Origin of the sequence: Sphingomonas sp. SRS2, from assembly GCF_000971055.1 — a bacterium.
Taxonomy (GTDB): Bacteria; Pseudomonadota; Alphaproteobacteria; order Sphingomonadales; family Sphingomonadaceae; genus Rhizorhabdus.
The window spans coordinates 1-56,505 of the sequence record NZ_LARW01000086.1 but is presented as its reverse complement, the minus strand read 5'-3'; the positions used below and the strand labels follow the sequence as shown (position 1 = coordinate 56,505).

The following is a 56,505-nucleotide window of genomic DNA, read 5'->3' as shown; positions in this document are numbered from 1 at the left end:
GCTGGCGAAACACCGCGTGGCCAAGGCGCCACGAAAGCGGGCGGAAACAGGAGACGCCCTTCGACGTGCAGGCCATGATTTGTCCTTCGCCGTCGGGCCATGAAGCAACGGCTGGAAACCGAACGGAAGGAAGCGCAGCTCTTCATCGTCGATGACCAGATCATACCGCCTCATCGCTTCAGCAAGCATCTGAGTGTCAGGGTGAGCTATCGGTGGCGCCGAACTGTCGATGACGAGTGGACGTTTGGCAGCATAACGTTCGTCCACGACGTCGATCTTCGTCCGGACTATACGACACCGGCCCCCAAGCGAAAGCCGAGCGCCGCCAAGCAGGAGCAGGACCTACAAAACAGGCTATATCAAACCTGGGAGCACTTTATGAGAGGTGCGCTCTATTCGGTCAGGGACTATTTCAGGGAAGGCGGTGACGGAGACAAGATTCCGGACACCTTCCAGGCGACGGTCGATTCTCACTCCCGCGGGTTGAACAATTACAGCACGCAGTTCTGGCGCCAGCAGCCTTGAACTCTTTCGCCGATCAGGATGGCGGAAGGTGAAAGATGGCGGCGCTTACGCGCCGCCGAACTTCCAGACCGGGATGCCGAGCTTGCGGGCCTTGTCAGCGAGATTGTCCTGAATGCCCGTGCCCGGGAAGTGCATGACGCCAATCGGCAAGACGTCGAGCATCTGGTCGTTGCGCTTGAATGGCGCGGCCTTGGCGTGCTTCGTCCAGTCGGGCTTGAAGGCAATCTGCGGCACGTTGCGATGATCGGCCCAACGTGCGGCGATGCGTTCGGCGCCCTTTGGGCTGCCGCCGTGCAACAGCACCATGTCCGGGTGCTTGGCGTGAACCTGATCGAGCTTGGCCCAGATGAGCCGATGATCGTTGAAGTCGAGGCCGCCGGTGAGCGCGATCTTCGAGCCAGCCGGGAGAAGGACTTCGTTCTTGGCGCGCTTCCTGGCGGCGAGGAAGTCACGGCTGTCGATCATCGCCGAGGTCAGATTGCGATGGTTGACCATCGATCCGCTGCGTGGCCGCCACGATGAGTTGGTGTGGCGTTCGAAATGCTGGGCGGCCTGGTCGCGCATCAACTCGAAGGCGTCACGGCGTTCGATCAGCGTCTGGCCCTCGGCGGTAAGCCGCTCCAGCTCGACGGACTTCACCTCGGAGCCGTCCTGTTCCCGCTGGCTCCGCCGCTGAGCCTGCTCGTTGTCGTCGAGCTCGCGCTCGATCCGGCCGGTCGCGCGATGGAAGAGGTTGACGGTCGACCAGAGCAGATCGTCGAGATCGGGCTCGAGGCGGGTGTCCTGCAAGGTGACGATCAGCGCATCGAAGATGTCGGCGATGGCGCCGGCGACGGCGTTCCCCTCGGGCAGCGGCCTCGGGTCGAGTTCGTCCTGGAAGGGACGGAAGCCGTAAAGCTGAAGTTCGGTGAGAACGTGGTCGGTGGGAGATGAAGCGTGATGGGGCTCGAAGTCGTCGCGATCACTCGTCATGGGATGCTCCTTCGTCGGTCTGACCGCGACCCTCGCGGCCTTCTGGCGACGAAAGCCGTCGGGCGGGCCGGACCTGCACCCAGAGCGAAGCGCAGGGCCGAAGCGTCAGCGGAGGATGGCGAAGCCCGGTTGTTTTGCTTCGCGATGCAAAGGCCCGGAGGGCCGGCGGAAAAGAACCGGGCGCAGCCATTGCCGGGCCGGACCGTTTGACGGCCGATCGCCCTCTCGAAGGCCGGGTCGCGGTCTTTCCGGCGAGATGGGAAGCAGCCAGAGCGATAGCGCTGACGCTGCCGCCGCTCTGGTCTCATCCCTCCGGAACTACACCGCCTCTGTCGCGATGAAGCGTGCGACATCTTCCGGGGCGAGCTGGACGCGGACGTTGGCCCGAAGTGCAGAGATGCCGATCAGCCTGAGATCCTCATTGAGGTCGCCGAGCATTGGCGACAGTGCAATCGCCTCGATCCCGACAGCGTTTGCGCGTGCGACCAAGCTATCTCGCGCGATGTCGCCGGCCGTGTCGTCGTCACGCACGATGTAGAGTCGGCGGAGTGTTGCCGGGAACAGGACGGCTCCGAGGTGCGCGGCCGATAGAGCGGCGACCATCGGCATACGGGGCGCGACCATTCGCAGCGACAGAATGGTTTCGATGCCTTCGCCGGCCGCCATTACGTCATGCGCCACGCCGAACCGGACGGCGTGGCCGAGGAGGTCGCCCATAGCCCGCCTGGGCGTATCAACCGGCGCCTTGCCGCCGCCGTCGGGTGCAAGCCAGGTGCGGTGCGCTCCGGTGATCCGGCCGCCAAGGTCGGTGACGGATGCAATTATCGCCGGCCAGCTCTCGGTCGGACTGTGCTCGCCCGGCCTGTAATAGCATCGGGGATGGAAGCGCAGCGATCCGGTTCCGTGCAAAGCCGTGATGCCGCGTTGGCGCAAGTACGTTTCCACGACCGTGCCCGGTATCGGTTGCGACATGGCGAAGAGCCGGCGTGCCGCCTCCGGCGATCCGGTCGGCGCTGGCGCCTGTCGCGGACTTGATTGCCGCTCGGGATGCGGAAGGCTAAGGAAGGTTCGCGCCTCATCGGCGACATCGTTGAAGTCGACCAGACCGCGCGTCTCGCGGATGACATCGAGCAAATCGCCGTGTTCGCCAGTAGCGGCGTCGGTCCATTTGCCTGCGGCGCCCTTGCCGGACTCGGCGCCCTTTAGGCGGACGAACATGGACCGCCCCGGCGTGTTGCGAGCATCGCCTACCAGCCAGTAGTGTCCCTCGCGGCGGCCGTTGGAAAGATAATGACGGCAGACTGCCTCAGCCTGCATGGCCATACGGCGCGCCAGATCGGATGCGTTGTCCGACATCGTATCCTCCGAGACGAAAAGGGCCCGCCATCGCTGGCGGGCCCCTGGCAGTGCGGTTGGCTCCTTCGTTATTCGGCCGCGGTCGCGTGGGCTTCGAGCGCGACCGAGTCATCCTCGGCCACTTCCTCATCTTCCACCACGGCCGTTTCGCCGCCGTCCGCCGCCATTTCTACGCCCGCCGTATCGGCGTCTGCTTCCGCGGCGTCGATGGCGTCGGTCTCAACGGCGTTCGGCACGTCGCGACCGGGCGTGCGCAACGGTTCCGGAAGCCATCCGGACTCCGCCAACAGCGTCTGGGCCTGCTCGGCCATCTCGGCCTTCTTCAGGTGCTCGATGCGGTCGCCCGCGCGCGCACCTTTCGCCTCCCGCACGGCCGCCAGGATGCGGGCCTTGGTCACCCGGCCGAAATAGGTGCCGATCGTCGGCGTCCAGCCGGCTACGACCATGTCGAGATCGACGGCCTGGGCGATCCGGTCGGCGTGGGCCAGCGCGCGAGGCTTGCGATTGTACGCCTCATAGATCGCGTTGACCGACAGCGAGACGCAATGCGCGAAGAGCGCCTGACGGCTGTCACCGTCGAACGCCATAAGCCCGTCCCAGAGGTCAGCGGGTTCCTTGGGCAGAGCAGAAAGCCAAGCCTGATGCCGCGCGTCGAAAGCGACAGCGAGCGTGCTGTCCGCGAGGCCCGGCGCCTGAGCGCTGAAACCGGTGCTCTTCAGATCGAGCTCAAGACAGGTGTCCTGCGCATAGCGGTAGAACACCTTGAGGCACAGGGCGTGAAGCGCGGCGACGAAGGCGATGTCAGGATTCTCGCCCAGCGCGTGGCGAAGCGCGAGGGTCCGATGGGACGTCAGCTCGGTCATCAGCCTATCGGGGATCGGCTTGATACCACCGTCTTCCTCGGGCTCATCCGCCGGAGGCTCCGTGCCTGCGACGACGCTCGCACCGTCATGCCCGGTTCGCACCGCGATCGTCGGCTCGTTGGCCGGATCGGTCTCGGCGTCGTTCTCCGGTGCGATCGGACGTTCGTCCTCGGGGCGGACATAGCCGCGCTCGATGCGCAGGACGCCCGAACCGTCGATGCTGACGAAGGCGCCAGCTCGCGCGACCTCCTCGGGATCGAAGGCCTGGGGGCGATCATCGAAGGCGGCAAGCGCCGTCTCGATCTCGCCGAGCCGGCGATCGACCTCGTCGGGCAGCTCCTCGGCTTCGGCGTAGGTCTCCTCCAGGCCGTCCATCTCGGCCTGCAGCGCATCGCGCGTCGCCTGCTCATCGTCGGTGAGCGGAATCTGCTCGCCGCGCAATTGCCGCAGCCCATAGGTGTGGCCGTAGGCAAAGTCGGGCGCGACATCGATCCACTTCCAGCCCTCGGCGCGGATCGCCTCGGACTGCTCGCGCAGTTTCTCCGCCACCAGCATGTCGAGGAGACCGACATCCTGCAGCCAGCCACCATCGTCGCCCTGGAACAGATCGCGCAGAATCACGCCGCCCGCCTCGGTGTAGGTGTCGAGGCCGATGAACTGCGCGCGCTTGTCCGACGCCCGCACGGCGCCCTCGGTGAGCATTCGGCGGATGATATGCGGCTCCTTGGAGTAGGACTGGCTCAGCCGCTGGAACACTTGCTCCTGGCGCTCATGATCGCCGTTGACGGCGAACGCCATAAGCTGGTCCAGCGTCATGCCGTCGTCGGCATAGATGTCGAGCAGCTTGGGCGAGACGGATGCGAGGCGGAGGCGCTGCTTGACGACCGACACGGCGACGAAGAAGGCCGCGGCGATGTCCTCCTCGGATTGACCCTTCTCACGCAGCGCCAGAAAGGCCCGGAACTGATCGAGCGGATGTAGCGGCGCGCGCTGGACGTTCTCGGCGAGACTGTCTTCCTCGGGAATGCCGTCCTCGCGCACGACGCAGGGCACGGGCGCGGTCTTGGCCAAGCGCTTCTGCTTGACCAGAAGTTCAAGCGCGCGGAAGCGCCGGCCGCCAGCCGGAACCTCGAACATGCCGGTCTCGGCGCCTTCGGTATCGCGAACCGGCCGCACGGTGATGCTCTGCAGGAGCGTGCGCCGGGCGATGTCCTCGGCCAGCTCGTCGATCGAGACGCCGGCTTTGATCCGGCGGACATTGGACTGGCTCAGCACCAGCTTGTTGAACGGGATGTCCCGCGATGAGGACAGTATGATCTTCTGAACTCGGGTCATGGTCATTCTCCATGACGGGCGGCCGTGAGACTCTCTCTCGACCTCAACCCGTCACGAAGCGAGCGCAGCCCTCTTCCTCTAGGAGGCTGGGGCTGCGCGGAAGCGCAAAGGCGTGGAGCCGTGGATCCGGCTCCACGCCTCCCGGTATTACCGGACGCTGGAAAGGAGTTTCGCGGCTTTGCCCTCCAGCTCCAGCCGCGCATCCTGATGTGGCTTGGCACGGGCGAGCGCCGTGATCCCCTGCACGAAATCGAAGATCGATTCCGGCGGCCGCCCTTCCTCCTCCAGCACCGTGGCGATGATCTTCTCGGTCTCGGGACGCGAGAAGCCGCGCCTGCGCAAGAAGCTCTCGCGATCGTCATCCTTGCGGGCGACGATCTGCTCGCGAGCCGCTCTGATCCCCGCCAGAAACGGCGCGGGCGACGACGTGGCGAAACGTTCCAGCGCCGGCGCCGCCTGATGCGCGAAGCGGTGGCTGGCGAATTTGCTGTGCCTGATCGAGATCTCCTCGAAGCCCTCGGCGCCCCAGATGTTGCGATTCATGCAGACGGCGCGAAGATAGAAGGACGCCATGCCGAGCGTCTTGGAGCCCACTTCGCTGTTCCAGCAATAGAAGCCTCGGAAGTAGAGATCGGGATCGCCGTTCGGGAGGCGGCCGGCTTCGATCGGATGGGCGTCATCGACAAGGAAGAGGAAGACATCGCGATCGGACGCATAGAGGGTGGTCGTATCCTTGGTCACCTCGACGAACGGGTTGTGCGTCATGGTCGACCAATCGAGCAGTCCCGGCACCTTCCAGCGCGTATCGCCTGTTCCCTCGCCGGCGATCTTCATGACCGCGGCGACCAGCTCATGGTCCCAGATACGGCCATAGTCCGGACCGGTGACGGCGCGCAGTTCGATCCGCCCGTCGTCCGCTTCCAGTGTCTTCACCAGCTCGGCCCGGTGCGCGAGCAGCCCGTGCTGCATGTTGATGCCGGCAAGCAGCGCAGGGAGTTGCCGCATATAGCCGGCGGGCGCGCCGACCAGGCTGCACATCTGACCGAATGACCAGTGTGTCGGAGCGATGGGTTCTTCGCGACCGGGCACGATCAGGGCCAGGCGTTCGGCGTTATCACGACTCGCCTCGACACGAAGGCTCCGGGTCTCGATGGTGCGGGCGGTGGCGCGGTCGGCGCGCGCGCGAACGGCGGCATAGAGGGCGCTGAGCGACAGATAGCGCTCGTCGTCGGGCCGCGAAAACCATTCGGACGACACGCGCCCGATCCGTTCGCCTCGTGAGATGTCGACTTTATAGCCGGCTGAAACCGGCGGCGCGCCGAAGGCGTCGTCATCGGCGATGGTGCTTATCTGGGTCATGGCGGAATCTCCAAGACGGGCCGGCCGGGAGCCTCTCTCTCGACCCTCAACCCGTCACGGCGACAGCCGCAGTCCTCTCCCTCTATTGGCCGCGCAGTCGACGCGCTCGGGCGCGAAGGGCTCGATGAGCGGGGCCAGCCGTTCGCGCAAAGTTTCCCTACTCCAGAACATCGCGTTCGTCTTGGTCATGGCGTATCCTCATCCCCCGGGATGTTCAGCGCGGAGTCGTGAGTCTCTACCCGCTTGGACACCTTGTTGTTGCTCTTCTAAGCGCATGGCCGATCGCTGCGATTAGCGCGCGACCCGGCGGAGATCGGCGGTAGGTGTGAACATTGTCGGGCACGGGATCGATCTGGTGGACATCGTCGAGATTCGGCGTTGGATCGACGATCCGCGCGATCCGTTGATTCCGCGCTGCTTCACGGAGGAGGAGATCGATGAAATCGGCGACGGCCCCGACAGGGTCGAGCGCCTGGCCGGCCGGTTCGCTGCGAAGGAGGCTGTTCTGAAAGCGCTGGGTACAGGGTTCGGAGCGGGCGTCGCTTTCTCCGACGTGATCATCCATCGCGTGGCGGGTGCGCCGCCGCAGGTCCGGCTCACGGGTGGTGCCGCAAAGGTCGCCATTGCACTTGGCATCGTCGAATGGCGGCTGAGCATCAGCCATGCTGGCGCAATGGCCATGGCGAGCGCCATCGCGATCGGCGGCGCGCCTCACGGCGACGGATCCGATCGCGCCTGATCAGCTTCAGCCGGGCCGGTATAATCGATGCGGCGCTGGTCGAGATCGACCGCGATCCGGCCGCCGCGCGCGGCGAGAACCGCGCGCCATACCTTGAAGCCCTGCAAGATCGCCTGCTCCCACTCGCCCGTCGTGCACTGCTTGACCTCCAGATGCGAGGTCATGTCCTTGATCGTGCGCAAGAGCTGGAAGTCGAGCACGCTAACGCCCTCGAGCATATGATGGCGCCGGGCATAATCGAAGGCGAGCGCGGCCACACCCTCTTCGATCACTGCGGCGCGCCCGCCATCCTCGACCTCGTCGAGCAGCGGGCGGCTCTTGCGCTTGCGGCGGAGCAGCGCGCGCGTGATCGGCGACCAGCCCAGCACGGCGGCATATGCGAAATGGAAGACGTCGTGGAAGCGGTAGCCATCCGGATCATAGGCGTTATCAGTCAGCTCCCCGCCGAACGGCTTGCCGTTGATCGACACGCGAACCCGCTGGCGATCTTCGCCTTCGACATCAACCAGTTCGACCTCGAACCGGCGCGGAAGGCGCTCGCCTTCGGGCAGGGTCGCATCGAAGCACAGCGGCTCGGTGCGCTCCGTCGCCCAGCGCGCCTTCACCTTCGCAAGGTTCGAAACCGCTATCTCGTCGAGAGTCAGGTCGAACTTGCTGGCGACGTTCGCGATGTACCAGAGCAGATCGCCCAGCTCTTCGGACACGCGCTCCTTGAAGAGCCGGTGCGCTTCGCCGTCGCGCAGATGTTTCTTGTATTCGCTCAGGAGCTGGCCGGTTTCGCCGGCGAGACCTAGCATGGGAACGATGAGGGAAAGGACATCATCCGAGCCCTGGCGCGCCGGGACGCGATCAGTGCGCAGAGCCTCCTTCTGATAGCGGTCGAAATCCATCATCGTCTCCTTCGGCGCTTCATCCAGCGGCGGCCCTGGCCGCGTCGACTGCGCCAAGCGGCGTGTCGGCGCCGGCGCGTATCTTCTCGTTCAACTTCCATTTGGGAGGATAGAAGAGCTCGATCGGAGTCAGAGTTGGCTCGAACTTCTGCTTGATCCGCGTGCGGCCGGTTCGCCCCGCGACCTGCGGGTGCGCGACGCGCGCATATTTGTCGACTTCGCAGAACAAATTCTGGCAGTCGATCAATTGGAGCCGCCGCCCCCAAAGCGATTGAAAATCTAGCCCAAGTCGCTCGAACTCCTGCTCCTGGAGATCTGCCATGAGCCGGATCAGTTCGGGCTCGTTGAGTCCTCCGGGATCGGCGAAGCATTTGCGCAGCCCGTCTCGCGCGCCGGGACCTGGCACGACGAAGTCCATCTCGCTGAAATCGGTGATTTCGCTGTAGTTGATGTCGGTGATGAACTGATAGGCGAGGAAATCGCCGATGGTCGGATAAGCGCGAAGCTTCTCGAAGCCCTCCTGCATGGTGCGAGTTTGCGCCAACCGTTCTGGAAGCCGATCCTCCATCATGCGTTCAAGCAACAACAGATGGTTCTGATGCTTGGCGGGCCTGCCGAACGCGCTGCTTCCCGGCGGCATGATGTAGGCGGCCGAATAGATGCGGCGACCGTCACGCATCGCCCGTGCGAGCACCTCATCGTAGCGCGAGAAGTGGTAATCCTCGAACGTGATCGGTCCGAACGATCGTTCCAGCAGATCCCAGGTCTCGATCTTGTTGAACAGCTTGAACAGCAGAATGCGAAAGAAGACTTCTCGGGGCGAATTCGGTAAATCGGCGCGATAGATGACGCGCCGAATCATATACTGGCTCGCCCGATCCGAAGCCCGATAGGCGTTGGTGAACTTGTAAGTCGTGAGCACCGCGTTGCCGGTCCAAGGACGCTCCTCGCCGCGTGCTCGTCGGAAGAAGACGTCCTGTCGTTCGGCGGCGAAGCGCCAATAGCTCTCATAGACCTCCGAGACCTTGGCGGGCGCGAGATGGCGCAGAATGATCGGCGCCGGCGCGGCTGTGGCAGATGCCTCGTTCGCCCTCGGCACGACGGGTAGGTCGAGCGGTAGCGTGGCGGCTGTGGGATCGATGCGCTGTTTTGGCGGGCGGCCGCGCGGGCGTTTGGCGGCAGGCTTTGGGAGCTTCTTCCTCAAGACTCTGCCCCGATGGCCATGACCGGAACTGCGGGCCGTGCCGGCGCCGCGACAGAGCCAGACACCAGTGCTTCGGCGGCGACGACGAGCGGCGCGAAATCGGGATCGCTCTTAGTAATGCGCTCCAGCTTGGCGACACCTACCATGACATTCAGCCGCGCCAGCGGTATATCCATTTCATGGGCCATGAAGGCGCCAAGCTGGGCGAGGCCGAGATAGTTGCCATAGGCTTTGTCGAAAACTTGCTGGGTCGCATAGAAGGCGTTCACGACCAAGCCGGCGGTGGTCGGCTCGAAGCTGACCTGTTGCAGGCAAGGAAAGCCGAGCTGCGCGCTCGCGACATGATCGCGGCCCGGGTCGAACGTCGTCGCCTGCAACATCGAGCGGCGCACGCCCGCTCGCGAACCATACTGTGACAATATCCACTCCAACTGATTTCCGTCGCACGGCCCGCGGCCGTACATAACCATGCGTTCGAAATATAGGCCGCGGCCATTGGCTTTCTTATTCATCGCCTGCCAGCGCGGGAATGTCGCACGATAGAGTGTAAAAAGGCGGGTGCGGTCGCCACGCGACATCTCCCAAAGGCGCTGAGGAAAGATGGTGAAGGCGACATCCTCGACCTTGAGACGTCCCTTGCGTTTGAGGAGCTGATCGACGGCTTGGCGCACGGCCGGATCTTCAGGCACTACACCATTGCCGTCGAATCCGGTCACGCTCAACACCAGCGGCGAGACCTCGGTGCCGGCGCCGTCGAGAACCCTGAGCAGGAGGCGCGACCAAGCACGCGACAGGTTGTCGTCGTTGATCATGACGGGCTCCGGCGCGGCCGATGTTTTCGACTTACTCATCCGGGTCGTCCTCCAGATGGCGGTATTGGGCGAGCCCGACATAGGCCTCGGGTGCGATACGAACGAACACCGCCCAAGCGCCGCTGTTGGCGCTTGCCTGAACGATTCCAGGCCGCACCGCGCGGAACAGACGACCGCTCGCTAGCTCGCACTCGTAGGCGAGGCTAGCGCCGGTCGTCTCCGTTCCCGGCGGAAGCAGCAACAGCATCTTCACCTCAGCGTCGAGGGTCGATCCCGCTCGATGGCGGTCGGCGATGATCAGGGGTTCGGGTGTCAGGGCACCGAGGATGTCGGCGCGTAGGGCCTTTGGCGTCACGCGCTGCAGGGCGGCGGCGCGCGCCCGCGATATCATGTTCACACCGGCCGAGAGGTGGGTGAGGAGCGTGCGGTAGCCGACGCCGAAGTCGCAGGCGATCATGAACATTTGCGCCGCCGTCGCGGTCTCAGGTTTCCAGCCGCGTGTGGCGAATGCGCGGCGCAGACCCATGGTCGGCATCAGGGTGAAGCCCGCAAACGTATCTGCGAGGAATTCCTTGGGATCTTCCCAGGGGTTCTCCTTAGCACCTTCGCGCAACTCATCGATCGACGAGCCGTGGCCGAAGACGTGATGGCCAAGCTCGTGCGCGCAATTATAGGCGCGCCGAGGCAGCGGGCGGCGAGCCGAGAGGTGGATGCGCGGCGGCGCGGCGCGTTGGTACATCCCCTCCATGTTGATGTTATTGAAACGCACCGTGACGCCGAGCGTCTCGGAAAGCCCATAGATGCAGATCGGGCCATGCTGATCGAGCTTGGCTTTCGCTCGGGTGGCAATGGCCGTGTGCATAGCTTGGGTCGCAAGCGCGCGACGATTGAAGCTGGGCTTGTTGGTGCGCATCAGGTCCATCACCGATCGCCTCCCTCGGCGTTCGGGGTGGAATCGCTGCGCATGGCTGCGAGGAGCTTCAGCAGGCGGTCGAGGTCGTCCGGCTTGAGCTTGGTGAGTTCACGGGCGGCGAGTTCGAGTCGGGGATCCTGAGCATCGAGGGTATCCGGTGCCTCGCCGAGCAGCCAGGCGACGCCCACATCATAGATTTCGGCAAGGCGCGCGAGTTCGTCGGCCGAGACCCGGCGGTTGCCGGCCTCTATCTCCGAGACCGACGGCCGGTGTAAGCCGAGTATCTTGGCCACCTGGCCCTGCGAGAGCCCCGCGAGTTTGCGCGCCTCCTTAAGGCGTTCGGCGATCAGGGCGCGCTTGGCGGCTTCGGCGTCATTCATGCGGCGGCCGCTTCTTTCTCGGTCTGCCTCTTCAGCAGTTCGCACACGAAGGCGGCTGTTTCGTCGATAGAGCGCGGCAACTTGGTCGTCTCGTCGACGAAGATGTTCACGTCGTTCGGGATCGACGCGCCGATCTCGGTCGACAGGATAGTCGTGGCGACAGGCCAGACTTTGCTGTCGAACCTCGGGATATTTTCGACCGGCTTGGTCGCGCCCGTCAGCGGCGGGCATTCGAGGCCGCTATCAGCCTGAATCTGGCCGAGGACGGCGATCAATTTCTCTTTGAGCTTGGCGGCATCCATGCGGGTTGCTCCTTCATCCGACATATGGTAAGATAATCTTACATGGCCTTCTCGTCAAGGCCTCTTTCGTCAAGGGGGCGGGTATGCCGCTGACTTCATGTTCATCGAACGCTTGATCCTGACCAATTTCCGCTGCTTCGGTCCCGAACCCGGATCGATCGACCTGGCGTCCGGCTTGACCGCGTTTGTGGGGGTAAATGGTGCCGGCAAGACAGCGGTCATGCAGGCACTGCAACGCCTGTTCGGGGTGACCGGCGACCAACGCCGCCTGCGGCGTCAGGACTTCCATGTGCCGGTCGCCGAAGCCGCACCGGCGCGACAGCGGGCCTTCGTGATCGAAGCGATCCTCGCCTTCCCCGAGCTCGATGCGGAAGGCGGCGACAACGCCGCCGTGCCAGAGTTCTTCCACCAGATGGCCGCGGACGACGCTGGCAGGCTGAAATGTCGCCTACGCCTACAGGCGACTTGGACTGAAGACGGCTCCCTTGACGGCGCCATCGAACAGAAATTCTGGGCGATCCGAACATTCGGCGATTTCACCGAGACCGACTGCATCGAGTTGAAAGCGATCGACCGCGCCCGCGTTCAGATGATCTACGTTCCTGCGGCGCGCGACGGCGCTTCGCAGGTGACGGCGTTCCTGCGCGGGCGGCTTTGGCGCGCCATCGACTGGTCGCAGGAAGTGAGGGACGTTTTCGCCGAAGCCGGCGCCACCTTGAACGGGGCGTTCGGCGGAGAGGCAGCCGTCGATCTGGTGGCCGCGGCGGTCAAGCGGCGCTGGCAGGAAGTGCATAGCGCGGGCACCGATACGACTCCTGTCTTTCGACCGCTCGATCTGCGGTTTCAGGAATTCATCCGCAAGGTTGAGGTCGTCTTTCACCCCGACGAAGCTGGTCGCGAGCGCAGTCTCGACGATCTCAGCGATGGGCAGCGTTCGCTTTTCCATCTCGCCATGACCGCCGCCATTCTTGATGTCGAAGCGCGAATCGCTGCGGACCCGGCTGGAATCGGCTTCCAGGCGGACGGTGTCTCGCTGCCTGCCCTGACTCTGATCGCAGTCGAGGAGCCAGAGAACAATCTCGCGCCGTTTTATCTGTCGCGGATCATCCGGCAGATCGAAGACCTGACACGCGGGAGGCGCGCACAAGCGGTGGTCTCCAGCCACTCGCCAAGCATTCTCGCGCGCATCGACCCGACACAAGTCCGGCATTTTCGCCTCGATCCGGCCGACCGCACGGCGAAGGTTCGTCCGATCCGGCTGCCCGAAGGTCAGGAAGCGGCATCGAAATTTGTGCGCGAGGCAGTGCGAACCTATCCAGAACTATATTTCGCGCGCTTCGCGGTTTTGGGAGAAGGCGCTTCGGAGGAAGTCGTGTTGCCGCGGTTGGCAGACGCGCTCGGCTTCGCGATCGATCGCTCGTTCGTGGCCGTCGTTCCGCTCGGCGGCCGGCATGTGAACCATCTCTGGCGCCTCCTAACGGACCTCGACATTCCCTACGCGACGCTGCTGGACCTCGACTGGGGTCGGGCCGGGGGCGGCTGGGGTCGCGTCAAGACGGCGTGCACGCAATTGCTAGAAAATGGCGTCACGCCGCGTGCGTTGTTCGGTGAACACCTTCAAGCTGATGGCCCGGCCGCGAACCTCGCCGCGTTCGATCGCCTCGCTGCCGATGACTCCAACAATCTTGATGCTTGGGCAAAGTGGCTGCGCCAGTTTGGCGTGTTCTTCTGCGCGCCGCTCGATCTGGACTATTCGATGCTGCGCGCCTTCCCCGCCGCGTATCAGGTGGCGGAGCCCAATCGGCAGGGACCCTCGAACCGCGGCGATCCACGGACGGCGGTACTCGGCGACGACGGATTACCAGCGCTATATCCAGCTGATCAGGATGGGCTGCTACGTTGGTATCGCTACCTCTTCCTCGGCCGCGGCAAGCCGAGCACGCACGTCCGGGTGTTGAGTGGCATGGCGGCCGCGGATCTCGCGGCCGGCGCGCCGGAGGAGCTGCGCGCGCTGCTCACCGCGATCGTCGCACGGCTTGAGCCGCCGGCGCCGGTGGAAGCCTGACCATGCCGCGCGTTCGGCCGGACGACTGGCGACCGCGAGGGATAGAGGACCTCGAACCCCAGGCTTGGCGAGCGCTCCGTCAGGCCGGCTGCACCTGTGTCGTCGCCGGGCCTGGCGCCGGCAAGACGGAGTTCTTGGCGCAGCGTGCGGTTTATCTGCTCGAGACAGGCGCTTGTCCGCCGCCCTATCGGGTACTCGCCATTTCGTTCAAGACCGATGCGGCCGACAATCTCGCAGCGCGCGTGCGGCAACGGTGTCCGCCCGAGTTGGCGGGCCGCTTCGTCTCGCTCACCTTTGACGCCTTCACCAAGGGCTTGGTCGACCGCTTCACCACCGCCATCCCGCCCGATTGGCGCCCAGGTCGGCCCTACGATATCGCGTTCCCGACACGGCGACAGGTTGAAGGATTCCTCGACCAGACGCGCCTCGGCGCCCCGCCGCAATGGCAGTCCGCGATTGCGGGCTTCGGGGTCGGAGATTTCGAGTCGCGACATGTGGGTGGTCACCGCCTGCCGGTAATTCGCGCCGAGCCGGCGTCTGGCGAGGAATATGCTGTCGATCGTTGGTGGCACGGCCAAATTCGAGGGCGGGCGCGGGCGTCACTTACCTTCGTCAGCCTCAATCGCCTCGCCGAACTGTTGTTGAGGGCGAACCCGCAGATTCGCCACGCGTTGCGGGCGACGTATCCCTTCGTCTTCGTCGACGAATTCCAGGACACGACTTACGCGCAGTACGATTTCCTCCTCTCTGCTTTCGCCGACGGCCGGACGACCGTAACCGCAGTGGGAGACGATAAGCAGCGGATTATGGCGTGGGCTGGTGCGCGGCTGGACGCGTTTCAGCGGTTTGAGGCGGATTTTGGTGCCGTCCGGATTCCCTTGGCCTTCAACTTTCGGTCGTCGCCGGGCCTCGTGCGGATTCAGCATGTGGTCGCCCGCGCATTGGACGCGAACGCGATCGCAGGCGTGGCGCAGGCTGCTCAGCTCGTGGATGGCGATGTCGCTCAGGTCTGGAACAGTCAAACGCGAGATGGCGAAGCTGAATATCTCACCCGATGGCTCGCCGAGGACATGGCGCGTCGCGGTCGGTCGCCGCGCGACTACGCCTTACTTGTTCGACAGAAGTCGGACGACTACGAAGCGGAGCTCTCTGCGCCACTTGCCCAGGCGGGCTTGCGGCTACGAAATGAGAGTCATGCGCTCGGCCGCACCACGCTGCAGGATTTGTTGGCTGACGAGCTCGCTCGCATCGCGATCGCGCTACTGCGCCTAGGAGCGCTCCGGCGCGCGCCCGACGCGTGGCGGCTGGCGTCGAACGCGCTCCAAAGCCTGCGTGCGGTCGATCCCGACGATGAGCTGGCTTGCCATAGGGTCGAAGCGGAACTCACCGTGTTTCTGGGGGATCTTCGAGCAGAAATGGCGCGCGCCGCGCCAACAGTGGAGAACAGCCAGACCATTACTGGTCGTCTCTTTGGATTTCTCGATCTGGGTGCGGTCGCTCGAACCTTTCTTGAGTATGGAACGGGTGAGTTGCTGGCCATCATGGTCGAAGCGTTTGGGCTGCACCTGGCGGCGTCCGTTGCTGGAGCTGCGAGCTGGTCAGCATGCCTCGACTCATTCGAAGGCGTCGCACAGATTCCGTTGATGACGGTACACAAGAGCAAGGGCCTGGAGTACGACACGGTCATCTTCGTCGGCTTGGACGATCAAGCTTGGTGGAGCCACACGCCCGGGAATCCCGAGGGTCTAGCGACGTTCTTTGTGGCGTTGTCCCGAGCTAAGCAGAGGGCGATCTTCGCGTTCTGCCAGGGACGGGGCCAGCGCAGGCGGGTAGCGGACCTCTTTCAACTGCTGACCGACGCCGGCGTCCCGGAGATCGCCATATGAGCGTCGCAAGCAATCTTGCGCTTCGGATCGCCGGGGCGCTCAAGGACCGCTGCACCCACCAGGTCATGCCGAGCGTCGCGCTTGAAGCCGGCCTGATCATGGCGGCGGAGGCAGAGGGCATGAGCAAGCGTGATAGGGCGCTTGCTGCCCTCGACGGTAAGTCCCCTCGTGAGCTGGGTGAAGTCGCTCGCCGGCTGGGCGCGCACTGGGGTGACTATGCGCTCGAAGAGGCCGGCTCCGCGGTCCTTGAAGAGGGAGAGCCCCCGATCAGCGAGATCACCCGAAGGGACGCGGCCAAGTGCTTTGGCGACGATCTCTCTGGCGAGCAGAATGTCCTTGAACTCGTGCGCAGGTTCTTTCCCATCGACACCTTGAGCGCAGACTTCTTCGCCGGGCGGTCGTTGGCGAGCGATATCGAGCGACACATGATTTCGAACTTCGGCGATTGGACCGTCGAATACCTCTTCGAGAGGATTGGCGCGTTCTCGTGCTCGCGCGATCGGTTCTCACGCGTGATAGAAGCGGCACTGCACCCTCTCGGCCGCCGCGGTCCAGCTCAAGCGACCTTGGCCGAGCACCTGAACGAGGTTTTTCGGCGCGATGGCTACATCCTCACCGTCGCGGGCGAGGAGTCCGGTTATCCGGTCTATTGGTTGAGATCAGCGACACGGGGTGTCACCGGCGCCCCGAAAAATCTCATCTTCGCGTCCAATGGGCCTAAGCCGGAGATCGGCTTCAGCGACGCCATCAACAACGACATAGTCATTCTCTCGAATGAGGAGAGTTGTCTGATCTTTGACCGTCCGATCCGGCGGGACGGCCTCCTGTGGTCCGAGTTGGTCGATTGGTGGGGCGCACAGGAGGGCGGGGTCTCGGGGGACTCTGCACGCGCGCTCGGCCTGCGCCTCCACGTCTCGCTTGCCTCGGACGCGGAGCGCAATCTGTTCGAAGCGTACTTCCGCGTCTACAAGCCGCGCCTTGGGTCAGCGCTGCCAGCGCTCATCCCGCAGGTCTACCTGCACTATGATCCAGCCGTCGTGAAGAACCTACGTCACCGCGCCGCGCTGCCGCGGCAGCGAATGGATTTCTTGATGCTCTTGCCGAACTATCAACGGGTCGTCATCGAGGTCGATGGCGCACACCATTTCAGTCGTGACGGGAAGCCCTCGCTGGCCGTCTATGCTGACATGGTTTCCGCTGACCGGGATCTGCGCTTGAACGGCTACGAGATTTACCGCTTCGGCGCGAACGAACTGGTTGGTGATGGCGCGCCAGATGTCATCGCGCGGTTTTTTGAACGACTCCTCAAGTTCCACAAAGTGCTCAGTTGACGCGAAGGTGAATCGGCGACCGGTCGGCGCCCTGCTCTTGTAGACTGGGGAGCACAGGCGCGGGTTGGCCCGCCGTTCCCCTGTCGTTGTACGCCACAGCACGATGCCTCGTCGTTGCACTTGCAGCGGGTGCAGCACATCGTTCCATGATGACGCATGGCCGAGAAGCGACGTATGCGCCGGGTCCTGCCTGAATGGTCCGGCGATCCTGAAGACCTGTATGACTATGCGTATCCGCCGGCGCCGCGCGCGGGGCGGTCGCCCCTGCATTTGGAGGGGGCGATCACGGTGACGGACGACTGGCCCGAGATCGTGCCGATCACGGACGCCGAGTTGAGGGTCATGGAAGGCCATTTCGGCGAAGAGCTGGACGAGCTTTTCGGGCCGCGAGCCTGATGGGCGGCAGAAATAGGAACTTGATTTGTTCGTCCATATGACGTACATTGTTGGGGAAACGTAGACCATGTCGGGAGTGACCCCAATGCCGCGCAAGCAGCCCAAGATCGAACGGGAAACGCCTAACCGCGTCGAGCGCCTCGGATTCCGGCTGGATGAAGAGACGAAGGACCTTATCGAGCGGGCCGCGCATCTGTCACGGCGCAAGGTCAGCGACTTTTGCGTGACCGCGCTCACTGACACCGCGCGCCGGACGATCGCCGAGCATGAAACGCTAGTGCTGTCCGATCGCGACCGCGCGGCATTCTTCGACGCGCTGGTCAATCCGCGTGAGCCGAGCGAGCGGCTGGTCCGCGCCCTGGCAGAGCATAAGCGCCGGGTCGCTTCCTAAGCATGACGGCGTCTCGGCCAGATTTGAAGATCGAGGCGCTCGCGTCGCATCACGATCGGGACAGCTTTACCTGCGGCGTCGACAGCCTCGACAGGTATCTCCGGACGCAGGCGAGCCAGGATGTGCGGCGCAAGGCAAACGGGGTCTTCATTCTGGTCGAGCCGGACAGGCCGGAGGTTGTGCTGGGCTACTATACGCTATGCGCGACGGGCGTGGCGCAGGGCAACGTGCCCGCCGCTGCCCGCAAGCACATCCCGCGCTATCCGCTGGTCAGCGCCACGCTGGTCGGACGGCTGGCGGTCTCGGAAGCGCGGCAGGGCGAGCGCCTTGGCGCGATGCTTCTCGCCGACGCGGTGCAGCGCGCGTATGCGAGCGCCGCCACGGTCGGTTCCTCGATGCTGGTGGTGGACGCCATCAGCGAGCGCGCCGCCGCCTTCTATGAGGGAAATGGTTTCGTGCGCCTCCCGGATTCGCTTCGGTTGGTGCTGTCGATGCACGCGATCCAGCGACTGGTGGAACCATGACCGACGCAGCACCTGCATCGCCTGACGCCACGCCTGGGACTGCGCTTGCCAAGGCGGCCCTCTACTTGCGCGTCTCGACCGGAAGGCAGGCGGAGAGCGATCTGTCGATTCCCGATCAGCGGCGGCAGATCACCGCCTATTGCGTAGCCAAAGGCTGGGACGTCGCGGCCGAGTTCGTTGAGCCGGGCAACACCGCCACCGACGATCGCCGGCCAGCGTTCCAGGCGATGATTGACGCCGCGTTGGTGAAGCCGCCGACCTTCACCGTCATCATCGTCCACTCCTTCTCGCGCTTCTTCCGCGATCAGTTCCAGTTTGAGTTCTACGTTCGCAAACTGGCCAAGAACGGCGTGCGGTTGATCTCGATCACGCAGGACCTCGGCGACGATCCGATGAGCGTGATGATGCGTCAGATCATGACGCTGTTCGACGAATACCAGTCGAAGGAGAACGCCAAGCACACGTTGCGCGCCATGAAGGAGAATGCACGTCAGGGCTATTGGAACGGCGCTTTGCCGCCGATCGGCTACCGCATCGTCGCCGCCGAGCAACGCGGTGCGAAGATCAAAAAGAAGCTGGAGGTCGATCCGATCCACGCCGACACAGTGCGCTTGATCTACAGGCTGGCGCTCAATGGTGACGGCGACAGAGGCCCGATGGGGATCAAGTCGATCACCACCTATCTCAACGAGCGTAACATCCGTACCCGCGACGGCGGGCGGTGGGGCATCGCCTCGGTGCATCAGATACTCACGCGGACCACCTATATCGGCGAACATCGGTTCAACACGCGCGACCACAAGACGCGCACGGCAAAACCCGAGGCCGAGCATGCGGTCATGGACGTTCCGCCGATCGTCACCGAAGTGGAATTCGAGGCAGTCCAGGCGGCGCTGAAGGCGCGCAGTCCGAAATGGATGCCGCCACGCGCGGTGAGTGGTCCGACTTTGCTGACCGGGATTTGCTTCTGCGCATCCTGTGGCGGTGCGATGACGCTACGGACTGGCAAGGGCAGCGCCGGCGGCATGTATCGCTACTACACCTGCTCGACGAAGGCGCGGCAGGGCGAGCGTGGCTGTCGCGGTCTGACAGTGCCTATGGACAAACTCGATCGTGCTGTCGTCGATCACCTGGAGTGGCGCCTGCTCGATCCGGTGCGTTTGGAGACGATGATGGATCAGTTACTTGAGCGACGAGAGGAATGGAATGAACGGCGTCGCGGGCACATCGCGGAGCTACGCAAGCGCGCCGCGGAAGCGGAAGCGAAGTTGAAGCGCCTTTACGAAGCGATCGAGAACGGCGTGGTCGATGTAGCCGACCCATCGCTGAAGGATCGCATCGCAGAACTAACCGCCGTGCGCGACCAGGCGCAGGCCGACGCGGAGCGCGCAACTTCCGCTGTGGAGCGGCTCGGGCCTGCTATCACGTCGGACAGTTTGCGCCGGTTTGCGCTCGCTGCCCGACGCAAGCTGCGGAACGAAGATGGAACCTATCGGCGGGACCATTTGCGGGCGCTCGCGCAACGCGTCGAGGTCGTCGATCCGAGCGAAATCCGTATCCTCGGCACGAAAACCGAACTGCTACGGACACTTGTCGCCGCCGCCGGCGTAGAATCGGCGGCTGGTGGCGTTCGCAGTTTTATACCGAAGTGGCGCGCCCGACAGGATTCGAACCTGTGGCCCCAAGCTTAGAAGGCTCGTGCTCTATCCAACTGAGCTACGGGCGCGCACGGTGCTCCGATAGCGCGGATTGCGCTGCGATGGAACGCGGTTAGTCTGTCGCGATGAGCGATTTGACCCGAGTTCCGCAGGCGCTGGACGCCGAAGCCCTCAAAGGGCGGCCGTTGCGCTATTTCGATTTCGTGATGGCGGCCTTCGTCACGATCCTGCTGCTGTCCAATGTGCTAGGCGCTGGGAAGGTCGCGGTGGTCGATCTTCCGGGTATCGGCGACTGGCCGTTCGGAGCGGGCATCCTCTTTTTCCCTATCGGCTATGTGATCGGCGATATCCTGACCGAGGTCTATGGCTATGCCCGCGCCCGCCGCTGCATCTGGGCGGGGACCGCCGCGCTGCTGTTCATGGCGTTCATGAGCTGGGTGGTGGTGGCCTTGCCGCCAGCCGCCGACTGGGGCGGGCAGGGCGCCTATGAGCAGGTCTTCGGTCAGGTGCCGAGGATCGTCCTCGCATCGATCGCAGCCTTCTGGGCTGGCGAATTCGTCAATAGCTATGTCATGGCCCGGATGAAGCTGCTGACCAAAGGCAAGCATCTATGGAGCCGCACGATCGGATCGACCATCGCGGGGCAGGGAATCGACAGCCTGATCTTTTACCCGCTCGCCTTTTGGGGCGCGCAAGGCTGGACCGGCGGGCTGGTGCTCAAGGTCCTCGTCACCCAATGGGTCCTGAAGGTGAGCTGGGAGGTGATCCTGACGCCGCTGACCTATGCGGTGGTCAATGGGCTGAAGCGACGCGAAGGCGTCGACATCTTTGACGAAAAGACGAACTTCACGCCCTTCAGAACGGGTGTCTAGGCGGATCGGACTTCCGATGCGGCCTGGTGCCGCTCCTCCTCCTGCAGAAGCCGCTTCACGACGCGGCGCACTCGAAGCGCCCCCGTGTCGCCCGGCAGGACCACCGGACGGAGTTCCATCAGATCGGCCCCGTTCATGCGCCGGTCGATGGCTTCCAGCATCGGCCCGTCCTCGGTCGCGATAACCTTTTTCTGGGTTGCGGAGATGATGGCGTCGAGGTCGCGATCTTCCACGGCATGCTCGCGCGTGAAGGACATGAAATAATTGGTGTTTTTGGCGTCGGCGGGTGTGGCGATATGCGTGAACACCGTCTTGCGGCCTTGGTCCAGCGACCCGCCGGGGAGGACCATGCGGCCTTCGAAGGCTGTCACCTGACTCGGAAACCAGCGGATATGGAAGCGACGATCTACCAGCGGGCCCATATCCGCATCACGCGGCGGCGGCGCACCGCGATATTGGGTCCGGGTGACGATCACCTGATTGTCCCGCTCTTCAACCACGGTCTCCCCGCTTTCCGGCGGACCACCGGAAAAGCTGCCGACATGCAGGAAATCGATATGGGTCAGATCCATCAGATTATCGATCAGGATATCGTGGCGATACGGCGCTTCGATGAAACTATGCACCGTCCGGCGTGTGGGAGAATTCTCGATGTGCGACAGATCGGGTATCTTCGCCGGATCGGCCAGTCGCTCGTCGCCCGGCCATAGCCAAACGAGGCCGTGGCGTTCGACCACTGGATAGCGGCCGATATGCATGTTCGGCGATATGAGATCGGCCTGGGGATTGCGGACGCAGCGCCCGGCCGGCGAGAATTGGAGGCCGTGATAAAGGCACTCGACATTGTCCCCGATCAGGCTGCCCTTGTTCAGGGGCGCGAAGCGGTGCGGACAGGTGTCTGCGATCGCAACCGCTTCGCCGGCTTGTGTCCGATAGAGCAGCACATGCACCCCAGCTATCTTGCGGCCCAGCAGTTCCCGACCAACCTGATCGGGAAGCGCTGCGACATACCAGACATTTTTGAGGAACTTCATGTCCGTCCCTTCGGTCAGAAGCGCATGCCCACCGAAGCGCCATAGGTCCGCGGCGGATCGAACGCGCCCATGATCGGCGATCCGATGAAGCCGGCGCTGACCTGTGAGGTCGATACGGTCCGTTTGTTGGCGATGTTGAGGATGAACAGCGAGGCGTTGAAACCGCCCGGCCGCTCGAAGTTCAGATAGGCGTTATATTTCTCATGCGCGGCCTGTGACGTCACGATGCGGTTGAAGGGCGAGAAATAGACGCGGCCTACCCATTTGCCTTCACCGCGCAGGCTGAAATCGCCGATGTCGGTCGGCACGGTATATTGGGCCGAGAAGTTGACCGTATATCTGGGCGCCTGCGACAGGCGGTTGCCCGAAAGATCGAGCACGCCCAGCGCGGGCCGCGCCGCATCCACCGTGGCAAATCCCTTATATTCGCTGTCGAGCCAGGCGGCGTTGCCGCTCACCTCGAAATTGGCGAACGGCTTGGCGGCTAGCTCGAATTCGACGCCCTGGACCTTCGCCGACGCTGCGTTGAGCGGAATCGCCGACGCGCCCTGGATGATCTGCACCTGCAAATTAGTATAGTCATAATAAAATGCGGCCAGGTTGGTGCGGACCTTGCGGTCCAGAAATTCGGCCTTGAGGCCGACTTCATAGTCGGTCAGGTTCTCGGGTTCGACCGGCGCGACGAAGGCGGTGAGGCTGTAGCCGCCGCTCTTGAAGCCTTTCGAATAGGTCGCATAGACCATCAGGTCCGAGGTCGGCTCGTACTGCACCGTGATCTTGGGCGTGAACTTCTTGTAGGTCTTCGACGCGTCCTGAAACAGGTTGTACGCGGACGGCACGGCGGGATTGTAGGGCGTCGCGAAATCGGCGACGCCGCGCTGGTCGATCGACTTCTTTTCATAGCTGTAGCGTGCGCCGGCGGACAGCGTCAGCCCATCGACGATTTCATAATCGAGCTGTCCGAAGGCGGCATAGGCCGTGGTGCCCTGATCGCCGATATAGTCGAGGCCCTGAACCTGGCGGTTTGGCGGAACCGGCGAACGCAACGGCGTGAAGCGCGTGCGCCCGGCCACCTTCTCATCGAAATAATAGAGGCCGAACAGGTAGTTCAGGTTGCCGGTCTTGCCGGCAAGCCGCAGCTCCTCGCTGAACTGGCTCGCCCGCTCGAGGATATGGAAGGCCGAAACCGCAAGTTGCGTCCCGTCGCCTTCGGTCAGATAGCGCGAGTTCGAATGCCGATACCCGGTCACCGAGGTCAGCGTGGCGGCGCCCAGATCGATGTCGACCGTGCCGAGGAAGCCGTAGAAGCGGCGCTTGTTGATCTGATCGACATTGCCGAAGGTGTCGCGCGGATTGGCGGGCACCAGTCCGCCGCCGGCCTGCGCGAACGGCACGACATTGGGATTGCCCGCGCCGAGATAATGATAGACGAAATTATTGTCGTCCTGCCGGCTATAGTCGGCCGACAACATGATATCGATGGTATCGCTCGGGCGGATCAGCAGCTTGGCGCGACCGGCATAATTATGCTCGTTGTCGATCTGCTCGCCGCTGCTGAGATTGCGTCCATAGCCCTTGCGATCGGTGGTGCTGATAGCGATGCGGGCGGCGATCTTGTCGTTCACCGCGCCGGTTATGGCGCCCTGCGTGCTGAACAGGCCATAATTGCCGATCGTCAGCTTGGCATAGCCCCCGGTCTCGAACTCCGGTGAACTGGAGATGACATTGACTGCGCCTGCGGTCGCGTTGCGGCCATAGAGCGTGCCTTGGGGCCCGCGGACGACCTCGACCCGCTCGACATCGAAGAAGGTGGCCAGCGCTGCGGTCGGCCGGCTTATATAGACACCGTCGAGGTGATAGGCGACGCGCCCTTCCTGGCCAGCCACCGTGGTGTCGAGGCCCAGGCCGCGGATCGCAATCCGGGCGAAGCCGACATTCTTGCCGAAATTGACGTTCGGGAGGGAGGGGGCGAGCGTTTCGATATCGACCACGCGGCGTGCGGCAAGCTCCGCGCCGCTGACCGCGGTCAGCGCTAGCGGCGTGTCCTGCACGTTGGTCGCCCGCTTCTGCGCCGTAACCACGATATCCTGCAGCACCGCGTCAGATTCGCCCGGCTGGGCAACCTGCGCCAAGGCCGGCGTCAAGGGCGTCAGTGCGGCCGAACACAGCAAAAGCACGGTCGTCTTCAACGGATACCCCATGATCATCTCCCAGATTCCGGCCGCCTGTGTTGGCGGTTCCGTCGTTTCTCCACGCGGACTCTTTCCGCGCGATTCGCATGAGCCTACATCAAAAGTCAATTTGGAGAAAATATTTCACTCGAATTCGAGGCGCTGTGAATTCGTCTTGCTCCCGTCGGCCTTTTTGAGCATCTGGATGGGGCTTTCGGCATCAACAACGACGCGAATTAGGAGCGGGTGACGGCAAAGGAGCGAGCAACGACAGAAACGGCGGTTTCCCGAGCCGGGCCGAAGCGCGCCGGCCGCCCGTCGCGCTCCGAAGAGGCGCGGGTGGGGATTCGCGCCGCGGAAATAGGGTTGGATGTCCTCAACGCGATCATATCCAGCCGCACGCCGATGAGTCTGATCGAATTGTCCGACAGGACGCAACTCGCTCCCAGCAAGCTGCATCGCTATCTGGTCAGTCTGTCGCGGTACAATATGGTCCGCCAGCATCAGACGACCGGCCTATATGACGTAGGATCGGCGGCCATTTCGATGGGGCTTACCGCGCTGTCGCGCTTTGACGGGTTCGATCTGATCCATGAGCGGGTGACGTCATTGTCGAAGCAGACGGGCTTCAACACCTTCGTCTGTGTGTGGACCGAGTCGGGCCCGGTTCTGGTTCAAAGCCACAATGTCCAGCATGCCGTCGCCTGGATACGGATTGGCTCGACGATCTCGACCATATCCTCGGCAGCAGGCCCGATCTTCGTCGCCTATCTTGACCGTTCGACTACCGAGCGGGTCATCGCGCGTGATACCGCCAGCGAAGACAGGGATCTAACGGAGGTCATCCGGTGGTTCGATGACGAGGTCTGCCCAGGCATTCTGGAGCAGGAGGTCTACTGGACCGATGGAAGCGTGCTGCCCCATTTTGCCGCCTGCGCCGCCCCCGTCTTCGATATGCAGGGGCAGCTTTACTGCGCGATGGGGGTGAGCGTACCCCTTCGTCAGAGCACTTCTCAGCCGGATCGTGGAATGATGGATATGATCAGGGAGACCGGTCGGTCGATCTCGCGGGAACTGGGATATGCGGGACGCAGATCCTAGGCCGTTCTGGGCCCGAGCAGTATGACGGCGCCACCCAGGATACAGAGCGCGGCCCCGGCATAGTCCCAGCGATCGGGCCGTGTTCCCTCTATCGCCCACATCCAGCCCAGCGACATGACGATGTAGATGCCGCCATAGGCCGCAAACGTGCGCCCTGCGGCGGCGCTGTCGGTGCGGGTGAGCAGCCAGGCGAACAGAACCAGCAGCGCGCCGCCGCCGACAGCCCAAAATGGGGACTTCCCGAGCCGCAGCCAGAGCCAGAAGGCATAGCAGCCGCCGATCTCGGCCAGTGCCGCGAGAAGGAAGATGTTCAGGCCGCCCGCGCCAGCCATCATGCGACCGGTGGCGGTTGCGCTTCGACGCTCGGTATCTCCGCCGAGACACTGGCCCAATCGGGGGCCTGTGCGGTCCAGATCGTCATCTGCGGGCCCATCAGGTTCGGGTCGTCGAGCGTGCCAATGCGCAGGAAGATGAGATGCGGGCGGTTCAGCGCCTCGCTGGTCAGCGGCGTGCCGCAGGTCGGGCAGAAGCCACGCCGCAGCGAATTGCCGCTGTCGGCGACGCTGTCATGATAGCGGATCTCACCGGTCCAGCTGACCTTGTCGGACGGGAAGCAGATGTTCGCCATCGCGGTGCCGCCGCCGAGATATTGGCACAGCCGGCACCAGCAGGTGCGCGCCGCCATCGGCTCGGCATCAATGGAGAAACGAACCGCGCCGCAGAGGCAGCCGGCTCCGTGTGTCACGCCGCCGTTTCCAGCAGGCCCTCGAACAGGCGCCGCCCGTCGCTATTGCCATGCGCTGCTTCGATCACCCGCTCTGGATGGGGCATCATGCCCAGCACATTGCCCGCATCGTTGAGGATTCCGGCGATGCCCTTGGCGGAACCGTTGACGGCTTCGGCATAGCGAAAGGCGATGCGGCCTTCGCCTTCGATCCGGTTCAGCGTCTCGGCGTCGGCGGTATAGTTGCCGTCATGATGCGCGACCGGGAAATAGACGGTCTCACCCTTGTCGTAGTGCGCGGTGAAGGTCGACTGGCTGTTCTCGACGGTCAGCGCGACTTCGCGGCAGACGAAGTTCAGCCCTTCGTTGCGCATCAGCGCTCCGGGCAGCAGGCCCGCCTCGGTCAGGATCTGGAAGCCATTGCAGATGCCAAGCACCGGCACGCCGCGCCCTGCCGCATCGACGATCGCGCGCATGATCGGCGACCGCGCCGCCATCGCGCCGGAACGCAGATAGTCGCCATAGGAGAAGCCGCCCGGGACGGCGATCAGGCCGATGCCGGCGGGAAGCTCGGTCTCGCCATGCCACAGCATGTCGGGCGCATGGCCCGTGACATCGCGGATCGCGACGGCAAGGTCGCGATCGCAATTGGAACCGGGGAAGACAATGACCGCGCTCTTCATGGCCTGGGCTCCTCAGCTCGCGCGTTCGATCCGGAAATTCTCGATGACGGTGTTGGCAAGCAGCTTCTTGCACATCGCCTCGATGTCGGCGTCGCTGACGCCGTCGTCATGGTCGAGCTCGATCAACTTGCCCGCGCGAACGTCGTTGACGCCCGAAAAGCCGAGCGAGCCCAGCGCATGATGGATAGCCTTGCCTTGCGGATCGAGAACGCCACCCTTCAGGGTGACATAGACGCGGGTTTTCATCGCGGCCTCATATTTGGAAATGTGCCGCCCCTATGAAGCCGAAGGCCCGGCGGGGCAAGGGGGCGCGGCCCTATTATTCGAGCATTTCGGCTAGCGCGGGGCTGAGATGCTCGCGCTGGTCCACGAAGCGGGCGGCAAGCCCCTCGCGGGTGGCTATTTCCAGCCCTTCCTCGGTGCCCAGAACGGTGAGCGCGGTGGCCCATGCGTCGGCGAGCATGGCGCTTCGATGGATGACGCTGACCGAACGCAGCCCATTGGCGGCCGAGCGTCCGCTGCGCGGATCGATCGTGTGCGCGCCGCGCCGGTAGTCGCCCGATGTCGCGACGGCGAGGCCGTGCAGCGCGATGCGCAACGGGGGCAGGGTGATGCCCGGCGGGTTCTCCAGATCCACCCACCAAGGTTCGCCATCGGGCCGCACGCCCCTGCCAGCGAGTTCGCCGCCGATTTCGACCAGCGCATGCGCGATACCCTGACCGGCGAGGCAGTCTGCGACCGCATCGACCGCATGACCCTTGGCGATGCCCGAAAGATCGAGCGCGAGGCCGCCGGGTTGAACCAATCGGCCGTCCTCATGCCGCAGGCGATGCCAGCCGGCATGTTCGTGTAGCGAAGCGATATGGGCCTCGTCATCGCTGTAGTGCGTCGGATAGGGACCAAAGCCTCGCAGATCGACGATCCGCCCGATCGTCGGATCGAAGGCGCCGCCGCTGCGCCGCGCGACATCGATCGCCGCCGCGACCACCGTCTCGAAATCCGGGGGTAGTCGCACCGAACTGCCGGCGTCCGACCGGTTATATTCGGATATCAGCGAATCCGGCCGCCAATGGCTCATCTCGTCAATGATGATATCGAGGCGGATCTGGATCGCCGCCTTGACCGCTTCGATATCGGCAGCCCGTGGCACGGCGAAACGCACCGACCAGCTGGTCCCCATCGTTTCCCCGCCGAGCGCCGCGACCGGCCGTGCGGGATCGCGGCCGGCGAAGGCCGAGATCGCGATCTCGCGCGGCAGGGCGATGCGCATCGTCGTCAGGGGAGCAACACTTCGACGGTGGTGGTGTAGCTCATCCGGCGCTGGGTGGCTTTCGGTTCGGATGGCTTGTCGTCGGTCAGGCCGGTATTGATCCAGTACATGCCTGGCGTCGGCCAGTCGATGCCGACCACGCCGTCTGCGCCGGTCGTGAAGTCGCGCGCACCGTCATCGTTGCGATAGCGCTTGCCGCCGGGAACGACCGTGACCTTGAGGCCGGCGGCAGGCTTGCCGTCGACGAGGAAGCGGAAGCTCGCCTTCTCGCCCACAACCAGCTCGTCGGGACGGGTTACCGGCTCGAACTCGATGCCCTTGCCGGTCGGCTTGAAGACGGTCGCGCTCGATTCGTTGGCGGTGATGTAGATCTCGTTGCGCCCGATCATCTGGGTGAGCTTCACGTCGGTCGCTTCGGCCGGAATGTCCGCGACCGATACGGCCGGTGCGCGTTGCGGAGCCCCCGCGCCGGGCTGGCCGCCCGGCCCACCCATGCCGGGTCCTCCGCCGCCAGGACGTCCACCGACACGGCGTTCCTCGCCATTGAGCTTGAACGTGCCCGAAACGCTCTGGTTCAGCGTACCGATCTTCCAGGTGCCGGGCTTGTCGAGCTTGACGTCGAAGGTCGAACGGTAGCGCCCGGTCGAAGCATTCTCGATCTTGCCCTCCGTACCATCGGGTGCCCAGACCTTCACACCGTCGAGCCGCATCGCATTATGGTCGGCGAAGAACAGGTCGTTCGAGCTTGCGGCATCGACGGTCACCCAGGAATTCTGACCCGAAAAGACGGTCGCATTCGGCACCATCCATTGGCGGTGCGCCGAAGCGGCGACGGGCAGCGCCAGCAGGGCTGCGGCAGTGAGCAGGCGGGTCTGGAAACGCGTCATGGGCGATCCTTTCAACGGGCGGAGATGGAGATGGCGCCGAGTTCGGTCTTGCCCGAAGCCTTGGCGCTGACGGTGAGGGGCAGCGATACGAGTTCACGGCCACCGGTTTCGCGGGCCGCCTCGACATGGAGGACATAGGCGCCGGGCTTCACGTCGGCGGGCAGCGGGATGACATGGGTGCCGGGCGCGCGGGTCGCGCCGCTGACGCCGTCGGCGGGCATTTTCACGCTCTTGCCGCCCTTGCGCCACCAGGCGCGCAGGTCCGACAGCCATTTCGTGCCGGGCTCGCCGGCTTCGCCCTTCTTCTGCTGATACCAGACCGATACCGAACGGGGCGCGCCGCCAGCCGTGGGCTCAAGCCACACCGCAAGATAGGGCTTGTGATATTCGGCGACCTTCAGGGTCGGGATGGTGATGCTGACGCTGGCCGCGGAGGCCGGAACCGCGGCGATGCCGCCGAGAAGCACGAAGGGGGAATAGCGCATCGACATACTCTCAGTGGATGAGGAACAGGATGATCATCAGCGGGGCGAGCAGGCCCAGGCCGACCAGCGGCCACGTCAGTGGTCTCGGTTTGCTGTGCATGTAGAGAAGGAACAGGCCGGTGAGCGTGAACAGGATGCACGCGCCGGCAAAGATATCGATGAACCAGCTCCACGCGCCGCCGGTGTTGCGGCCTTTGTGCAGATCGTTGACGTAGGAGATCCAGCCCCGGCGGGTAAGTTCCGCGCTCACCGCGCCGCTCTGCCGGTCAATACTGACCCAGGCGTCGCCGCCCGGTCGCGGCATGGCGACATACACCTCGTCATCGGACCATTCACCGGGCTTGCCCGTGGGGTCGAGCCCGGTGCTCTGCCGGATGTCGGTGGCGACGGCCGCGGGAAGGGGGGCGGCCTCAGACGCGGAAGCCGATAGCTGGCGCAGCAATTGCGCGGGCAACTGCGCCTTATACTCCTGGACCGCGGGAGTAGCGCCGATCGTCGCGGCGTGATTGAGGGTAATACCCGTCGCGGCGAAGAGCATCATACCGACCAGTGAGATCGCCGCGCTCATCCAGTGCCAGCTATGGAGTTGCTTGAGCCACCAGCCACGCGATCGATACCATGGTTTTGGTGTCGGCTTGCGCTTGGCGGCAAAGCTGGAGGGGGTGGGCGTCTGGTTCACATTCGCCGCCTAACTCGAACGATTCATCCTAGCAATAGCTAATGCGAATTGTTTGCAATAATTTCAGCGTTGAAATGTAGATGGGAGCGGCCCGGCGCGTAAAGGCCCGGGCCGCTCCCGCCGATCAGAAGCTAGCCTTCAACTCGACCCCGAGGATGCGAGGTTCGTTGATCATGCCGGTCAGATTGTTGAAGTCGATCGCGCTGACGCTACGGATCTGATTGGTGATGTTGCGTGCGAACACCGCAGCCTCCCAACCGCCATCGGCCTTGTAGCCGAGCTTCGCGCCGCCCTCGAGCAGCGACCGGCCCCGGAATTCCCGGGCAGTGTAGAGGAAGTAGTTGATCGCGCTGCGATACGCCCAGTCGGTATAGGCGAAGACTTCGCCGCTGCCGACCGGCACCGCATAGCGCGCGGTGGCGTTCGCGACATAGCGCGGAGCCTGAGGCAGATCGTTGCCGTCGATGATCGCTCGGCCGGCGGCGTTCAGCGGATCGGTGACGGTGCAGAGCGAACCGCAGGGCGCGATCGAGACCATGTTGTCGCGGATTTCCGTGAAATTATAGCTTCCGCCTGCGGTCAGCGTGAGTTCGGGAACCGGCTTGAACTCTACCGTTGCTTCCAGGCCATAGCCGACCGCCTTGTCAGCGTTGATCAGGCTCGCCGAATTGGCGGCCCCGCCGACAGCGGTGAGCTGAAGGTTCTTGGTGCGGTACCAGTAGCCGGCGAGATCGAATTGCAGGGTGCGGTCGGCGGTCGCGCCCTTGATGCCGGCCTCACCAGAGATGGTGGTCTGCTTCTTCGCGACCGAAGGCACCGAGAAGAAGGTGACGCGATCCTGGATCGCCGGGCCGAGATAGCCGGTCGCGGCGCGCGCATAGAGGCTGACCTGATCGGACACCGCATAGGTCGCGCTCGCATCCCACGAGACGTTGCTTGCCGTGGCGCGGTTGGTCAGCGGCAAAGGCACGGCGATCAGTTGGGTCGCGATGCTCGATGCCGCGAGCGCGGGATCGAGCGAGATCGTGTCGCGCTTCTTGTCATGCGAGTAGCGCAGGCCGGCGCGTAAGGTGAGCGCTTCGGTCGCCTTATATTCCGCCGATGCGAACAGGCCGTAATTCTCGTTCTTGTTGTCGTGCAGGATCGCGCTCACCCGCGCGCCGGTGCCGTCATAGGCGAACTCGGCATAGTCGAGCGTCTGGTGGAAATAATAGGCGCCCGCCTGGAAACGGAGCCCGTTCATATCGTCGCTGGCGAAGCGCAGCTCCTGGCTGAACTCCTTGGGTTTGGTGCGGCCGCCGGTGTTCACCGGGAACAGCGCGATGCCATAGCCTAGCGCGGGAAAGGCATAGGTGGCGCCACCGTCGATATCGCCGGTGCTCTCCACATTGGCCTTTTCATAGGCGGTAGTCGAATAGAAGGTGCCAAGGCCCTCAGCGGCATATTCGAGCCGTAAATTGCTACCGAACTGGGTCATGCTCTGGCTGGTGATGCCGTCGAGCGTGACATGGTCCTTGTCGAAGCCCCCGGTGAAGCGGTTGCTGCCCTGCTGGAATGTGCCGGCGCGAAAGACACGGGGCGATGTCTTGAGGTCACGCGCATGAACGTTGACCAAGGCGCTGAAGTCATCCGCATCATAGGCGAGCTGGAAGCGTCCCGCGAGATCGCGATAGCCTTCGAGCTTGCGGTCGGCGAGGGTGACGAGCGTGTCGTTCTTCACCCAGTCATCGCGGCGCTGAAGCATGCCCGAGGCGCGGAAGCTCAGTCCTTCGCCCAGCGGACCGGTCAGCGCGGCTTCAGCATTGACGCTGTTATAGGTGCCCCAGCTGACGCTGCCATGACCGCCGAACGTATCGTTGGGCCGCGCGGAGTTGATCTTGACGACGCCGGCCGGGGTGTTGCGGCCGAACAGCGTGCCCTGCGGCCCGCGCAGCACCTCGACACTTGCCACGTCGAATATCGGAAACGCCTTGAGCATCGCATTTTCGAGCGCGACATCGTCGAGCACGACCGAGACGGGCTGGGCGGCGTTCGGATCGAAATCGGTGTTGCCGAGACCGCGAATGTAAAAGCGCGGGAAAGTCCGGCCGAACGAGCTTTCGATCTGAAGGCTTGGCGTGCGCGAGGACAGAAATCGGATGTCGAGGCCGCTCGAGTTGAGCACCGACAGCTTTTCGCCACCGATCACTGTGACGGCCACGGGAACGTCCTTGATATTCTCTGCCCGGCGGGTCGCGGTAACGACGATGTCTGCGCCGTCGCCCGCCTCACTCGGCGAGGTCTGCGCGAAAAGCGGTGTGGCGAGGCACAGGGCGACAAGGCTAACGCCGGTTGCGCGCAGGCTGCTGGAAAGTCCGGATGTGAAAGTCGATCGCATGCAAGGTCCCCTTTGGCCCGACGCACCCATCTCCCATGACTCTTTTTGTTGCAACGACGTTACCAGCGTGCGCCCTGCTGTCAAAGCTGAAGATAGCCCGCATTGCCGCCTGCGGAGCATCCCGCTAGACCTTTTGGGTGGACGAGACCCCCTTCAGGCGGCGTGGCAATGGCGTGATGGCTGCGGCGACGCTTTCGGCCTGTCTGGTCTGCATCCTGATCCTGCAGCAGGGGCGTGGTATATGGCTCGACGAAGCTACGAGCTTTTGGTTTACGCGCCACGACATCGGCCTCGGCGAGATCATCCGCGAACGGTGGATAGCCGACGTCCATCCGCCGCTGTTCAGTGCCTATGCCTGGGTGCTCGAACCGTTGCTGGGCGGTTCAGTGCGCTCGATGCGGCTCGTCAATCTGGGCGGCCTGCTGCTCGCAGCGCTGACCGGGGTACAGGCATGGCGGCGCGGCATCGATCGCGATTTCCTGGCGCTGTTCGCGGTCATGGTCGCCGGATCGCCTTTCTTCATCCTCTATGCGGCCGAGTTCCGGTCCTATTTCCTGCAACTGCTGTTCGGCGCCTGTCTGATTATCCAACTCCGGATGCTGCATGCGGGCAGGGCGTCCTGGCCTATGCTGGCGCTCACCGGGCTGCTGCTGGTCAATCTTCATTATATGGGCAGCCTGATCGGGCTGACCCTGATCGGCGCCGAGGCGATATACCTGGCCTTTTCGGGGCGGCGACGGGCGGCGACGGGGTCGATCTCTATCCTGCTTCTCGCGCTGCTGCCGCTGGCCGGGGCGTTGGGGGCTATGCTGTCGGTGATCAGCCCGGTTGCGGTCAATGACATCTCGGCGCTGCGCGGACTGGTGGCGATCGGGGCGGTGCTGGGCTCAGCGACAGTGCCCTATGTCGCGGCGCTGGCGCTATTGCCGCGCGCGACGCCGCCACGCGGCGAGGATCACAGCTTCATGCTGGTGATGGGTGGGTCCCTTGCCGCAATCGCGGCCAGCTATGCGCTGCTGAACCTCGCCACACATAATCTGCTGTCTCGCCACATGATCGCCGCTGCACCGATCGGCGCCGCGATCGTCGCGCTTCTGTTGAAGGCTCATGCGAAGGACAACCGGATCGGCTTCGGGCTGATCTGCGCGAACGCCCTGCTGCTCGCCGGAGCGGCGACAACCTATGGCCTGACTCACCAGCGCTGGGAGACCAACCTTGCGCGGATAGAATCCGCTCGCGCGACCTGTCCTCAGGGCCGGCTATATGCGCTCAACCCGCTGAGCCTGCTGGCGCCCGGTGACAAGCTTCACAGCGTCCCTGCGATCGACGAATTTTTCGGGCTGACCTACCGCCTGATCGTTCCCGATGTCGAGTTGCTGCCGCAGGGCCATGCGATCACGTCGCCGGGGCCTTGCCCCGCGCTGCTCTGGGTCGAGCATCATTATGCCCGCCCCGATGCCAGCGACATGGAGCTGGCGCGGATCCCCGGATTTGCGGGGCCGATCCGGATACGCCGCCTGCAACGCGGCGATGCGCGTGCGTTGCTGGCGGTATATCCGGGCCGTTAGAACTTACTGGTCGAGGAAGCTGCGCATCTTGCGGCTGCGGCTCGGATGCTTGAGCTTGCGCAGCGCCTTGGCCTCGATCTGGCGAATACGCTCGCGCGTCACGGAGAATTGCTGGCCGACCTCTTCCAGCGTGTGATCGGTGTTCATGCCGATGCCGAAGCGCATGCGCAGCACGCGCTCTTCGCGCGGGGTGAGGCTCGCCAGGACCCGCGTGACCGTTTCCTTGAGGTTCGCCTGGATCGCCGCATCGACCGGGATCACCGCGTTCTTGTCCTCGATGAAGTCGCCGAGATGCGAATCCTCCTCGTCGCCGATCGGCGTTTCGAGGGAGATAGGCTCCTTGGCGATCTTCATCACCTTGCGAACCTTCTCGAGCGGCATCGACAGGCGCTCGGCCAGTTCTTCCGGGGTCGGCTCGCGGCCGATCTCGTGGAGGATCTGGCGACTCGTACGGACCAGCTTGTTGATCGTCTCGATCATGTGGACCGGGATACGGATCGTCCGCGCCTGATCGGCGATCGAGCGGGTGATCGCCTGACGGATCCACCAGGTGGCATAGGTGCTGAACTTGTAGCCGCGGCGATATTCGAACTTATCGACGGCCTTCATCAGGCCGATATTGCCTTCCTGGATGAGATCCAGAAATTGCAGACCGCGATTGGTGTATTTCTTGGCGATCGAAATCACGAGGCGCAGATTGGCCTCGACCATTTCCTTCTTGGCGATGCGCGCCTCGCGCTCGCCCTTCTGGACCATGTTGACGATGCGGCGGAACTCGCTGAGCGCCATGCCGGTCGCCTGGGCGATCTCGCCGATCTCGTTCCGGATGCGGTCGACCGCTTCGGCTTCGGTGGTGGCGAAGGCCGTCCACTTCTTGTCGATCTTGCCAACCCGCTCGATCCAGCCGTCTTCCATTTCATGGTTGATATAGGCGTCGAGGAAGTCCTTGCGCGGCACCTTATGGCGCTCTGCCAGGCGCAACATCTGGCCGCCCAGCGTGGTGAGGCGGCGGTTGAACGAATAGAGCTGGTCGACCAGATATTCGATCTTCTGGCCGTGGAACTGGACGCTCTCGACCTCGGCGGTCAGGCGCTCGCGCAGTTCCTGGTAACGATCCTCCTCGCGGGCGGGGAAATCATTGCCGACGCTGAGCGCCTGGACACGGGCGGCCTGAACCGCGGAGAAGCTCCGGTAGAGATCGGTGATCGTTGCGAACCGCTCGAGCGCCAGCGGCTTGAGCTGCTCTTCCATCTGGGCGAGGCTGAGGGTGTTGTCTTCGTCGTCGTCCTCGGTCGGACGCGGAGCACGACGCTCGGTCATGTTCTCCTCGTCTTCGTCGGCGGGCGCTTCCTCCTCGGGCTCTTCCTCTTCCTTGAAGGTCGGGCCAGCGGTCTCGGCGGAGATTTCCCCGCCTTCGTCCTCATTCTCGACCTGCTCGGCGGTGGGGCCCTTCGACAGCATCGCATCGAGATCGAGGATCTCGCGCAGCTGCATGGTGCCTTCGTTGAGCGCGTCGGACCAGTCGATGATCGCGTTGAAGGTGATCGGGCTTTCGCACAGCCCCAGGATCATCGTGTCGCGACCCGCTTCGATCCGCTTGGCGATGGCGATTTCGCCCTCGCGGCTGAGCAACTCGACCGCGCCCATCTCGCGCAGGTACATGCGCACCGGATCATCGGTACGATCGACAGTTTCCTTCTTGACCGTGGTGGTCAGGGCAGGGCCGGTATCGCCCTCGTCGGAGGCGGCGGCGGCATCCTCGGCATCGTCGTCGGGCTGCTCGTCTTCGCCGGCATCCTCATTCTCGACAATGTTGACGCCCATCTCGTTGAGCGCCGACATGACGTCCTCGAGCTGGTCGGAGGTCATCTGGTCCTGCGGCAGCGCCTCGTTGAGCTGCTCATAGGTGATGTAGCCCTTGCGCTTCGCGCGGGCGATCAGCTTCTTGAGCGATCCCTCGTTGAGATCGATGAGCGGAGCGTCGCCTTCGGCCCGATCGCCAGCTTCGCTACCATTGGTCTTCGCCATTAAGACAACCCTCAATCAAACGGACCGGATTACTCCGGTGGAATAGTTAAAGGCTCTCGCCGTTCTCGCCATGAGCAAGATCGGAAAGAGCGCTCTTCGCCTGCGCCAATGCTACAGACAACCGCTGCTGCTCTGACAAATTAGCGTCAGTCGTTTCGATGCCGAGTCTCTCGGTAGCTTCGCGGACGGCCAGTTCCAGAACGGGAATGGCCGCCAAAGCTTCGATCGTCGCCGAAAGATCCTGCACAGCGCGATTATACTCGGCATTGCCACGTAAAAACGAAAAAGCAAGAGTGTTCGTGGTCTTAAGCTCCTCGATCACCGCCCCAAGACCCGCATCACGCAATATGGTTTCGAGACCGTCCTTTTCAAGCGCAGGGCCGGAAAAGCTTGCGTCGAAGGCTACCGCACGCAGTCGTTCAAGCCGTTCGTCGTCGATCCGGATCGATCCGATCGTCTCGATCTTTTCGGCCAATACGCCAGGATAATGCAATATCCCGGCCATCACGGCTCGCGTCATGCGGGGATCGATGCCCGATTGGTTCACGGCATGGGCCGAACGCGACGGCGGCAGGATGTCGGGTTTCCACGGTTGCCCGAAGCGACGCTGGCCGCGTTGCGAAGGAGGACGGTCGAAGTTACGGCGAGGTTGCGCGCCAAATGCTTCGTCGAAGCGGCGGCGGAATTCGCCCTGATATTGCTCGCGTACGTCGCGATCCTGGATCGCCCCGGCCAACTCGCCAAGCCGCTTGCGCAGGCCCGCCCGCGCCTCGGGCGTGCCCAGCGGCTGCGCCTCATATTCCGTGCGCCACAGCAGTTCGTCGAGGCTGATAGCCTGGCTGAACACCGTTTCGACCGCCGATGCGCCGCCACTCTTGACGAGATCGTCGGGATCCTGACCACTCGGCAGCAGCGCGAAGCGCAGTGTGCGGCCCGGCGCGATCATCGGCAGCGCGCGGTGCGCCGCGCGGACGGCGGCCTTCTGCCCCGCCTTGTCGCCGTCGAAGCAGAGAATGGGTATTTCGGCCAGCCGCCACATCCGTTCGAGCTGGATCTCGGTCAGCGCGGTGCCGTTCGCCGCGACGGCCTCGTCGATCCCCGCCTTGGCCAGCGCGATCACATCCATATAGCCTTCGACCGCGATTACCCGGTTCGCCTTGCGGGATGCGGCGCTGGCGCGTTCGATGTTGAAAAGAGTCCGGCCCTTGTCGAACAATGGCGTGTCGGGCGAGTTCAGATATTTGGGCTCGCCCTTGTCGAGGATGCGGCCGCCAAAGGCGATGACGCGACCGCGCTGGTCCTGGATCGGGATCATCACCCGCCCGCGGAACCGGTCATAGGGCTCCTTATCCTCGACCAAGATGAGCATGCCGGTCTCGATCAGCTTGCCGTCGCCGAAGTTCTTGAGCGCCGCCTTCAGCTTGCCCCGCGAATCAGGCGCGAAGCCGATGCCGAACTTCTTTATCAGCCGCTCGTCGATCCCTCGCCGCTGGAGGTAGGCGCGCGCCTCGGCTCCCTCGATCCCGGCCAGTTGCTCCTGAAACCAGCTCGCCGCCGCCGCCATCACGTCATGGAGTCCGGCCTGCATCTCGTTGCGCTGCGCCGCGCGGGGATCGGGGGCAGGGACGTCCATTCCCGCGGCCGCCGCCAACTCCTTCACCGCATCCATGAAGGGCAACCCCTTCGCCTCGGTCAGGAAGCGAATCGCGTCGCCATGCGCCGAGCAGCCGAAGCAGTGGTAGAAGCCCTTGTCGTCGTTGACATAGAAGCTCGGCGACTTCTCGTCATGGAAAGGGCAGCAGGCCTTATACTCGCGGCCTGCCTTCACGAGCTTCACCGATTTGCCGATCAGCGTCGACAACGTCGTCCGCGCGCGCAGTTCGTCGAGGAATTGCGGGGAGAGGGACATCCTCTTACTCCCCTCCCGCATGCGGGAGGGGTTGGGGGTGGGCCTCCGAACTCTCCGCAAGCGCTTCGGCAATCCGGGCGAGCACAGCGTCCAGCGAGTCGTTCACGTCATTGTTCCAGAAGCGGATCACCCGATAGCCTTCCGCTTCGATCCGGCGCGTGCGCACCTCATCCTCGCCGGCCTGGAGATCATGCTGGCCTCCATCCAGTTCGATAACAAGACGGACTGAGCTGCAAAGGAAATCGGCGACATAACCGGCGATCGGTATCTGCCGCCTGAACTTAAAGCCGTTCAATTGACTCGCACGAAGATGATACCAGAGCTTGCGTTCGACGTCGGTCGCATGGTTGCGAAGTTGCCGTGCAAGCTTCGTAGGACGCGAGCGGAAGACCGGGCGTCCCACCCCTCGATCCCCTCCCGCAAGCGGGAGGGGAAGGTCAGCGGCAACGCCCCCGTCGCCCACTTATCCCAACCGCGCCTTCACCAGCCCGCTGGCCTTCGCCATGTCCATCTGCCCGGCATGGCGCTCCTTCAACGCGGCCATCACCCGGCCCATGTCCTTGACCGTCGTCGCGCCGATCTCGGTGGCGATCACGTCGATCGCCGCGTTGGCTTCGGCTTCGCTCATCTGCTGCGGCAGGAAGCGCTCGATCACCGCCACTTCGGCGGCTTCGGCGGCGGCGAGTTCGGGGCGATTGCCCTTTTCGTACATCTCGATCGATTCGCGGCGCTGCTTGATCATCTTCTGGAGCACTTCGGTCACCAGCAGATCGTCGTCGGGCTGCACCGATGCGGTGCGCAATTCGATGTCGCGGTTCTTCACCGACGACTGAATCAGGCGGATTGCCGCGGTGGTGGTGGCGTCACGCGCCTTCATGGCGACGACGAGCGCCGTCTTGATATCGTCACGAATCATGGGGAGCCTGTCATGAAGGGACCGGGAAAGGCGGAGCGGTAGCACAGAGATTCTTATTTTAATAGAATTGACCCTGCGGGAACCGGTGCCTAGTTACGCCGCCGTTTGCCCAGCACCCCGTTGCCAACAGGAGAGCCCGATCGTGGCCGAAACCGATAACGCGCGTCCGACACCTCCCGAGGGGGCAACGGGCGTATTGGTATTGGGCGACGGTACGCTGATCTGGGGCAGGGGATTCGGAGCCACCGGCGACGCGGTCGGCGAGGTCTGCTTCAACACCGCGATGACCGGTTATCAGGAGGTTATGACCGACCCCTCCTATGCCGGGCAGATCATCACCTTCACCTTCCCGCACATCGGCAATGTCGGCACCAATATCGAGGACATCGAGGCGATCAACCCGCACGCGCTGGGCATGGTCGTGCGCGAGGACGTCACCGATCCCGCCAATTTCCGTTCGACCCAGCATCTCGACTCCTGGCTGAAGGCCAATGGCCGGATCGGCCTGTCGGGCATCGATACCCGCGCGCTGACCCGCGCGATCCGGGTTGGCGGCGCACCCAACGGCGTCATTGCGCATGATCCCAAGGGGCAGTTCGATATCGAGGCGCTGCGGGCCAAAGCGCGCGACTGGCCGGGGCTGGAGGGCATGGACCTCGCCAAACAGGTCTCCTCGACCCAGAGCTACAAATGGGACGACGGCCTGTGGACGCTGGGCGAGGGCTATGACGTCGACGCCGCGCCCGCCGACGCGCCGCATGTCGTCGCGATCGACTTCGGGCTTAAGCGCAACATCCTGCGCAACCTCGTCGCCGCCGGCGCGCGCGTGACGGTGGTGCCCGCCACCGCGACCTTCGAGGACGTGATGGCGCACAAGCCCGACGGCGTTTTCCTGTCGAACGGCCCCGGCGATCCGGCGGCAACCGGCAAATATGCGGTGCCGGTGATCAGGCAGCTGCTGGAAATCGGCAAGCCGATCTTCGGCATCTGCCTCGGCCACCAGATGCTCGGCCTCGCGGTGGGCGCGAAGACCTTCAAGATGCACCAGGGCCATCGCGGCGCGAACCATCCGGTCAAGCGGTCGGCGGACGGCAAGGTCGAGATCACCTCGATGAACCACGGCTTTGCGGTCGATACCGCGACGCTGCCGGCCAATGCCGAGGCAACCCATATCTCGCTGTTCGACGGCTCGTTGGCGGGCCTGCGCCTCACCGATAAGCCCGCGTTCAGCGTGCAGTATCATCCCGAAGCGAGCCCCGGCCCGCAGGACAGCCATTATCTGTTCGAGCAGTTTGTCGATCAGTTGAAGAAGAGCGCCTAATGCCCAAACGCACTGACATCTCCTCAATCCTCATCATCGGCGCAGGCCCGATCGTCATCGGTCAGGCGTGCGAGTTCGACTATTCGGGGACGCAGGCTTGCAAGGCGCTGCGCGAGGAGGGCTATCGCATCGTCCTCGTCAATTCGAACCCCGCGACGATCATGACCGACCCGGACATGGCCGACGCGACCTATGTCGAGCCGATCACGCCCGAGATCGTCGCCAAGATCATCGAGAAGGAGCGGCCCGACGCCGTCCTGCCGACGATGGGCGGGCAGACCGCGCTCAACACCGCGCTGGCGCTGTTCAACGACGGGACGCTCGCAAAATATAACTGCCAGATGATCGGCGCCGATGCCGAGGCGATCGACAAGGCCGAGGACCGGATGAAATTCCGCCGGGCGATGGACAAGATCGGCCTCGAAAGCCCGCGCTCTGATGTTGCGCACACGATCGACGAGGCGCTGCGCGCGCTGGATCATGTCGGTTTGCCGGCGATCATCCGGCCAAGCTTCACGATGGGTGGCACCGGCGGCGGCATCGCCTATAACAAGGACGAGTTCATCAAGATCGTCACCGGCGGTCTCGATGCGTCGCCGACCACCGAAGTGCTGATCGAGGAATCGGTGCTGGGGTGGAAGGAATATGAGATGGAGGTCGTGCGGGATCGCAACGACAACTGCATCATCATCTGCTCGATCGAGAATATCGATCCGATGGGCGTCCACACCGGCGACTCGATCACCGTCGCCCCGGCGCTGACGCTGAGCGACAAGGAATATCAGATCATGCGCAACGCCAGCATCGCGGTGCTGCGCGAGATCGGGGTGGAGACCGGCGGCTCGAACGTCCAGTTTGCGGTCAATCCGGCCGATGGCCGCCTGGTCGTGATCGAGATGAACCCGCGTGTTTCGCGTTCGTCGGCGCTGGCGTCGAAGGCGACCGGCTTTCCGATTGCGAAGGTCGCCGCCAAGCTGGCGGTCGGCTACACACTTGACGAGATCATGAACGACATCACTGGCGCAACCCCGGCGTCGTTCGAGCCGACGATCGACTATGTCGTCACCAAGATCCCGCGTTTCGCCTTCGAGAAGTTCAAAGGCGCCGAGCCGCTGCTGTCGACCGCGATGAAATCGGTCGGCGAGACGATGGCGATCGGCCGCAATATCCATGAATCGATGCAGAAGGCGTTGCGGGGCCTGGAAACGGGCCTTGCCGGCTTCAATGTGATCGAGAACCTCCGGGGCGCACCCAAGGCCGAGATCGAAGCCGAACTGGCCCGACCGACCCCCGATCGCTTCCTCGTCGCGGCTCAGGCGCTGCGCGAGGGCCTGACCGTCGACGAGATTCACCGCATCTCAAAGTTCGAGCCCTGGTTCCTCGATCGCCTCGCCGAGATCGTCGCGGCGGAGGAGCGGGTATGCCGCGAGGGTCTGCCGCAGGACGCCGCCGGAATGCGCAAGCTCAAGGCGATGGGCTTTTCCGACAAGCGACTCGCGTGGCTGGCGCTGCAATCGGCCAATGTCGCTGGCATGGCGCGCGAGCAGGCGCGTGGATCGGGCATCGTCCATGATGCGATGAAGGCGATGACCGGCGGGATCACCGAGAAGGAGGTGCGCGCGCATCGCCAAAAGCTTGGCGTCCGCCCCGTCTTCAAGCGCATTGACACCTGCGCGGCCGAGTTCGAAGCGAAAACGCCCTATATGTACTCGACCTATGAGGCCCCGAGCTTCGGTGAGCCCGAGTGCGAGAGCATGCCCACCGATCGCGAGAAGGTCGTCATCCTCGGTGGCGGTCCCAACCGGATCGGGCAGGGGATCGAGTTCGACTATTGCTGCTGCCACGCCTGCTTCGCGCTGGCCGACGCCGGCTATGAGACGATCATGATCAACTGCAATCCGGAGACCGTGTCGACTGATTACGACACCTCGGACCGGCTGTATTTTGAGCCGCTGACTGCCGAAGATGTGCTGGAAATCCTCCATGTCGAGATGTCCAATGGCACGCTGAAGGGCGTCATCGTCCAGTTCGGCGGGCAGACCCCGCTCAAGCTGGCGCAGGAGTTGGAGGATGCCGGCATTCCGATCCTCGGCACCTCGCCCGACGCGATCGACCTTGCCGAGGACCGGGAGCGCTTCGCCGATCTTGTCGGCAAGCTTGGCCTGCACCAGCCGCGCAACGGCATCGCGCGCAGCCGTGAGGAAGCGCTCGCCGTCGCCGAACGGGTCGGCTATCCGGTGTTGATGCGGCCCAGCTACGTGCTGGGCGGACGCGCGATGGAGATCGTCGAGGACCCTGCACAGCTCGAACAATATATCACGACTGCCGTGCAAGTGTCTGGCGATTCACCAGTTTTGATCGACCAATATCTGCGCGACGCGATCGAGGTCGATGTCGATGCGCTGTGCGATGGCGACGATGTCGTCGTCGCGGGCGTGCTGCAGCATATCGAGGAAGCCGGGGTCCATTCGGGCGACAGCGCCTGCTCGCTGCCGCCCTACAGCCTGCCCAGGGAGATCATCGAGGAGATCGAGCGCCAGACCGACGCGCTGGCGCGGGCTCTGTCGGTGCGCGGGCTGATGAACATCCAGTTCGCGGTGAAGGACGGCACGGTCTACCTGATCGAGGTCAATCCGCGCGCCAGCCGCACCGTGCCCTTCGTGGCCAAGGCGATCGGCCAGCCTATCGCGAAATATGCGGCGCGGGTGATGGCGGGCGAAATGCTGCGCGACCTCCCGAAGATCAATCTCGATATCGCGCATATCGCGGTCAAGGAGGCGGTATTCCCGTTCGCGCGCTTCCCCGGCGTCGATCCGGTGCTGAGCCCCGAGATGAAGTCGACCGGCGAGGTGATGGGCATCGATAGCGATTTCGCCACCGCCTTCGCCAAGGCGCAGCTGGGCGCGGGAACCAAGCTGCCGCTGGGCGGCACCGCGTTCGTATCGGTCAAGGAAAGCGACAAGGGCTTCATTCTGCCCGCCGTACAGCAGCTTATCGGGATGGGTTTCACGATCCTGGCGACGAGCGGCACCGCCGCCTATCTGCGCGAACAGGGCCTCACGGTCGAAAGCGTGCTCAAGAAGCGGGAAGGGCGGCCCAACATCGTCGACCGGATCGTCGATGGCGATGTCGACCTGATCTTCAACACGACCGAAGGCTGGCAATCGCTGCTCGATTCGAAGGCGATCCGCACCTCCGCGTTGTATGGGCGGGTTCCCTACTTCACCACGGCGGCGGCCAGCGTCGCCGCGGCACAGGCAATCGCAGCTCTTCGGGAGCGCAAGCTTGAAGTACGCGCGCTTCAATCCTATTATTCTGCTTCGCACGCCTGATCCCCACATTGCAGGAGACGGTGCGGGCGGCCAATAACAGGCCGTCCGGGGATCAGGGTTTTTGACGAAGGGGTTCTGGGACGATGGCGAGCGTTGAGAAGATGCCGATGCTGGCGGAGGGGCAGAAGATGCTCACCGAGGAGCTCGCGCGTCTTAAAGCCGAGCGGCCGCTGATCATCGACGCGATCGAGGAAGCGCGCGCGCATGGCGACCTTTCCGAAAATGCCGAATATCACGCCGCCAAGGAGCGGCAGGGCCAGATTGAGGCGTCGATCGGCGACATCGAGGATCGGCTGAGCCGTGCCCAGGTCATCGATCCGCGCGACCTGTCGGGCGACAAGATCGTCTTCGGCGCGACCGTGACCCTGCTCGACGATGACGAGAAGCCGATCCGCTACCAGATCGTCGGCCAGACCGAGGCGAATGCCAAGGACGGCAAGATCTCGTATAACTCGCCGCTCGGCCGCGCGCTGATCGGCAAGAAGGTCGATGACGAGGTCGAGGTGACGGTTCCCTCGGGCGACCGCTTCTACGTCGTGTCCAAGATCGAATTCATCTGATTCGCCCGGCGGCCGCTCCCTGATGCGATCGCCGCCGACTCCCGGTACCAACGGCATCGCCATCGTGACGGTGACGGCCTATGCGCTCGTCTGGCTGTCGGGGATGGCGGAGGCTGCCGACATCCTGGGCGGCTTCATGCCGGCGCGGGTGAGCGGCTACGTCCTGCCCGGCGCGCTGCCGGTCTGGATCACGCCTGTCACCGCGACGCTGTTGCACGGCGGGATCATCCATCTCGGCTTCAACATGCTGATGCTGATATTCTGCGGCCGGATGGTCGAAGCGGCGATCGGTCCGCTGGGAATTGCTATCCTCTATGTCGCCGGGGCCTATCTGGCGGCGGCGGCGCAATATCTCGCCGGGCCTTATGACCTTTCACCGATGATCGGCGCCAGCGGAGCGATATCGGCGGTCTTTGCCGGCTACGCGCTTCTGTACGGCAAGCCGCGCGGTTTTGCCGCGCATCCTAAACTCGGTCTCGCCGTCAACATCCTGTGGCTCGCGGCCGCATGGATCGGGGTCCAGTTCCTGATGGGGCTGGCCTTTGCTGACCTCGGCATGTCTATTGCCACCGCCGCGCATGTCGGTGGCTTCATCGCGGGGCTCGCGCTGGTCCGGCCGCTGTTGCTGTGGCGGCGGCGCAGGATCGCTTAGCGCCGGGGGGACGCAAGCTAGCCCAGTTCGGGCTCGAGCAGCTTGTGAAGGTGAACGACGACGTATTTCATCTCGGCATCGTCGACCGTGCGCTGGGCGGCTCCGCGCCAAGCCTTCTCGGCTGCCTTATAGTCGGCGAAAAAGCCGACGACGTCGATCTGGCCAAGATCTTCGAAATCCAATCCGCGGGGATCCTTGACGCGGCCGCCGAACACCAGGTGGATCTTGCTCATCCCATATACTCCGTTGGTCGCCGCAATGGACGAAGCTGCGCGCTCCATCTCCCATATGAAGCGGCGACCTTCGGACCTGGGGAGGACGGGCCGCCTGCTGCGAAGCCGATACCCCAATATCCCTGAATGACAAGAGGGCGCCGGCTTAGCTGCGGTCGGCTTAGCCGCGGGCCTTCATCATCGCGATGAGGCCATCGATGCCCTTGCGCTGGATGATGGCGTCAAAATCCTGACCCTGCGTCACCGCCAGGTTGATGTTGGCGACAGTGAGGTTGGTGACCTTGAAGGCGCCGCCGACCTTGGCGACCGACCATACTGCCGTGATGGGCTGCGCGCCCGGCTTCTGGACCTGAGTGGTGACGTTGAAGCCGGTGCCGGCGGGCGTGGTGCGGATCACCTTCATCGTGGCGTTCGCATAATCATAGAGATTGTCCGAATAGGTGCCGATGATGAAGGTCGGGATCGCCTGCTTGTAGGCCGCTTTTTGCGCTGGCGTGATCTGGTTGACCCAGCGACGGATCAGCCGATCGCCGATCGCGTCGATCGCGAAATGGGTCGACAGCAGTTCGCGGAATTTGGAGCGGACGGCGTTTTTGTTGCCCGTCTTGAGAACTGCGAAGGATTCGGCGCCAAGCGAACTAATGAACGTCGCGGCATCCTGATTGGCGACGACCGCCGCCTGGGCCGGCGCGATCGGGACGGTCAGCGACGCGCCGGCGATCATCGCGGCGCCGGCGAGGGTGAGGAAGGTCTTCATTATCATCATCTTCTCCATCGGCGCACCAAGCGGCGCACCGTTCCAGTGAGTCTTATTACCGGCGCGATGAACCCCGATTGAACCGTGACGGTTCCGAAAATATCAGGGGCGCACCGCGTCGACCGCCGCACTGCCCGCGCTTTCGGCAACCTGAGCGATCGATTCGATCAGCTTGCCGACCTGCTTGCCAGCGGCATCGGTGCTGATACCGAGCTCATCCAGCTTCGCCTGTCCGGCATCGCGCGCCGCGGCGGCAGCGTCCTTCGCGCGCTCGTTGATGCTTCCGCCGATCGAGCCGAGCAAATCTTCTTCCTGCCGGGTGCGAGGCAGAAGTGCGCCGACCACTGCGCCGATTGCGAGGCCGCCCAGCAGCGCCGCCACCGGGAATTCCTCGACGCCGGCCGCCGCCTTTTGGCTGGCGGCTTGGCTACCGGACCGGATGCGTGCGCCTGCCGTCGTAACGCGTTGTTTGATCGCGGCCTTGCGCGGAGCTGCCTTTTTGGGAGCCGTCATTAGCTTGCCTCCTCGTCTGAAGATGATGCCGGTCGCCCGGCGTTCTTATTCGTGAAACTCGCAGAGCCCCGCCCGGTTGCACGGACGAACAGGCCGGAGGCGATACGATATAGCGGCGGTCGGACGATCATCAGCACGAGGGTAACGACCGCTGCCGTCGCCCTGAGCGGACGCCGCCGCGCCGCATCGATCGCGCGGTGGCTAAGCGCCTGGGCATGATCGACGATTTCTTCGACCAGATCGGCGATCAGAGCCTGGGGGTGCAGCCGCGCCTGAGTCTCGTCGACCGTTTCGGCCAGCTGGTTGCGGGCCTCGCGCGATTTCTGCCGCATCCGGTCGAATAACTCATCGAGTGGGGCAATTCCCTTGGCAGCGTCGCGATCGTCTTCGTCGAAATCCTCGACGACCATCATGAGCTTGCTGACGCCGACCTTGATCAGCCCGATTGCGAGGCCGAGACCGAGCACCACCGAGACCGCCGCGCCGCCAAGCCGGCCGATCCACGGCGTGAGCACGAAGGACAGAGTGACGAGGAACGTCACCGCTGCCGCCTGACCCATGATCGCGCCGATCAGGCAGAGCAGGGCGCCCGTCCGCGCCCGGCCGATGCGGCGATAGAAATCGGTGCGGAATAGCGCCAGCTCTGCCTTGGCAAGCGTGCGCCCGTCTTCGATCAGGCGCGCGAACAGCACGCCTATCGGTTCACGTTCCTGTTCCGGGCCCGGATACAAGGATCAGGCTACGGAAGTGGGTGGAGGCGGTACCGGGCTCTGCGTGGCGGGGGCCTCCGGCGCGGTCGACTTTTCCGCGGTTGGCTTGCGGGGCGCCGGCTTCGCCGCCGGCTTCGGAGCCGCTGCACTTGTGGGAGCAGCTGCCTTCGCAGCCGCCGGCTTACGCGCCGCAGGCTCTTTGGCTGCCGGCGACGAAGCGCCGCCGCCGGCCTTCGGCGTCAGGCCCGACTTCACCACACGGGCCACCAGGAAGCCGACTGCTGCCGCCGCCGCGATCGCGATGGCGGGGGAACTGCGAACCGCGTTGCGGGCGTCGTCGATCAAGTCGTCGGTGTCCTTGTCACGCAAGGTACCGGCGAGACCGCTGACCGCATCGGCGGCCTGCTGGATATAGCCGCCATATTGCCCACCCAGCTTTCCGCTGACCTGGCTGGCGGCGTCGCCGACAAGGCTGGCAACGTTGTCGAGCGCCTCGACCGCGCGGTCCTTGCCCTGCGTGGCATAATCTCGGGCGCGTGTGCCGGCCTGCTCCGTGAAGCTGGACGCGGTGTCGCCGAACGCCTTCTTCGCGCTCTCGAAGGGATTTTCGCTGCTGCTATCGGTCGCCATGTCGCTCGTCTCCATGTGGAAGCCCGGATAACCCACTGTGCCTGCTCAACCAAGTGGGACGGATAGCGTTCCTTTACCAGCCCCGAAACGACTTCATATTTGCCTATCTTTCGCCGCGCGGATAGAGCGCGGACATCCATCGTCATCAGCAAAAGGTTCAACCGCCAATGACCGCCATCGTCGACGTCCACGCCCGCCAGATCATCGACAGCCGCGGAAATCCGACGGTTGAGGTCGATGTCACGCTCGAGGACGGCAGCTTCGGCCGGGCGGCAGTGCCATCCGGGGCGTCGACCGGCGCCTATGAGGCGGTCGAAAAGCGCGATGGAGGCAAGGCCTGGCTCGGCAAGGGCGTTCAGGACGCCGTCGACGCCGCCAATGGCGAGATCGCCGACGCGATCATCGGCATGGAGGCCGAGGACCAGGGCGAGATCGATGCCCGGATGATCGAGCTCGACGGCACCCCCAACAAGGCCCGGCTCGGCGCGAACGCGATACTGGGCGCCAGCCTTGCTGTCGCGCGCGCCGCTGCCGATGCCCGCGCTCTGCCGCTCTACCGCTATGTCGGCGGGGTTTCGGCGTCGGTGCTGCCGGTGCCGATGATGAACATCATCAATGGTGGCGCGCATGCCGACAATCCGATCGACTTCCAGGAATTCATGATCATGCCGGTCGGTGCGCCGACCCTGTTCGATGCCGTGCGCTGCGGCTCGGAGATCTTCCACACGCTCAAGAAGGCGCTGCACGACAAGGGGCTGGCGACGGCGGTGGGTGATGAGGGCGGCTTTGCTCCCAATCTCGCTTCGGCTCCCGATGCGCTAGACTTCATCATGCAGTCGATCGAAAAGGCCGGCTACAAGCCCGGCGACGACGTCGTGCTCGCGCTCGATTGCGCGGCGACCGAGTTCTTCAAGAACGGCGTCTATGATTTCCATGGTGAGGGCGTGAAGCGCTCGCCCGCCGAAATGGCCGATTACCTGGCCGATCTCGCCGCGAAATATCCGATCGTGTCGATTGAGGATGGTATGGGCGAAGATGATTTCGAAGGCTGGAAGATACTGACCGACAAGATCGGCCACAAATGCCAGCTGGTCGGCGACGACCTGTTCGTGACCAACCCGAAGCGGCTTGCCCAGGGCATCAAGGATGGCCTCGCCAATTCGCTGCTCGTGAAGGTCAACCAGATCGGCACGCTGTCCGAGACGCTCGAGGCGGTCAATATGGCACAGCGCGCAGGCTATACCGCGGTGATGTCGCACCGGTCGGGCGAAACGGAGGATTCGACGATCGCCGACCTCGCAGTCGCCACCAACTGCGGCCAGATCAAGACCGGCAGCCTCGCGCGTTCGGACCGGCTCGCCAAATATAACCAGCTCATCCGTATCGAGGAGGAACTGGGCACCGTTGCGACCTATGCGGGCCGGAGCGCGATCAAGGCGCTCGGCTGATGTCGTGGCCTTCCCGCTTGCCAAGCGGGGAGGCTGTTTCGCGACTGGCAATTCACATCGGCTTCGCTTAACCGGACCGCGACTCCCGTTCCGGTTGAGGATTGCCACGAATGAAGACCCCGACGACCCCCGCTCCCGATAAAGTCGCGATCAAACGCGCGTTGCTGTCGGTGTCCGACAAAAGCGGCCTGGTCGAACTGGGCGTCGCGCTGGCGGGGTGGGGCGTTGAGCTGGTGTCGACCGGCGGCACCGCGAACGCCCTTCGCGACGCCGGGCTGGCGGTCAAGGATGTGTCGGACATTACCGGCTTTCCCGAGATGATGGACGGTCGCGTAAAGACGTTGCACCCGATGGTTCATGGCGGCCTGCTCGCGGTCCGCGACGATCCCGAACATGCCCGGGCGATGACCGATCATGGTATCGGCGCGATCGATCTGGTCGTGGTCAACCTATATCCCTTCGCGCAGACCGTCGCCAAGGGCGCGGAGCGCGAGGAAATTATCGAGAATATCGACATCGGCGGCCCATCGATGGTCCGCTCGGCAGCCAAAAATCACGGCTATGTGACGATCGCCACCGATCCTGCCGATTATGCGGAGATCATCTCGACCGGCGGGGCGACCACGCTCGAGCAGCGCAAGCGCTTCGCCGCCAAGGCATTCGCCGCTACCGCGACATATGACGCGATGATATCCTCATGGTTTGCCCACGCCGATCAGGGCCGGTTCTTCCCCGACACGCTGTCGGTGCCGGTACGAAAGGCGGAGGGGCTCCGCTATGGCGAGAACCCGCACCAGCAGGCGGCGCTCTATGTTCCGGTGGGACCGGCCGCGCGTGGCATTGCGCAGGCGACCCAGGTCCAGGGCAAGGAACTGAGCTACAATAATTACAACGATGCCGACGCCGCGCTCGAACTGGTCAGCGAGTTTCGCGATGGTCCGCCTACGGTGGTCATCGTCAAGCATGCCAATCCCTGCGGCGTCGCCACTGCCGATACGCTGATCGAGGCCTATGAAGCCGCGCTCGCCTGCGACAGCGTCTCGGCTTTTGGCGGGATTATCGCGGTAAACCGCCCGCTCGACGGCAAGACGGCCGAGGCGATCAGCGGCATCTTCACCGAGGTGGTGGCCGCGCCCGATGCCGATGACGAAGCCAGGGCGGTGTTCGCGAAGAAGAAGAATCTTCGGCTGCTGCTGACCGGCGACCTGCCCGATCCGGCGCGGCCCGGCCTGGCGATGAAGACGATCGCCGGCGGCCTGCTGTTCCAGTCCCGCGACAACGGCCGGATCGGCGAGGCCGATTTGAAGGTGGTCACCCAACGCGAGCCGACCGTGCAGGAATTGCAGGATTGCCTGTTCGCGTGGACGGTGGCCAAGCACGTCAAATCGAATGCGATCGTCTACGCGAAGGGTGGTTCGACCGCAGGGGTCGGAGCGGGACAGATGAATCGCCTCGAATCGGCGCGGATCGCGGCGTGGAAAGCGAAGGACGCCGCCGACAAGGCAGGCTGGGGCGAACCGCGTACGATCGGCTCTGCGGTGGCTTCGGATGCCTTCTTCCCGTTCGCAGATGGTCTTCTTGCCGCGGTTGAGGCGGGCGCGACCGCGGTGATCCAGCCCGGCGGCTCTATCCGCGACGCCGAGGTTATCGCCGCGGCGGACGAGGCTGGGCTTGCAATGGTCTTCACGGGCATGCGTCACTTCCGGCATTGATCTGAGCGCCAGTCCCGTTGTTCCGGGACCGGCATGGGCAGGGGGCGGGCTGACATGGCCGACGACGGCAGCGAGGCAGGAGGACGAATCGGGCCCTTCGTCCCGTTGCGGCACCAGCTGTTCCGTCGCATCTGGACGGCAAGCCTCTTTTCCAACTTCGGGCAGCTCATTCAGGCGGTCGGTGCCGCCTGGGCGATGACCCAGCTCACCGGACGCGCGGACATGGTCGCCCTCGTCCAGTCGGCGACCTTCGCGCCTTATATGTTCCTGTCGCTGATCGCCGGAGCCATCGCCGACAGCTATGATCGGCGCAAGATTGCGCTGGTTGCGCTGACCCTGGCGTTGTCTGGCGCCACGGGACTTAGCATCATCACCGCGTTGGATCTGCTGACGCCGGTATGGATATTCTTCTTCTGCTTCGTGATCGGGACCGGCATGGCGCTGTTCGGTCCCGCGTGGCAAAGTTCCGTCGGCGAGCAAGTGCCGGTGCGTGAGTTGCCCGCCGCGATCGCGCTCAATTCCATAAGCTACAATATCGCCCGCAGCTTCGGGCCTGCGATCGGCGGCTTCCTGGTTGCGGTGGCGGGGGTTCTGGCCGCCTTCGCCGTCAATGCGCTCGCCTATATCCCGCTCATCATCGTGATGTTTATGTGGCGTCGTGCGCCGGAGACATCGCGGCTGCCACCGGAGGCGCTGGGCCGGGCGGTGATATCGGGCGTCCGATATGTCCTGCATTCGCCACCGGTTCGTGCGGTGCTGATCCGGACGTTGATAACCACGCTGCTCGGCACGTCCTGCGCAGCGCTTATGCCGCTCGTAGCTCGCGAATTGCTGGGCGGCGGAGCGCGGCTGTACGGTGGCATGCTCGGCTGTTTCGGCATCGGCGCGGTGATCGGTGCGCTGATGCTGGCGCGGATCAAGGAGCGCATGTCGGACGAACGCGTGGTCCAGCTAGGATCGCTGTTGCTGGGGCTGGGCGCGATCGGGGCGGGATTGAGCCGACATGCCGCGATCACCGGCATTCTGTTGATGGGCGCCGGCGCGGGCTGGATGATCACGACCGCGGTGTTCAATATCAGCATCCAGCTGTCGTCGCCCCGCTGGGTGACGGCGCGCGCGCTGGCCGCCTGCTATACCGCGGTATGCGGCGGCATGACTCTCGGCGGATGGGCGTGGGGTCATGTCGCGGCGGACCACGGCACCGCCGTTGCGCTGGTCGTGTCGGGTGCGGTGATGATCCTGTCCATTGCCACGGGGCTGTGGTGGCCGATGCCCGTCATCGAGCAACAGCGCGATCGGGACGGACCGCTGTCGGAACCGGAGACAAATCTCGATCTCAACGGTCGCAGCGGACCCGTCGTGGTGGTCATCGAATATCGCGTGCCCGTGGATCGTGCCCGCAGCTTTTATACCACCGTCGTCGGACTCGAATCGATTCGCCATCGCACCGGTGGCTATGGCTGGTCGATCTCACGCGACGTCGCCGATCCCGAACTGTGGACCGAGCGCTATCACACGCCGACCTGGCACGATTATCTTCGACAGCGCGACCGGCTGACCGCCGCCGATCTCGAAATCTGGCATCGCGCCATCGCCTTCCATCAGGGCGACGGAGAGATCCGGGTGCGGCGTATGCTCGAACGGCCCTACGGATCGGTGCGGTGGAGCGAGGATGTTCCCGATCGAGGCGTCATCGTGCCGCTTCCCGGGCAGGGGAGCTGAGTTTCACGCTTTCCGGAACAGCATCCGGTCTTCGCTGGTGAAGCCGAAGCGCCAGATCACCACGCCGAAGGTCAGCAGGATCGCGGGAATGCCCAGCGAAAGCTCGATCCATTCGGGCAGCTGCGTCGCGAAATAGCCGACCGAGCCTGCTGCCAGCGCCGCCCAGACCAATGGCCACCGCCAGCTGGATACCGGCGCGCCGAGCAGCTGCGACAGCAGCCTGGCCTTGAGGATCGATGCGATCCCCAATGCCATCGCCAGCGCGATCGCGGGCCCCGCCGCCTGCCATATCAAGGGCAGATCGAGATTGCGCATGACGAGGACGATGGCGAAGCTGAGCGCAATCTGGATGCCGATCATGCCCAGCGAGATCCACAGGTTGAGGTGACGCGCCACATAGATCAATGCGGATTCCGAGACGACCGCGGTTGCGGCAACGACTTCGGCCACCAGCAGGAAAGCAAGCGCGCCGTTGCCGCCAACGAAGTTGGGACCGACCAGGCCCATCACGCCCTCTCCGGTGATGCCCAGCGACAGACCGATCGCAGCCTGCGCGGCGATGATCCAGAAGCCGACTTGCGCGACCTGTTTGGCCACGGCGGCGCGATTCCCGATTTCCAGATTGCGGGTGATGACCGGACCCAGGATCGGATCGAAGCTGGTCTTGAGCTTCTGCGGCAGCGACGCCACCTGTTGCGCGACATAGTAGATGCCGACGATCGCGGGCGAGAAGAACAGGCCCAGAATGGCGATGTCGAGGCGGCGCGAGCCCCATTCGATCGCGTCGGCCGCGGCCAGCGGCACATTGTGCCGCGCCAGCATGAACAGGCTGGAGGGCCGGGGACGCCAGCCGCGTGGCAAGCCGAAGCTCTTCAGCAAGGGCCAGATCGACGCGACAAGCGCCGCCGCCATCGAGATCACATAGGATATGATCAGCCCGTCGCGCAGCGAATAGAAGGCAAGCGCGAAGGCGGCGATGCTGATCGTCCATGGCTCGATGATCGAGCGCGCCCGCACCGTCGCGCCGATGTCGAGCCGATAGGCGAGCGCGGCGAGCGAGATATCCGACCAGGCCAGCGCGAAGATGGTGAGCGGCAACAGCCATTCGAGCCCGTTGATGCCGCTGTTGGGGAACATCAGCTGGGGCACCATGGCAAGGATCGTCGCAACCACCGCCGATGCGATCGCGGCCACCAGCAGCGCGTCCCACACGACATGGACATGCGGCCGGTCGGTCGACGACAATTGCTGGGCAAGCCCGCGTTTGAGGCCCAGCGTCGCCAGTGTGGCGACGAACTCGACGATGATCACGGCATAGGCGAAACGCCCGAGCGCTTCGGCGCCATACCATCGGCCGGCGATGATCAGGAACGGGATGCGCGCCGCGAGCCGGAGCAGGAAACCGAGGAAATTGGTGCGGCCGCCCTTGGCGAGCGCCTGGATATCCTCGCCGTCCTTCAGCTCCTTGGGATCAAGCGGCCTGGCATCTGAAGCAAGACTCAATGGGCCGCGCCCCAGCTCGCGCCAGTGCCGATTTCGACGCCCAGCGGCACCGACAGGCTGACGAGGGGTTCGGCGGCCCCCGCCATCACGTCGCGGATCACGGCCGACGCGGCATCGACATGCTCGGGCGGAAGCTCGAAGACGAGTTCGTCATGGACCTGGAGCAGCATGCGGACATCGCTCAGGCCGGCGGCGGCCAGCGCCGGCTCCATCCGGATCATCGCGCGCTTGATGATATCGGCCGACGTGCCCTGGATCGGCGCGTTGATCGCCTGCCGCTCGGCCGACTGGCGCTCGCCCTGCTTCTGGCTGCGGATCCAGGGAAGATGCGTCTTGCGTCCGAACAATGTGGTGACGAAGCCCTGATCGCGAACCTGGCCCAGCGTCGCCGCGATATAATGGTTGATGCCGGGGAAGCGCGCGAAATAGCGGTCGATCATCCCCTGCGCTTCCTCGCGCGAAACCTCGAGCCGGCCCGCCAGACCCCAGGCCGAGATGCCGTAGAGGATCGAGAAGTTGATCGTCTTGGCGCGGGCGCGGGTATCGCGGGTGACTTCACCGAATACTTCCTGCGCCGTCAGCGAGTGGATGTCCTCGCCATTGGCGAAGGCGTCCTTGAGCGCGGGCACGTCGGCCATATGCGCGGCGAGCCGCAGCTCGATCTGCGAATAATCCGCCGACAGGATGACCTTGCCGGGTTCGGCGACGAAGGCGTCGCGAATGCGGCGGCCATGCTCGGACCTGATCGGGATATTCTGAAGGTTCGGATCGGTCGAGGACAAACGCCCGGTCTGCGCGACCGCCATCGAGAAACAGGTGTGGACCCGGCCTGTCGACGGATTGATCTGCTGCTGCAGGGCGTCGGTGTAGGTCGATCTGAGCTTGGTCAGCTGACGCCAGTCGAGCACCAGCCGGGCGATCGGGACGCCATCGGTCGCGAGGCGTTCCAGCTCGTTGACGTCGGTCGAATAGACGCCGGTCTTGCCCTTGCGCCCGCCTTTCAGCCCCATCTTGTCGAACAATATGTCGCCGAGCTGCTTGGGGCTGCCGACCGTGAAGGGGGTGCCCGCCTCGGCATGGATTTCGAGTTCGAGCCGCGTCGCCTCTCCGGAGAACTCGGCCGACAGCCGCGCCAGTTCTTCACGATCGACCCTGATCCCGGCCATCTCCATGCGTTGAAGCACGGGCACGAGCGGGCGGTCGATCAGTTCGTAGACACGGGTCGCGGATTCGGTGGCGAGTCGGCCCTTGAGCCGCTGCCACAGCCGCAGCGTGACGTCGGCATCCTCGGCGGCATATTCGGTGGCGACGTCGAGCGTCACCTTGTCGAAACTGATCTGCGTCTTGCCGGCGCCGCACACCGTCTTGAACTCGATACAGGCATGGTCGAGGTGACGCTGCGCCAGCTCGTCCATGCCATGGCCGCCAAGCCCGGCGTCGAGATCGTAGGAGAGCAGCATCGTATCATCATAGGGCGCGACGTCGATGCCGGCGTTGCGGGCGAGCACGACCATGTCATATTTGATGTTCTGCCCGATCTTCAGGATGTCGGGCGCTTCGAGCAGCGGCTTGAGCTTGGCCATCGCCACGGCCATCGGCAGCTGCGCCGGCGTTTCCGAGAGCAGGCCATCGCCAATATGGGCGAGCGGAATATAGCAGGCCTTGCCCGGCGCGGTGGCGAGGCTCACGCCAACCAGCCGGGCGCGGACCGGATCGACCGAATCGGTCTCGGTGTCGACCGCGATGCGGCCGCAGGCGAAGCCTTCGGCTATCCAGCGGTCGAGGGCCGCCTCGTCGACGACCGTCTCATAGTCCTTGTGGTTGAACGGCACCTGCTGAACGACCGGCGCGGGCTTTTCCTGCGGGCCGGGGGCGAGCGCGAGCATCGTCGGGCCGCCGCCGGGCAGGGTCGCCGGGCCGTCGCCCGCGCCGACCTTGGCGAGCAGCGACTTGAAGCCCTGATCCTCGAGGAAGGCGCGCAGCGGCTCGGGCGGGAGGCCTTTGATCTCCAGACCATCGAGCGGTTCGGGCAGCGGCGAATCGCATTTCAGGCGAACCAGTTCGCGCGACAGCCGGGCATTATCCGCGTGATCGATCAGCGACTGCTTGAGCTTGGGCTTCTTGATCTCGTCGGTGCTCGCCAGCACGGTTTCGAGATCGCCATATTGGCGGATCAGCTCGCTCGCCGTCTTGGGGCCGATGCCCGGAACGCCCGGAACATTGTCGACGCTGTCGCCCATCAGCGCGAGCACGTCGCCCAACGCCTCCGGTTCGACCCCGAATTTCTCGACGACATGTTCACGACCCAAGCGGCGATTGTTCATCGTGTCGAGCATGTCGAGGCCGGGGCGGATCAGCTGCATCAGATCCTTGTCCGACGAAACGATCGTGACCTGCCAGCCGGCGGCGAGCGCCGCTTCGGAATAGCAGGCGATGATGTCGTCGGCCTCCAGCCCGATCTCCTCGATGCACGGCACCGAGAAGGCGCGCACCGCATCGCGGATCATCGGAAATTGCGGGACGAGGTCTTCGGGCGGCGGCGGACGGTGCGCCTTGTACTGGTCGTACATATCGTTGCGGAAGGTCTTCGACGAGGCGTCGAGAATCACCGCGAGATGGGTCGGCCCGTCGGCCTGGTGAAGCTCGTTGATCAGCTTCCACAGCATCGTCGTGAAACCATAGACCGCGCCGGCCGGGATTCCGTGACGGTTGGTGAGCGGCGGCAGGCGGTGATAGGCCCGGAAAATATAGCCCGAACCGTCGACGAGATAGAGATGTTTGGCTGACATGGGTGGGGTGGATAGCAG

Annotated in this window: 53 protein-coding genes and 1 tRNA gene (1 of these 54 only partly in view); 20 read left to right on the top strand and 34 right to left on the bottom strand. The window is 64.1% G+C overall.

Annotated elements, in window-relative coordinates; genetic code table 11:
• On the top strand, positions 1-103 hold the end of the coding sequence (locus WP12_RS25525) for a hypothetical protein (RefSeq protein WP_200894502.1). Its footprint begins 179 nt before the window's first position; the window shows 103 of its 282 coding nt (coding positions 180-282); the start codon falls outside the window, past its left edge; it ends in the stop codon at positions 101-103.
• Positions 100-525, top strand: coding sequence for a hypothetical protein (locus tag WP12_RS25520; RefSeq protein WP_200894501.1), 426 nt, complete (start codon positions 100-102; stop codon positions 523-525). The genes WP12_RS25525 and WP12_RS25520 overlap by 4 nt, the downstream gene beginning before the upstream one ends.
• Before the next feature lie 45 nt (positions 526-570).
• Here the strand turns inward: WP12_RS25520 and WP12_RS11220 are convergent, their stop codons facing one another.
• The 5 genes from WP12_RS11220 to WP12_RS26220 all read right to left on the bottom strand — a co-directional run bounded on the left by WP12_RS11220 (position 571) and on the right by WP12_RS26220 (position 6,599).
• Positions 571-1,497, bottom strand: a complete 927-nt coding sequence (locus WP12_RS11220; protein ID WP_046193799.1) for a DUF2493 domain-containing protein — start codon at positions 1,495-1,497, stop codon at positions 571-573.
• 318 nt (positions 1,498-1,815) lie between these two features.
• Complete coding sequence (locus WP12_RS11215) at positions 1,816-2,853, bottom strand: DUF7146 domain-containing protein (RefSeq protein ID WP_046193798.1); 1,038 nt, start codon at positions 2,851-2,853, stop codon at positions 1,816-1,818.
• A gap of 68 nt (positions 2,854-2,921) precedes the next feature.
• A complete protein-coding gene (locus WP12_RS11210) occupies positions 2,922-5,051 on the bottom strand; it encodes a ParB/RepB/Spo0J family partition protein (RefSeq protein ID WP_046193876.1) in 2,130 nt (709 codons plus the stop codon).
• A 147-nt stretch (positions 5,052-5,198) separates the two neighbouring features.
• Positions 5,199-6,410, bottom strand: a complete 1,212-nt coding sequence (locus WP12_RS11205) for a hypothetical protein (protein WP_046193797.1) — start codon at positions 6,408-6,410, stop codon at positions 5,199-5,201.
• 54 nt (positions 6,411-6,464) lie between these two features.
• A complete protein-coding gene (locus WP12_RS26220; RefSeq protein WP_256387936.1) occupies positions 6,465-6,599 on the bottom strand; it encodes a hypothetical protein in 135 nt (44 codons plus the stop codon).
• Between the two features lie 136 nt (positions 6,600-6,735).
• Here WP12_RS26220 and acpS point away from each other — a divergent pair, with 136 nt between their 5' ends.
• Positions 6,736-7,149 (top strand): holo-ACP synthase, encoded by a 414-nt coding sequence (acpS, locus tag WP12_RS11200; protein ID WP_046193796.1) that lies wholly within the window; start codon positions 6,736-6,738, stop codon positions 7,147-7,149.
• Here acpS and WP12_RS11195 read toward each other — a convergent pair.
• The 6 genes from WP12_RS11195 to WP12_RS11170 are packed head-to-tail and all read right to left on the bottom strand — an operon-like array spanning position 7,122 to position 11,650.
• Positions 7,122-8,039, bottom strand: a complete 918-nt coding sequence (locus WP12_RS11195) for a nucleoside triphosphate pyrophosphohydrolase family protein (RefSeq protein WP_046193875.1) — start codon at positions 8,037-8,039, stop codon at positions 7,122-7,124. The genes acpS and WP12_RS11195 overlap by 28 nt on opposite strands.
• A 19-nt stretch (positions 8,040-8,058) precedes the next feature.
• On the bottom strand, positions 8,059-9,243 hold the full coding sequence (locus tag WP12_RS11190) for a nucleotide kinase domain-containing protein (RefSeq protein ID WP_235399101.1): 1,185 nt from the start codon (positions 9,241-9,243) through the stop codon (positions 8,059-8,061).
• Positions 9,240-10,055, bottom strand: coding sequence for a thymidylate synthase (locus WP12_RS11185; protein ID WP_200894500.1), 816 nt, complete (start codon positions 10,053-10,055; stop codon positions 9,240-9,242). Before WP12_RS11185 ends, WP12_RS11190 begins: the two co-directional genes overlap by 4 nt.
• Positions 10,056-10,086: 31 nt before the next feature.
• Complete coding sequence (locus tag WP12_RS11180; protein WP_235399105.1) at positions 10,087-10,977, bottom strand: ImmA/IrrE family metallo-endopeptidase; 891 nt, start codon at positions 10,975-10,977, stop codon at positions 10,087-10,089.
• Positions 10,977-11,348, bottom strand: coding sequence for a helix-turn-helix domain-containing protein (locus WP12_RS11175; protein WP_046193794.1), 372 nt, complete (start codon positions 11,346-11,348; stop codon positions 10,977-10,979). Before WP12_RS11175 ends, WP12_RS11180 begins: the two co-directional genes overlap by 1 nt.
• On the bottom strand, positions 11,345-11,650 hold the full coding sequence (locus WP12_RS11170) for a hypothetical protein (RefSeq protein WP_046193793.1): 306 nt from the start codon (positions 11,648-11,650) through the stop codon (positions 11,345-11,347). The genes WP12_RS11175 and WP12_RS11170 overlap by 4 nt, the downstream gene beginning before the upstream one ends.
• Before the next feature lie 97 nt (positions 11,651-11,747).
• Between WP12_RS11170 and WP12_RS11165 the strand changes: the two genes are divergently transcribed.
• The 7 genes from WP12_RS11165 to WP12_RS24070 all read left to right on the top strand — a co-directional run bounded on the left by WP12_RS11165 (position 11,748) and on the right by WP12_RS24070 (position 19,934).
• Complete coding sequence (locus WP12_RS11165) at positions 11,748-13,715, top strand: ATP-dependent nuclease (protein ID WP_046193792.1); 1,968 nt, start codon at positions 11,748-11,750, stop codon at positions 13,713-13,715.
• A 2-nt stretch (positions 13,716-13,717) separates the two neighbouring features.
• Positions 13,718-15,601 carry a UvrD-helicase domain-containing protein gene (locus WP12_RS11160; RefSeq protein ID WP_046193791.1) on the top strand — a complete coding sequence of 628 codons (1,884 nt, stop codon included), beginning with the start codon at positions 13,718-13,720 and terminating at the stop codon, positions 15,599-15,601.
• Positions 15,598-16,932 (top strand): hypothetical protein, encoded by a 1,335-nt coding sequence (locus WP12_RS11155; protein WP_046193790.1) that lies wholly within the window; start codon positions 15,598-15,600, stop codon positions 16,930-16,932. Before WP12_RS11160 ends, WP12_RS11155 begins: the two co-directional genes overlap by 4 nt.
• A gap of 156 nt (positions 16,933-17,088) precedes the next feature.
• Positions 17,089-17,328 carry a hypothetical protein gene (locus WP12_RS11150; RefSeq protein WP_052730340.1) on the top strand — a complete coding sequence of 80 codons (240 nt, stop codon included), beginning with the start codon at positions 17,089-17,091 and terminating at the stop codon, positions 17,326-17,328.
• Positions 17,329-17,413: 85 nt separating this feature from the next.
• Entirely contained in the window at positions 17,414-17,719 is a 306-nt protein-coding gene (locus tag WP12_RS11145) for a type II toxin-antitoxin system TacA family antitoxin (RefSeq protein ID WP_046193789.1), read from the top strand.
• A 23-nt stretch (positions 17,720-17,742) separates the two neighbouring features.
• Positions 17,743-18,243, top strand: a complete 501-nt coding sequence (locus WP12_RS11140) for a GNAT family N-acetyltransferase (protein WP_235399100.1) — start codon at positions 17,743-17,745, stop codon at positions 18,241-18,243.
• On the top strand, positions 18,240-19,934 hold the full coding sequence (locus WP12_RS24070; protein WP_084691112.1) for a recombinase family protein: 1,695 nt from the start codon (positions 18,240-18,242) through the stop codon (positions 19,932-19,934). Before WP12_RS11140 ends, WP12_RS24070 begins: the two co-directional genes overlap by 4 nt.
• Here the strand turns inward: WP12_RS24070 and WP12_RS11130 are convergent.
• Positions 19,893-19,969, bottom strand: a tRNA-Arg gene (locus tag WP12_RS11130). The genes WP12_RS24070 and WP12_RS11130 overlap by 42 nt on opposite strands.
• 57 nt (positions 19,970-20,026) lie before the next feature.
• Here WP12_RS11130 and WP12_RS11125 point away from each other — a divergent pair.
• The gene (locus WP12_RS11125; RefSeq protein ID WP_046193786.1) at positions 20,027-20,773 is read left to right on the top strand and encodes a queuosine precursor transporter; all 747 of its coding nucleotides are present in this window, start codon (positions 20,027-20,029) and stop codon (positions 20,771-20,773) included.
• Here WP12_RS11125 and WP12_RS11120 read toward each other — a convergent pair.
• Positions 20,770-21,807 carry an aromatic ring-hydroxylating dioxygenase subunit alpha gene (locus tag WP12_RS11120; protein ID WP_046193785.1) on the bottom strand — a complete coding sequence of 346 codons (1,038 nt, stop codon included), beginning with the start codon at positions 21,805-21,807 and terminating at the stop codon, positions 20,770-20,772. The two genes, WP12_RS11125 and WP12_RS11120, sit on opposite strands and share 4 nt — an antisense overlap.
• A 14-nt stretch (positions 21,808-21,821) precedes the next feature.
• The gene (locus WP12_RS11115) at positions 21,822-24,008 is read right to left on the bottom strand and encodes a TonB-dependent receptor (protein ID WP_046193871.1); all 2,187 of its coding nucleotides are present in this window, start codon (positions 24,006-24,008) and stop codon (positions 21,822-21,824) included.
• 309 nt (positions 24,009-24,317) lie between these two features.
• On the opposite strand from WP12_RS11115, the gene WP12_RS11110 reads away from it, so the two are divergent.
• Positions 24,318-25,079: an IclR family transcriptional regulator gene (locus WP12_RS11110; protein WP_160299213.1), complete on the top strand. Its 762-nt coding sequence runs from the start codon at positions 24,318-24,320 to the stop codon at positions 25,077-25,079.
• Here the strand turns inward: WP12_RS11110 and WP12_RS11105 are convergent.
• The 9 genes from WP12_RS11105 to WP12_RS11065 form a co-directional block, all read right to left on the bottom strand.
• Complete coding sequence (locus tag WP12_RS11105; RefSeq protein ID WP_084691111.1) at positions 25,076-25,411, bottom strand: YnfA family protein; 336 nt, start codon at positions 25,409-25,411, stop codon at positions 25,076-25,078. The genes WP12_RS11110 and WP12_RS11105 overlap by 4 nt on opposite strands.
• Entirely contained in the window at positions 25,411-25,824 is a 414-nt protein-coding gene (locus tag WP12_RS11100; protein ID WP_046193782.1) for a GFA family protein, read from the bottom strand. The genes WP12_RS11105 and WP12_RS11100 overlap by 1 nt, the downstream gene beginning before the upstream one ends.
• Positions 25,821-26,486 carry a phosphoribosylformylglycinamidine synthase subunit PurQ gene (purQ, locus tag WP12_RS11095; protein ID WP_046193781.1) on the bottom strand — a complete coding sequence of 222 codons (666 nt, stop codon included), beginning with the start codon at positions 26,484-26,486 and terminating at the stop codon, positions 25,821-25,823. The genes WP12_RS11100 and purQ overlap by 4 nt, the downstream gene beginning before the upstream one ends.
• Positions 26,487-26,498: 12 nt before the next feature.
• Positions 26,499-26,732, bottom strand: a complete 234-nt coding sequence (gene purS, locus WP12_RS11090; protein WP_046193780.1) for a phosphoribosylformylglycinamidine synthase subunit PurS — start codon at positions 26,730-26,732, stop codon at positions 26,499-26,501.
• Between the two features lie 73 nt (positions 26,733-26,805).
• Entirely contained in the window at positions 26,806-27,756 is a 951-nt protein-coding gene (locus WP12_RS11085; RefSeq protein WP_327196207.1) for an FAD:protein FMN transferase, read from the bottom strand.
• 5 nt (positions 27,757-27,761) lie between these two features.
• Positions 27,762-28,643 carry a DUF4198 domain-containing protein gene (locus WP12_RS11080; RefSeq protein WP_046193779.1) on the bottom strand — a complete coding sequence of 294 codons (882 nt, stop codon included), beginning with the start codon at positions 28,641-28,643 and terminating at the stop codon, positions 27,762-27,764.
• Positions 28,644-28,654: 11 nt separating this feature from the next.
• Entirely contained in the window at positions 28,655-29,128 is a 474-nt protein-coding gene (locus tag WP12_RS11075) for a DUF2271 domain-containing protein (protein WP_046193869.1), read from the bottom strand.
• 10 nt (positions 29,129-29,138) lie between these two features.
• The gene (locus WP12_RS11070) at positions 29,139-29,807 is read right to left on the bottom strand and encodes a PepSY-associated TM helix domain-containing protein (protein ID WP_046193778.1); all 669 of its coding nucleotides are present in this window, start codon (positions 29,805-29,807) and stop codon (positions 29,139-29,141) included.
• Between the two features lie 124 nt (positions 29,808-29,931).
• Positions 29,932-32,184, bottom strand: a complete 2,253-nt coding sequence (locus tag WP12_RS11065) for a TonB-dependent receptor (protein WP_084691102.1) — start codon at positions 32,182-32,184, stop codon at positions 29,932-29,934.
• 137 nt (positions 32,185-32,321) lie between these two features.
• On the opposite strand from WP12_RS11065, the gene WP12_RS11060 reads away from it, so the two are divergent.
• Positions 32,322-33,752 (top strand): hypothetical protein, encoded by a 1,431-nt coding sequence (locus WP12_RS11060; protein ID WP_046193777.1) that lies wholly within the window; start codon positions 32,322-32,324, stop codon positions 33,750-33,752.
• Positions 33,753-33,755: 3 nt separating this feature from the next.
• Here WP12_RS11060 and rpoD read toward each other — a convergent pair whose 3' ends face one another.
• From rpoD to WP12_RS11040, 4 genes are read right to left on the bottom strand one after another with little or no spacing between them, the layout of a single operon-like run.
• Positions 33,756-35,780, bottom strand: coding sequence for an RNA polymerase sigma factor RpoD (rpoD, locus tag WP12_RS11055; RefSeq protein ID WP_046193776.1), 2,025 nt, complete (start codon positions 35,778-35,780; stop codon positions 33,756-33,758).
• A gap of 46 nt (positions 35,781-35,826) precedes the next feature.
• Positions 35,827-37,689 (bottom strand): DNA primase, encoded by a 1,863-nt coding sequence (gene dnaG, locus WP12_RS11050; protein WP_046193775.1) that lies wholly within the window; start codon positions 37,687-37,689, stop codon positions 35,827-35,829.
• Positions 37,690-37,693: 4 nt separating this feature from the next.
• Complete coding sequence (locus WP12_RS11045; RefSeq protein ID WP_046193774.1) at positions 37,694-38,092, bottom strand: endonuclease domain-containing protein; 399 nt, start codon at positions 38,090-38,092, stop codon at positions 37,694-37,696.
• A gap of 60 nt (positions 38,093-38,152) precedes the next feature.
• On the bottom strand, positions 38,153-38,605 hold the full coding sequence (locus tag WP12_RS11040) for a GatB/YqeY domain-containing protein (RefSeq protein WP_046193773.1): 453 nt from the start codon (positions 38,603-38,605) through the stop codon (positions 38,153-38,155).
• 142 nt (positions 38,606-38,747) lie between these two features.
• Here WP12_RS11040 and carA point away from each other — a divergent pair, with 142 nt between their 5' ends.
• The 4 genes from carA (at position 38,748) to WP12_RS11020 (ending at position 44,470) form a co-directional block, all read left to right on the top strand.
• Positions 38,748-39,926, top strand: coding sequence for a glutamine-hydrolyzing carbamoyl-phosphate synthase small subunit (carA, locus tag WP12_RS11035; protein ID WP_084691101.1), 1,179 nt, complete (start codon positions 38,748-38,750; stop codon positions 39,924-39,926).
• Positions 39,926-43,258 carry a carbamoyl-phosphate synthase large subunit gene (carB, locus tag WP12_RS11030; protein ID WP_046193772.1) on the top strand — a complete coding sequence of 1,111 codons (3,333 nt, stop codon included), beginning with the start codon at positions 39,926-39,928 and terminating at the stop codon, positions 43,256-43,258. Before carA ends, carB begins: the two co-directional genes overlap by 1 nt.
• Before the next feature lie 83 nt (positions 43,259-43,341).
• Entirely contained in the window at positions 43,342-43,818 is a 477-nt protein-coding gene (greA, locus tag WP12_RS11025) for a transcription elongation factor GreA (protein WP_046193771.1), read from the top strand.
• A gap of 22 nt (positions 43,819-43,840) precedes the next feature.
• Positions 43,841-44,470: a rhomboid family intramembrane serine protease gene (locus WP12_RS11020; protein WP_046193770.1), complete on the top strand. Its 630-nt coding sequence runs from the start codon at positions 43,841-43,843 to the stop codon at positions 44,468-44,470.
• 17 nt (positions 44,471-44,487) lie between these two features.
• Here the strand turns inward: WP12_RS11020 and WP12_RS11015 are convergent, their stop codons facing one another.
• The 5 genes from WP12_RS11015 to WP12_RS10995 all read right to left on the bottom strand — a co-directional run bounded on the left by WP12_RS11015 (position 44,488) and on the right by WP12_RS10995 (position 47,313).
• Positions 44,488-44,703, bottom strand: coding sequence for a DUF4170 domain-containing protein (locus WP12_RS11015; protein ID WP_046193769.1), 216 nt, complete (start codon positions 44,701-44,703; stop codon positions 44,488-44,490).
• Positions 44,704-44,863: 160 nt separating this feature from the next.
• Positions 44,864-45,466: an MlaC/ttg2D family ABC transporter substrate-binding protein gene (locus WP12_RS11010; protein WP_235399099.1), complete on the bottom strand. Its 603-nt coding sequence runs from the start codon at positions 45,464-45,466 to the stop codon at positions 44,864-44,866.
• Positions 45,467-45,562: 96 nt separating this feature from the next.
• Positions 45,563-45,973, bottom strand: a complete 411-nt coding sequence (locus WP12_RS11005; protein WP_052730338.1) for a hypothetical protein — start codon at positions 45,971-45,973, stop codon at positions 45,563-45,565.
• Positions 45,973-46,665 carry a DUF3618 domain-containing protein gene (locus WP12_RS11000; RefSeq protein WP_160299212.1) on the bottom strand — a complete coding sequence of 231 codons (693 nt, stop codon included), beginning with the start codon at positions 46,663-46,665 and terminating at the stop codon, positions 45,973-45,975. Before WP12_RS11000 ends, WP12_RS11005 begins: the two co-directional genes overlap by 1 nt.
• Positions 46,666-46,707: 42 nt before the next feature.
• Positions 46,708-47,313 (bottom strand): hypothetical protein, encoded by a 606-nt coding sequence (locus WP12_RS10995; protein ID WP_235399098.1) that lies wholly within the window; start codon positions 47,311-47,313, stop codon positions 46,708-46,710.
• 167 nt (positions 47,314-47,480) lie between these two features.
• Between WP12_RS10995 and eno the strand changes: the two genes are divergently transcribed.
• The 3 genes from eno to WP12_RS10980 all read left to right on the top strand — a co-directional run bounded on the left by eno (position 47,481) and on the right by WP12_RS10980 (position 52,195).
• On the top strand, positions 47,481-48,761 hold the full coding sequence (gene eno, locus WP12_RS10990; RefSeq protein ID WP_046193766.1) for a phosphopyruvate hydratase: 1,281 nt from the start codon (positions 47,481-47,483) through the stop codon (positions 48,759-48,761).
• A gap of 110 nt (positions 48,762-48,871) precedes the next feature.
• Positions 48,872-50,473, top strand: coding sequence for a bifunctional phosphoribosylaminoimidazolecarboxamide formyltransferase/IMP cyclohydrolase (gene purH / locus WP12_RS10985; protein WP_046193765.1), 1,602 nt, complete (start codon positions 48,872-48,874; stop codon positions 50,471-50,473).
• Positions 50,474-50,527: 54 nt separating this feature from the next.
• On the top strand, positions 50,528-52,195 hold the full coding sequence (locus tag WP12_RS10980; protein ID WP_046193764.1) for an MFS transporter: 1,668 nt from the start codon (positions 50,528-50,530) through the stop codon (positions 52,193-52,195).
• 3 nt (positions 52,196-52,198) lie between these two features.
• On the opposite strand, the gene WP12_RS10975 is transcribed toward WP12_RS10980, so the two are convergent.
• Entirely contained in the window at positions 52,199-53,698 is a 1,500-nt protein-coding gene (locus WP12_RS10975; protein ID WP_046193763.1) for a lipopolysaccharide biosynthesis protein, read from the bottom strand.
• Positions 53,695-56,487, bottom strand: a complete 2,793-nt coding sequence (gene polA / locus WP12_RS10970; protein ID WP_046193762.1) for a DNA polymerase I — start codon at positions 56,485-56,487, stop codon at positions 53,695-53,697. The genes WP12_RS10975 and polA overlap by 4 nt, the downstream gene beginning before the upstream one ends.
• Positions 56,488-56,505 lie beyond the last annotated feature (18 nt).

Coding starts and splice junctions, on each gene's coding strand:
- rpoD (WP_046193776.1), bottom strand. CDS start 35,780: ATGGCGAAGACCAATGGTAGCGAAGCTGGCGATCGGGCCGAAGGCGAC.
- WP12_RS11040 (WP_046193773.1), bottom strand. CDS start 38,605: ATGATTCGTGACGATATCAAGACGGCGCTCGTCGTCGCCATGAAGGCG.
- WP12_RS11215 (WP_046193798.1), bottom strand. CDS start 2,853: ATGTCGGACAACGCATCCGATCTGGCGCGCCGTATGGCCATGCAGGCT.
- WP12_RS11010 (WP_235399099.1), bottom strand. CDS start 45,466: ATGATAATGAAGACCTTCCTCACCCTCGCCGGCGCCGCGATGATCGCC.
- WP12_RS26220 (WP_256387936.1), bottom strand. CDS start 6,599: ATGACCAAGACGAACGCGATGTTCTGGAGTAGGGAAACTTTGCGCGAA.
- WP12_RS11220 (WP_046193799.1), bottom strand. CDS start 1,497: ATGACGAGTGATCGCGACGACTTCGAGCCCCATCACGCTTCATCTCCC.
- purQ (WP_046193781.1), bottom strand. CDS start 26,486: ATGAAGAGCGCGGTCATTGTCTTCCCCGGTTCCAATTGCGATCGCGAC.
- WP12_RS11175 (WP_046193794.1), bottom strand. CDS start 11,348: ATGAATGACGCCGAAGCCGCCAAGCGCGCCCTGATCGCCGAACGCCTT.
- WP12_RS11205 (WP_046193797.1), bottom strand. CDS start 6,410: ATGACCCAGATAAGCACCATCGCCGATGACGACGCCTTCGGCGCGCCG.
- WP12_RS11165 (WP_046193792.1), top strand. CDS start 11,748: ATGTTCATCGAACGCTTGATCCTGACCAATTTCCGCTGCTTCGGTCCC.
- WP12_RS11195 (WP_046193875.1), bottom strand. CDS start 8,039: ATGGATTTCGACCGCTATCAGAAGGAGGCTCTGCGCACTGATCGCGTC.
- WP12_RS10995 (WP_235399098.1), bottom strand. CDS start 47,313: ATGGCGACCGATAGCAGCAGCGAAAATCCCTTCGAGAGCGCGAAGAAG.
- greA (WP_046193771.1), top strand. CDS start 43,342: ATGGCGAGCGTTGAGAAGATGCCGATGCTGGCGGAGGGGCAGAAGATG.
- WP12_RS11075 (WP_046193869.1), bottom strand. CDS start 29,128: ATGCGCTATTCCCCCTTCGTGCTTCTCGGCGGCATCGCCGCGGTTCCG.
- WP12_RS11210 (WP_046193876.1), bottom strand. CDS start 5,051: ATGACCCGAGTTCAGAAGATCATACTGTCCTCATCGCGGGACATCCCG.
- WP12_RS11020 (WP_046193770.1), top strand. CDS start 43,841: ATGCGATCGCCGCCGACTCCCGGTACCAACGGCATCGCCATCGTGACG.
- WP12_RS11115 (WP_046193871.1), bottom strand. CDS start 24,008: ATGGGGTATCCGTTGAAGACGACCGTGCTTTTGCTGTGTTCGGCCGCA.
- WP12_RS11105 (WP_084691111.1), bottom strand. CDS start 25,411: ATGGCTGGCGCGGGCGGCCTGAACATCTTCCTTCTCGCGGCACTGGCC.
- purH (WP_046193765.1), top strand. CDS start 48,872: ATGAAGACCCCGACGACCCCCGCTCCCGATAAAGTCGCGATCAAACGC.
- eno (WP_046193766.1), top strand. CDS start 47,481: ATGACCGCCATCGTCGACGTCCACGCCCGCCAGATCATCGACAGCCGC.
- carB (WP_046193772.1), top strand. CDS start 39,926: ATGCCCAAACGCACTGACATCTCCTCAATCCTCATCATCGGCGCAGGC.
- WP12_RS11120 (WP_046193785.1), bottom strand. CDS start 21,807: ATGAAGTTCCTCAAAAATGTCTGGTATGTCGCAGCGCTTCCCGATCAG.
- WP12_RS11160 (WP_046193791.1), top strand. CDS start 13,718: ATGCCGCGCGTTCGGCCGGACGACTGGCGACCGCGAGGGATAGAGGAC.
- polA (WP_046193762.1), bottom strand. CDS start 56,487: ATGTCAGCCAAACATCTCTATCTCGTCGACGGTTCGGGCTATATTTTC.
- WP12_RS25520 (WP_200894501.1), top strand. CDS start 100: ATGAAGCAACGGCTGGAAACCGAACGGAAGGAAGCGCAGCTCTTCATC.
- WP12_RS11155 (WP_046193790.1), top strand. CDS start 15,598: ATGAGCGTCGCAAGCAATCTTGCGCTTCGGATCGCCGGGGCGCTCAAG.
- WP12_RS11125 (WP_046193786.1), top strand. CDS start 20,027: ATGAGCGATTTGACCCGAGTTCCGCAGGCGCTGGACGCCGAAGCCCTC.
- dnaG (WP_046193775.1), bottom strand. CDS start 37,689: ATGTCCCTCTCCCCGCAATTCCTCGACGAACTGCGCGCGCGGACGACG.
- WP12_RS11185 (WP_200894500.1), bottom strand. CDS start 10,055: ATGATCAACGACGACAACCTGTCGCGTGCTTGGTCGCGCCTCCTGCTC.
- WP12_RS24070 (WP_084691112.1), top strand. CDS start 18,240: ATGACCGACGCAGCACCTGCATCGCCTGACGCCACGCCTGGGACTGCG.
- WP12_RS11180 (WP_235399105.1), bottom strand. CDS start 10,977: ATGGACCTGATGCGCACCAACAAGCCCAGCTTCAATCGTCGCGCGCTT.
- WP12_RS11170 (WP_046193793.1), bottom strand. CDS start 11,650: ATGGATGCCGCCAAGCTCAAAGAGAAATTGATCGCCGTCCTCGGCCAG.
- purS (WP_046193780.1), bottom strand. CDS start 26,732: ATGAAAACCCGCGTCTATGTCACCCTGAAGGGTGGCGTTCTCGATCCG.
- WP12_RS11145 (WP_046193789.1), top strand. CDS start 17,414: ATGCCGCGCAAGCAGCCCAAGATCGAACGGGAAACGCCTAACCGCGTC.
- WP12_RS11015 (WP_046193769.1), bottom strand. CDS start 44,703: ATGAGCAAGATCCACCTGGTGTTCGGCGGCCGCGTCAAGGATCCCCGC.
- WP12_RS11065 (WP_084691102.1), bottom strand. CDS start 32,184: ATGCGATCGACTTTCACATCCGGACTTTCCAGCAGCCTGCGCGCAACC.
- WP12_RS11005 (WP_052730338.1), bottom strand. CDS start 45,973: ATGACGGCTCCCAAAAAGGCAGCTCCGCGCAAGGCCGCGATCAAACAA.
- WP12_RS10980 (WP_046193764.1), top strand. CDS start 50,528: ATGGCCGACGACGGCAGCGAGGCAGGAGGACGAATCGGGCCCTTCGTC.
- WP12_RS11085 (WP_327196207.1), bottom strand. CDS start 27,756: ATGCGCATCGCCCTGCCGCGCGAGATCGCGATCTCGGCCTTCGCCGGC.
- WP12_RS11080 (WP_046193779.1), bottom strand. CDS start 28,643: ATGACGCGTTTCCAGACCCGCCTGCTCACTGCCGCAGCCCTGCTGGCG.
- WP12_RS11150 (WP_052730340.1), top strand. CDS start 17,089: ATGGCCGAGAAGCGACGTATGCGCCGGGTCCTGCCTGAATGGTCCGGC.